The 56491-nt window shown below is 38.4% G+C and carries 69 protein-coding genes and 1 pseudogene (1 of these 70 only partly in view); 43 read left to right on the plus strand and 27 right to left on the minus strand.

The genetic code is table 11. The annotated features are described in order from the left end of the window. The 6 genes from ACWYN3_RS40420 (at position 1) to ACWYN3_RS40445 (ending at position 4998) form a co-directional block, all read left to right on the plus strand. Positions 1 to 450: a DNA-formamidopyrimidine glycosylase family protein gene (locus ACWYN3_RS40420; RefSeq protein WP_456219225.1), complete on the plus strand. Its 450-nt coding sequence runs from the start codon at positions 1 to 3 to the stop codon at positions 448 to 450. Positions 451 to 457: 7 nt separating this feature from the next. Beyond that, positions 458 to 781, plus strand: a complete 324-nt coding sequence (locus tag ACWYN3_RS40425; protein WP_456219226.1) for a hypothetical protein — start codon at positions 458 to 460, stop codon at positions 779 to 781. A gap of 143 nt (positions 782 to 924) precedes the next feature. After that, entirely contained in the window at positions 925 to 1896 is a 972-nt protein-coding gene (locus ACWYN3_RS40430; protein WP_456219227.1) for an ABC transporter transmembrane domain-containing protein, read from the plus strand. A gap of 61 nt (positions 1897 to 1957) precedes the next feature. Further along, a complete protein-coding gene (locus ACWYN3_RS40435; RefSeq protein ID WP_456223329.1) occupies positions 1958 to 2593 on the plus strand; it encodes an ATP-binding cassette domain-containing protein in 636 nt (211 codons plus the stop codon). Beyond that, positions 2583 to 4346 carry an ABC transporter ATP-binding protein gene (locus tag ACWYN3_RS40440; RefSeq protein ID WP_456219228.1) on the plus strand — a complete coding sequence of 588 codons (1764 nt, stop codon included), beginning with the start codon at positions 2583 to 2585 and terminating at the stop codon, positions 4344 to 4346. Before ACWYN3_RS40435 ends, ACWYN3_RS40440 begins: the two co-directional genes overlap by 11 nt. A gap of 94 nt (positions 4347 to 4440) precedes the next feature. Beyond that, positions 4441 to 4998, plus strand: coding sequence for a hypothetical protein (locus tag ACWYN3_RS40445; protein ID WP_456219229.1), 558 nt, complete (start codon positions 4441 to 4443; stop codon positions 4996 to 4998). A 4-nt stretch (positions 4999 to 5002) separates the two neighbouring features. On the opposite strand, the gene ACWYN3_RS40450 is transcribed toward ACWYN3_RS40445, so the two are convergent. Beyond that, complete coding sequence (locus ACWYN3_RS40450) at positions 5003 to 5392, minus strand: hypothetical protein (protein ID WP_456219230.1); 390 nt, start codon at positions 5390 to 5392, stop codon at positions 5003 to 5005. 156 nt (positions 5393 to 5548) lie between these two features. Here ACWYN3_RS40450 and gpmA point away from each other — a divergent pair, with 156 nt between their 5' ends. Next, positions 5549 to 6253 (plus strand): 2,3-diphosphoglycerate-dependent phosphoglycerate mutase, encoded by a 705-nt coding sequence (gene gpmA / locus ACWYN3_RS40455; RefSeq protein ID WP_456219231.1) that lies wholly within the window; start codon positions 5549 to 5551, stop codon positions 6251 to 6253. A 219-nt stretch (positions 6254 to 6472) separates the two neighbouring features. Here gpmA and ACWYN3_RS40460 read toward each other — a convergent pair whose 3' ends face one another. From ACWYN3_RS40460 to msrB, 6 genes are all read right to left on the minus strand, one after another. Further along, on the minus strand, positions 6473 to 6940 hold the full coding sequence (locus ACWYN3_RS40460; protein ID WP_456219232.1) for a hypothetical protein: 468 nt from the start codon (positions 6938 to 6940) through the stop codon (positions 6473 to 6475). A 63-nt stretch (positions 6941 to 7003) separates the two neighbouring features. Then, the gene (locus ACWYN3_RS40465; protein WP_456219233.1) at positions 7004 to 7399 is read right to left on the minus strand and encodes a hypothetical protein; all 396 of its coding nucleotides are present in this window, start codon (positions 7397 to 7399) and stop codon (positions 7004 to 7006) included. After that, complete coding sequence (locus tag ACWYN3_RS40470; RefSeq protein WP_456223330.1) at positions 7377 to 7490, minus strand: hypothetical protein; 114 nt, start codon at positions 7488 to 7490, stop codon at positions 7377 to 7379. The genes ACWYN3_RS40465 and ACWYN3_RS40470 overlap by 23 nt, the downstream gene beginning before the upstream one ends. A 17-nt stretch (positions 7491 to 7507) precedes the next feature. After that, on the minus strand, positions 7508 to 7774 hold the full coding sequence (locus ACWYN3_RS40475; RefSeq protein ID WP_456219234.1) for a hypothetical protein: 267 nt from the start codon (positions 7772 to 7774) through the stop codon (positions 7508 to 7510). A 30-nt stretch (positions 7775 to 7804) separates the two neighbouring features. Then, entirely contained in the window at positions 7805 to 9385 is a 1581-nt protein-coding gene (locus tag ACWYN3_RS40480; protein WP_456219235.1) for a M20/M25/M40 family metallo-hydrolase, read from the minus strand. 80 nt (positions 9386 to 9465) lie between these two features. Continuing rightward, entirely contained in the window at positions 9466 to 9939 is a 474-nt protein-coding gene (msrB, locus tag ACWYN3_RS40485; protein ID WP_456223331.1) for a peptide-methionine (R)-S-oxide reductase MsrB, read from the minus strand. A gap of 17 nt (positions 9940 to 9956) precedes the next feature. Between msrB and ACWYN3_RS40490 the strand changes: the two genes are divergently transcribed. Continuing rightward, positions 9957 to 10892, plus strand: coding sequence for a metallophosphoesterase (locus tag ACWYN3_RS40490; RefSeq protein WP_456219236.1), 936 nt, complete (start codon positions 9957 to 9959; stop codon positions 10890 to 10892). Positions 10893 to 11108: 216 nt separating this feature from the next. On the opposite strand, the gene ACWYN3_RS40495 is transcribed toward ACWYN3_RS40490, so the two are convergent. From ACWYN3_RS40495 to ACWYN3_RS40530, 8 genes are read right to left on the minus strand one after another with little or no spacing between them, the layout of a single operon-like run. Further along, a complete protein-coding gene (locus ACWYN3_RS40495; RefSeq protein WP_456219237.1) occupies positions 11109 to 11405 on the minus strand; it encodes a hypothetical protein in 297 nt (98 codons plus the stop codon). Continuing rightward, positions 11378 to 12502, minus strand: coding sequence for a TolC family protein (locus ACWYN3_RS40500; RefSeq protein ID WP_456219238.1), 1125 nt, complete (start codon positions 12500 to 12502; stop codon positions 11378 to 11380). Before ACWYN3_RS40500 ends, ACWYN3_RS40495 begins: the two co-directional genes overlap by 28 nt. A gap of 32 nt (positions 12503 to 12534) precedes the next feature. Next, positions 12535 to 13389: an efflux RND transporter permease subunit gene (locus ACWYN3_RS40505; protein WP_456219239.1), complete on the minus strand. Its 855-nt coding sequence runs from the start codon at positions 13387 to 13389 to the stop codon at positions 12535 to 12537. Further along, positions 13389 to 13865, minus strand: a complete 477-nt coding sequence (locus ACWYN3_RS40510; protein ID WP_456219240.1) for an efflux RND transporter permease subunit — start codon at positions 13863 to 13865, stop codon at positions 13389 to 13391. Before ACWYN3_RS40510 ends, ACWYN3_RS40505 begins: the two co-directional genes overlap by 1 nt. After that, a complete protein-coding gene (locus tag ACWYN3_RS40515) occupies positions 13852 to 15432 on the minus strand; it encodes an efflux RND transporter permease subunit (protein ID WP_456223332.1) in 1581 nt (526 codons plus the stop codon). Before ACWYN3_RS40515 ends, ACWYN3_RS40510 begins: the two co-directional genes overlap by 14 nt. Then, positions 15372 to 15707 carry an efflux RND transporter permease subunit gene (locus tag ACWYN3_RS40520; RefSeq protein ID WP_456219241.1) on the minus strand — a complete coding sequence of 112 codons (336 nt, stop codon included), beginning with the start codon at positions 15705 to 15707 and terminating at the stop codon, positions 15372 to 15374. Before ACWYN3_RS40520 ends, ACWYN3_RS40515 begins: the two co-directional genes overlap by 61 nt. 6 nt (positions 15708 to 15713) lie before the next feature. Further along, positions 15714 to 16841, minus strand: a complete 1128-nt coding sequence (locus ACWYN3_RS40525) for an efflux RND transporter periplasmic adaptor subunit (RefSeq protein ID WP_456219242.1) — start codon at positions 16839 to 16841, stop codon at positions 15714 to 15716. A 10-nt stretch (positions 16842 to 16851) separates the two neighbouring features. Next, positions 16852 to 17358 (minus strand): DUF2480 family protein, encoded by a 507-nt coding sequence (locus tag ACWYN3_RS40530; RefSeq protein ID WP_456219243.1) that lies wholly within the window; start codon positions 17356 to 17358, stop codon positions 16852 to 16854. Positions 17359 to 17466: 108 nt separating this feature from the next. Here ACWYN3_RS40530 and ACWYN3_RS40535 point away from each other — a divergent pair, with 108 nt between their 5' ends. Together ACWYN3_RS40535 and ACWYN3_RS40540 are read left to right on the plus strand one after the other, a co-directional pair. Further along, positions 17467 to 17658 carry a hypothetical protein gene (locus ACWYN3_RS40535; protein WP_456219244.1) on the plus strand — a complete coding sequence of 64 codons (192 nt, stop codon included), beginning with the start codon at positions 17467 to 17469 and terminating at the stop codon, positions 17656 to 17658. A gap of 293 nt (positions 17659 to 17951) precedes the next feature. Beyond that, on the plus strand, positions 17952 to 18452 hold the full coding sequence (locus tag ACWYN3_RS40540) for a helix-turn-helix transcriptional regulator (RefSeq protein ID WP_456219245.1): 501 nt from the start codon (positions 17952 to 17954) through the stop codon (positions 18450 to 18452). A 9-nt stretch (positions 18453 to 18461) separates the two neighbouring features. Here ACWYN3_RS40540 and ACWYN3_RS40545 read toward each other — a convergent pair whose 3' ends face one another. From ACWYN3_RS40545 to ACWYN3_RS40565, 5 genes are all read right to left on the minus strand, one after another. Then, positions 18462 to 18884: a Dabb family protein gene (locus ACWYN3_RS40545; RefSeq protein ID WP_456219246.1), complete on the minus strand. Its 423-nt coding sequence runs from the start codon at positions 18882 to 18884 to the stop codon at positions 18462 to 18464. Positions 18885 to 18912: 28 nt separating this feature from the next. After that, positions 18913 to 19887, minus strand: coding sequence for a phospholipase domain-containing protein (locus tag ACWYN3_RS40550; RefSeq protein ID WP_456219247.1), 975 nt, complete (start codon positions 19885 to 19887; stop codon positions 18913 to 18915). Positions 19888 to 19901: 14 nt separating this feature from the next. Further along, positions 19902 to 20930 carry an alkaline phosphatase family protein gene (locus ACWYN3_RS40555; RefSeq protein ID WP_456223333.1) on the minus strand — a complete coding sequence of 343 codons (1029 nt, stop codon included), beginning with the start codon at positions 20928 to 20930 and terminating at the stop codon, positions 19902 to 19904. After that, entirely contained in the window at positions 20812 to 21402 is a 591-nt protein-coding gene (locus tag ACWYN3_RS40560) for an alkaline phosphatase family protein (RefSeq protein ID WP_456219248.1), read from the minus strand. Before ACWYN3_RS40560 ends, ACWYN3_RS40555 begins: the two co-directional genes overlap by 119 nt. 75 nt (positions 21403 to 21477) lie before the next feature. After that, a complete protein-coding gene (locus tag ACWYN3_RS40565; protein WP_456219249.1) occupies positions 21478 to 22320 on the minus strand; it encodes an endonuclease/exonuclease/phosphatase family protein in 843 nt (280 codons plus the stop codon). A 190-nt stretch (positions 22321 to 22510) separates the two neighbouring features. On the opposite strand from ACWYN3_RS40565, the gene ACWYN3_RS40570 reads away from it, so the two are divergent. The 24 genes and pseudogenes from ACWYN3_RS40570 (at position 22511) to ACWYN3_RS40685 (ending at position 43837) form a co-directional block, all read left to right on the plus strand. Next, entirely contained in the window at positions 22511 to 23884 is a 1374-nt protein-coding gene (locus tag ACWYN3_RS40570; protein WP_456219250.1) for a S41 family peptidase, read from the plus strand. Positions 23885 to 23964: 80 nt separating this feature from the next. Further along, on the plus strand, positions 23965 to 24444 hold the full coding sequence (locus tag ACWYN3_RS40575; protein WP_456219251.1) for an RNA polymerase sigma factor: 480 nt from the start codon (positions 23965 to 23967) through the stop codon (positions 24442 to 24444). 161 nt (positions 24445 to 24605) lie between these two features. Further along, positions 24606 to 24950 carry a hypothetical protein gene (locus tag ACWYN3_RS40580; RefSeq protein ID WP_456219252.1) on the plus strand — a complete coding sequence of 115 codons (345 nt, stop codon included), beginning with the start codon at positions 24606 to 24608 and terminating at the stop codon, positions 24948 to 24950. Then, on the plus strand, positions 24926 to 25552 hold the full coding sequence (locus tag ACWYN3_RS40585; RefSeq protein WP_456223334.1) for a FecR family protein: 627 nt from the start codon (positions 24926 to 24928) through the stop codon (positions 25550 to 25552). The genes ACWYN3_RS40580 and ACWYN3_RS40585 overlap by 25 nt, the downstream gene beginning before the upstream one ends. A 21-nt stretch (positions 25553 to 25573) precedes the next feature. Beyond that, on the plus strand, positions 25574 to 26440 hold the full coding sequence (locus ACWYN3_RS40590; protein WP_456219253.1) for a carboxypeptidase-like regulatory domain-containing protein: 867 nt from the start codon (positions 25574 to 25576) through the stop codon (positions 26438 to 26440). Beyond that, entirely contained in the window at positions 26437 to 28554 is a 2118-nt protein-coding gene (locus ACWYN3_RS40595) for a TonB-dependent receptor domain-containing protein (RefSeq protein WP_456219254.1), read from the plus strand. Before ACWYN3_RS40590 ends, ACWYN3_RS40595 begins: the two co-directional genes overlap by 4 nt. After that, positions 28542 to 28886 carry a hypothetical protein gene (locus tag ACWYN3_RS40600; RefSeq protein ID WP_456219255.1) on the plus strand — a complete coding sequence of 115 codons (345 nt, stop codon included), beginning with the start codon at positions 28542 to 28544 and terminating at the stop codon, positions 28884 to 28886. Before ACWYN3_RS40595 ends, ACWYN3_RS40600 begins: the two co-directional genes overlap by 13 nt. 186 nt (positions 28887 to 29072) lie before the next feature. Beyond that, entirely contained in the window at positions 29073 to 29513 is a 441-nt protein-coding gene (locus ACWYN3_RS40605; RefSeq protein ID WP_456219256.1) for a hypothetical protein, read from the plus strand. Between the two features lie 83 nt (positions 29514 to 29596). Continuing rightward, complete coding sequence (locus tag ACWYN3_RS40610) at positions 29597 to 30472, plus strand: hypothetical protein (RefSeq protein WP_456219257.1); 876 nt, start codon at positions 29597 to 29599, stop codon at positions 30470 to 30472. Positions 30473 to 30556: 84 nt separating this feature from the next. Then, complete coding sequence (locus ACWYN3_RS40615) at positions 30557 to 31288, plus strand: hypothetical protein (RefSeq protein WP_456219258.1); 732 nt, start codon at positions 30557 to 30559, stop codon at positions 31286 to 31288. A 173-nt stretch (positions 31289 to 31461) separates the two neighbouring features. Next, on the plus strand, positions 31462 to 33972 hold the full coding sequence (locus ACWYN3_RS40620; protein WP_456219259.1) for an MBG domain-containing protein: 2511 nt from the start codon (positions 31462 to 31464) through the stop codon (positions 33970 to 33972). An 11-nt stretch (positions 33973 to 33983) separates the two neighbouring features. Then, positions 33984 to 34046 (plus strand): annotated as a pseudogene (locus tag ACWYN3_RS40625) (hypothetical protein); the annotation flags it as partial. Positions 34047 to 34052: 6 nt separating this feature from the next. After that, on the plus strand, positions 34053 to 34472 hold the full coding sequence (locus ACWYN3_RS40630; RefSeq protein WP_456219260.1) for an MBG domain-containing protein: 420 nt from the start codon (positions 34053 to 34055) through the stop codon (positions 34470 to 34472). 70 nt (positions 34473 to 34542) lie between these two features. After that, positions 34543 to 35007: an MBG domain-containing protein gene (locus ACWYN3_RS40635; RefSeq protein WP_456219261.1), complete on the plus strand. Its 465-nt coding sequence runs from the start codon at positions 34543 to 34545 to the stop codon at positions 35005 to 35007. Next, positions 34997 to 36076 carry an MBG domain-containing protein gene (locus tag ACWYN3_RS40640; protein ID WP_456219262.1) on the plus strand — a complete coding sequence of 360 codons (1080 nt, stop codon included), beginning with the start codon at positions 34997 to 34999 and terminating at the stop codon, positions 36074 to 36076. Before ACWYN3_RS40635 ends, ACWYN3_RS40640 begins: the two co-directional genes overlap by 11 nt. A gap of 53 nt (positions 36077 to 36129) precedes the next feature. Beyond that, a complete protein-coding gene (locus ACWYN3_RS40645; RefSeq protein ID WP_456219263.1) occupies positions 36130 to 37044 on the plus strand; it encodes a PorP/SprF family type IX secretion system membrane protein in 915 nt (304 codons plus the stop codon). Positions 37045 to 37305: 261 nt separating this feature from the next. Beyond that, complete coding sequence (locus tag ACWYN3_RS40650; protein WP_456219264.1) at positions 37306 to 38505, plus strand: ROK family protein; 1200 nt, start codon at positions 37306 to 37308, stop codon at positions 38503 to 38505. 104 nt (positions 38506 to 38609) lie between these two features. Then, on the plus strand, positions 38610 to 38993 hold the full coding sequence (locus ACWYN3_RS40655) for a carboxypeptidase-like regulatory domain-containing protein (protein WP_456219265.1): 384 nt from the start codon (positions 38610 to 38612) through the stop codon (positions 38991 to 38993). Further along, on the plus strand, positions 38987 to 39514 hold the full coding sequence (locus ACWYN3_RS40660; RefSeq protein ID WP_456219266.1) for a TonB-dependent receptor plug domain-containing protein: 528 nt from the start codon (positions 38987 to 38989) through the stop codon (positions 39512 to 39514). Before ACWYN3_RS40655 ends, ACWYN3_RS40660 begins: the two co-directional genes overlap by 7 nt. A gap of 440 nt (positions 39515 to 39954) precedes the next feature. After that, complete coding sequence (locus ACWYN3_RS40665) at positions 39955 to 40980, plus strand: outer membrane beta-barrel protein (protein ID WP_456219267.1); 1026 nt, start codon at positions 39955 to 39957, stop codon at positions 40978 to 40980. Continuing rightward, complete coding sequence (locus tag ACWYN3_RS40670; RefSeq protein ID WP_456219268.1) at positions 40958 to 41770, plus strand: hypothetical protein; 813 nt, start codon at positions 40958 to 40960, stop codon at positions 41768 to 41770. The genes ACWYN3_RS40665 and ACWYN3_RS40670 overlap by 23 nt, the downstream gene beginning before the upstream one ends. Before the next feature lie 25 nt (positions 41771 to 41795). After that, on the plus strand, positions 41796 to 42560 hold the full coding sequence (locus ACWYN3_RS40675) for a SusD/RagB family nutrient-binding outer membrane lipoprotein (protein WP_456219269.1): 765 nt from the start codon (positions 41796 to 41798) through the stop codon (positions 42558 to 42560). Further along, positions 42493 to 43401, plus strand: coding sequence for a SusD/RagB family nutrient-binding outer membrane lipoprotein (locus tag ACWYN3_RS40680; protein WP_456219270.1), 909 nt, complete (start codon positions 42493 to 42495; stop codon positions 43399 to 43401). Before ACWYN3_RS40675 ends, ACWYN3_RS40680 begins: the two co-directional genes overlap by 68 nt. Positions 43402 to 43693: 292 nt before the next feature. Beyond that, on the plus strand, positions 43694 to 43837 hold the full coding sequence (locus ACWYN3_RS40685; RefSeq protein ID WP_456219271.1) for a hypothetical protein: 144 nt from the start codon (positions 43694 to 43696) through the stop codon (positions 43835 to 43837). 71 nt (positions 43838 to 43908) lie between these two features. Here the strand turns inward: ACWYN3_RS40685 and ACWYN3_RS40690 are convergent, their stop codons facing one another. Both ACWYN3_RS40690 and ACWYN3_RS40695 read right to left on the minus strand, forming a co-directional pair. After that, on the minus strand, positions 43909 to 44439 hold the full coding sequence (locus ACWYN3_RS40690; RefSeq protein WP_456219272.1) for a helix-turn-helix domain-containing protein: 531 nt from the start codon (positions 44437 to 44439) through the stop codon (positions 43909 to 43911). 417 nt (positions 44440 to 44856) lie between these two features. Further along, positions 44857 to 45324, minus strand: coding sequence for an Lrp/AsnC family transcriptional regulator (locus ACWYN3_RS40695; protein ID WP_456219273.1), 468 nt, complete (start codon positions 45322 to 45324; stop codon positions 44857 to 44859). 174 nt (positions 45325 to 45498) lie between these two features. Between ACWYN3_RS40695 and ACWYN3_RS40700 the strand changes: the two genes are divergently transcribed. Next, entirely contained in the window at positions 45499 to 46509 is a 1011-nt protein-coding gene (locus tag ACWYN3_RS40700; protein ID WP_456219274.1) for a histidine decarboxylase, read from the plus strand. A gap of 105 nt (positions 46510 to 46614) precedes the next feature. Here ACWYN3_RS40700 and ACWYN3_RS40705 read toward each other — a convergent pair whose 3' ends face one another. After that, positions 46615 to 46980, minus strand: a complete 366-nt coding sequence (locus ACWYN3_RS40705; RefSeq protein WP_456219275.1) for a response regulator transcription factor — start codon at positions 46978 to 46980, stop codon at positions 46615 to 46617. A 328-nt stretch (positions 46981 to 47308) separates the two neighbouring features. Between ACWYN3_RS40705 and ACWYN3_RS40710 the strand changes: the two genes are divergently transcribed. The 3 genes from ACWYN3_RS40710 (at position 47309) to ACWYN3_RS40720 (ending at position 49889) form a co-directional block, all read left to right on the plus strand. Beyond that, positions 47309 to 48004, plus strand: a complete 696-nt coding sequence (locus ACWYN3_RS40710; protein WP_456219276.1) for an AcvB/VirJ family lysyl-phosphatidylglycerol hydrolase — start codon at positions 47309 to 47311, stop codon at positions 48002 to 48004. Positions 48005 to 48174: 170 nt separating this feature from the next. Further along, on the plus strand, positions 48175 to 48555 hold the full coding sequence (locus ACWYN3_RS40715) for a chorismate mutase (protein WP_456219277.1): 381 nt from the start codon (positions 48175 to 48177) through the stop codon (positions 48553 to 48555). 65 nt (positions 48556 to 48620) lie between these two features. Next, on the plus strand, positions 48621 to 49889 hold the full coding sequence (locus ACWYN3_RS40720) for an ATP-binding protein (RefSeq protein WP_456219278.1): 1269 nt from the start codon (positions 48621 to 48623) through the stop codon (positions 49887 to 49889). Positions 49890 to 49986: 97 nt separating this feature from the next. Here the strand turns inward: ACWYN3_RS40720 and ACWYN3_RS40725 are convergent, their stop codons facing one another. From ACWYN3_RS40725 to ACWYN3_RS40740, 4 genes are all read right to left on the minus strand, one after another. Next, positions 49987 to 50571 carry a peptidylprolyl isomerase gene (locus ACWYN3_RS40725; RefSeq protein ID WP_456219279.1) on the minus strand — a complete coding sequence of 195 codons (585 nt, stop codon included), beginning with the start codon at positions 50569 to 50571 and terminating at the stop codon, positions 49987 to 49989. 9 nt (positions 50572 to 50580) lie between these two features. Next, a complete protein-coding gene (locus ACWYN3_RS40730) occupies positions 50581 to 50943 on the minus strand; it encodes a signal peptidase II (protein ID WP_456219280.1) in 363 nt (120 codons plus the stop codon). 214 nt (positions 50944 to 51157) lie between these two features. Next, complete coding sequence (locus ACWYN3_RS40735) at positions 51158 to 52795, minus strand: L,D-transpeptidase family protein (RefSeq protein ID WP_456219281.1); 1638 nt, start codon at positions 52793 to 52795, stop codon at positions 51158 to 51160. A 25-nt stretch (positions 52796 to 52820) separates the two neighbouring features. Then, positions 52821 to 53645: an alpha/beta fold hydrolase gene (locus ACWYN3_RS40740; protein ID WP_456219282.1), complete on the minus strand. Its 825-nt coding sequence runs from the start codon at positions 53643 to 53645 to the stop codon at positions 52821 to 52823. A 351-nt stretch (positions 53646 to 53996) separates the two neighbouring features. Here ACWYN3_RS40740 and ACWYN3_RS40745 point away from each other — a divergent pair, with 351 nt between their 5' ends. The 5 genes from ACWYN3_RS40745 to ACWYN3_RS40765 all read left to right on the plus strand — a co-directional run. Then, complete coding sequence (locus tag ACWYN3_RS40745; protein ID WP_456219283.1) at positions 53997 to 54431, plus strand: phosphatase PAP2-related protein; 435 nt, start codon at positions 53997 to 53999, stop codon at positions 54429 to 54431. Positions 54432 to 54522: 91 nt separating this feature from the next. Beyond that, positions 54523 to 55035, plus strand: coding sequence for a M20/M25/M40 family metallo-hydrolase (locus tag ACWYN3_RS40750; protein WP_456219284.1), 513 nt, complete (start codon positions 54523 to 54525; stop codon positions 55033 to 55035). Further along, positions 54983 to 55531 carry a peptidase dimerization domain-containing protein gene (locus ACWYN3_RS40755; protein ID WP_456219285.1) on the plus strand — a complete coding sequence of 183 codons (549 nt, stop codon included), beginning with the start codon at positions 54983 to 54985 and terminating at the stop codon, positions 55529 to 55531. The genes ACWYN3_RS40750 and ACWYN3_RS40755 overlap by 53 nt, the downstream gene beginning before the upstream one ends. After that, positions 55521 to 55985: a M20/M25/M40 family metallo-hydrolase gene (locus ACWYN3_RS40760; protein ID WP_456219286.1), complete on the plus strand. Its 465-nt coding sequence runs from the start codon at positions 55521 to 55523 to the stop codon at positions 55983 to 55985. The genes ACWYN3_RS40755 and ACWYN3_RS40760 overlap by 11 nt, the downstream gene beginning before the upstream one ends. Before the next feature lie 41 nt (positions 55986 to 56026). Continuing rightward, positions 56027 to 56491: the 5' portion of a hypothetical protein gene (locus tag ACWYN3_RS40765; RefSeq protein ID WP_456219287.1), read on the plus strand. It continues 69 nt past the right edge of the window; the window shows 465 of its 534 coding nt (coding positions 1-465); it begins with the start codon at positions 56027 to 56029; the stop codon falls past the right edge of the window.

The raw sequence follows: 56491 nt of genomic DNA on the forward strand, positions 1-56491 counted from the left end.
ATGCCTGAATTACCCGATTTAGAAATTTTCAGCCGCAATCTTGAACAACATTTAAAGGGGAAGCAGCTGACTGAAATTGTCGTGAAAAATAGTAAGAAATTGAATGTTTCTGAAAAAGAGTTAAATCACACACTCGAGAATCAAAGGATTATCAATGTATCCCGTTCTGGTAAAGAGTTGTATTTCGAATTTGAGAACAAGGCTATATTAAGTTTTCATATGATGCTGAAAGGTGAACTTCATTTGATCAAAAAAGAGGAAAGCCCAAAACATATTATCCTTGAAATGCACTTTAAAGATGGTACTCGTTTTTGCTTAACAGATTTTCAGGGAATGGCAAAAGCGGCACTTAACCCTGCCGAAGATCATACTCCGGATGCTTTGGCAAAAGAGATAGATGAAAGTTTTTTCAGAAAGATCTTTCTTTGCCTCAAAAAAAGCAGCAGTTAAAAATGTGTTGTTAGATCAGCATATAATCAGGGGTATAGGCAATGCCTATGCAGATGAAATTTTATGGGAAGCAGGAATCTCTCCATTTTCTTCGGCCAATAAAATACCTGAAGAAAAGTTGAAAGATCTGGCAAAAGCTGTACGGCATGTATTGAAAAATGCCATCGAACAGATCTCTAAAACACATCCGGCTATTATCAGTGGAGAAGTACGGGATTTCCTGAAAATTCATAGTTCGAAGAAGACACATAGTCCGTCGGGTGTTCCTATAATCATTGTGAAAACAGGAGCAAGAAAAACTTATTATACAGAAGAACAAGAGATCTATTAAAATAAAAATTTATAACTTCATCAGCTCAAGTAAACCATTGTTTTATCGTGGTTAAAGGAATAAATTTTTAAAATGAAAGAACAAGTCAGTAGTGATAAAAAGAGCCCTCCGGTATCTTCAGCCTGCTAAAACCCTATAGAGCAATGGTCATTTTGCTCATTCTTTTTGCTTTATTCAGCAATGGATTAAACTTATGGCTGCCCAGAATGATTGGGCATGGTATTGATGCTTATAATACAGGGAATTTTTCTTATAAGTCTATCATCTTGGAGTTTACGGTAGTAGCCCTGATTATTTTTGTATTCAGTTATTTACAGGGAATCGTGCAGACCTTTGCTTCTGAGCGGGTGGCGCGTGACCTGAGAACCCGGGTTACGAAGAAAATCTCTAATCAGAGTTATGCTTTTATTGAGAAGACCAATCCTTCGAAATTACTGACTAATCTTACTTCTGATGTAGATTCAGTTAAACTTTTTATTTCACAGGCTATTGTTTCTATAGTCTCTTCTATCTTCATTATTATCGGGGCTACGGTTTTACTTCTAAGTATTAACTGGAGGCTGGGTTTAACGACTATTTGTATTATCCCCATTATTGGCGGTGCTTATTATATCGTATTATTAGGCAAAGTAAAAGTGCTGTTTAAGAAGAGCAGAGAAGTTATTGACTGGTTAAATAAAGTCATTAACGAAAGTATACTCGGTGCTGCACTGATACGTGTGATCAATTCTCAGCAACTGGAATATGAGAAGTTTTTTAATGCGAGCACACAGGCAAAAACTATTGGTATTTCTATACTTCGTTTATTCGCATGGCTGATTCCAATCATTGTTTTTACGGCAAATATGGCTGGATTAACTATTCTGGCTTTAGGTGGGCACTACGTCATTAAAGGAAGCATGACCATTGGTGATTTTGCTGCTTTCAATAGCTATCTTGCTTTGTTGATTTTCCCAATAATTGTTATTGGTTTTATGAGCAATGTCATTGCGCAGGCTACCGCCTCTTTTGGTAGAATCAGCCAGGTACTAGATGCAGAAGATCCTATTGAAAAAGGTGTAATTACGCAAAACCTGACCGGAGCAATAGAGGTGCAGGATGTAAGTATTACTTAGAGAGAAATCATCTCTGAAAGACATCTCTTTTAAAGTAGAACCCGGAGCTAAAATCGCAATTATCGGGCCTACTGCGGCAGGAAAATCGCAATTGCTTTATCTTTTAACCGGGCTTATTCCTGCCAGTTCCGGAAAAGTTTTATACGATGGGAAACTTATCGAAGAATATCAGTCTGAGGCTTTCCATACACAGGTAGGGTTTGTATTTCAGGACAGTATCATGTTTAATATGAGTATCCGTGAAAATATTGCCTTTAGTGATATTGTAACTGATCAGTCGCTGGAGAAATCTATTGCTACTGCAGAGTTGAAAGACTTTATAGATACGATGCCCGAAGGGCTGAATACAAAGGTATCAGAACGCGGCCTTAGTCTCTCAGGCGGACAGAAACAGCGGATTATGTTAGCCCGTGCACTAGCGTTAAACCCCAGGATTTTATTGCTTGACGATTTTACAGCAAGGGTAGACCCACAAACTGAACAAAAAATATTGGCCAATATTGCCGCAAATTATCCCGGGCTTACATTGATCTCTGTTACACAGAAAATCGCTGCGGTAGAGCATTATGAACAAATTATTCTGCTGATGCAGGGTGAGCTTCTGGCTGCGGGAACTCATCAGGAACTGATGAATAAGTGCCCTGAATATGTACAGATTTTTAACTCTCAACAAAGTACAGCCAATTATGAATTATAATCTCAACAGTCTGCCGGCAGGGGAGTCTAAAAGTTCTACCTGGTCAGGAGTAAAGAGCTTGCTGAAATTGGTTGAGCAGGAAAGAAGGACACTTATTATAGCCCTTTGTGCAGTATTACTGAATGCATCTCTGAATTTATTAGGCCCTTTTTTAATTGGGCATACTATTGATAAATACATTCTGACCAAACAGTATCACGGTGTGCTTGTATTTTCAGGAATACTTTTAGCGATGTATGTAACTGCTTTTGTAAGCAGTTATTTTCAAACAAAGTTAATGGGGGGATTAGGACAGCGTATCATTTTTGAATTGCGTAATGCGATCTTTAATAAGATTCAGCAGCTTCCACTTGCTTTTTTTAATGAAAATAAAGCTGGCGATCTGATCTCCCGGGTAAATAATGATACGGATAAGCTTAGCCAGTTCTTCTCACAGGCACTTATGCAGTTCATTAGTAATATTGTGATTATGACGGGGGCAGGAATATTTTTGCTGGTCATTAATCCTGAACTTGGGCTGGCTGCTCTGGTACCAGCAGTTTTTATCCTTCTTTTTACCAAATTGGTTTCTCCCTGGATAAAGAAAAAGAATGCATTAAATTTGAAAAGCACGGGTTCTATGAGTGCTGAAATTCAGGAAAGTCTGAATAACTTTAAAGTTATCATTGCTTTTAACAGACGTGATTATTTCAGGAAAAGATTTGATCTGGCTAATCAGCAGAACTATAAAACTGCAGTTGGTGCGGGGTTAGCTAATAATATATTTTTGCCTGTCTTTGGTCTGTTTTCATCCTTTGCTCAGTTAACAGTACTGTCTTTCGGTATTTACCTGATTACGCAAGGAAGTTTTACTATAGGTTTATTGGTAAGTTACCTTTCTTATGCTACAAACTTTTACAATCCTCTGCGTCAGCTGGCTGCTTTATGGACAAGTTTTCAGGTTGCCTTAGCAGGATGGGACAGGATTTCTCAGATACTGTCTCTTAACAGTAACCTGGTGACGATATCTTATGATGATACAGTGAATCCAACGGATGCAGTTTTGGAATTCAGGAACGTACATTTTGGTTATCCTGGAGGGTATGAAATTCTGCACAATATCAGTTTTGCGATGGAACGTGGTAAAACTTATGCACTGGTAGGACCAACAGGTGGTGGGAAAACAACTACAGCCTCATTAATGGCTCGTTTATATGACCCATTGGAAGGAACGATATTGTTAAAAGGTAAAGATATACGCACCTATAGCGCACAGGAACGTGCTGAGAAAATAGGTTTTATCTTGCAGGAACCATTTTTATTTACAGGGACAGTCAGAGAAAATATTCTGTACAGTAACGCCTTGTATCATAAATTTAGTAATGAACAATTTTTAAAGGTATTGGCAGATGCTAAACTGGAAGGTTTACTGACAACTTTCGATGAAGGGCTTGACACAGCAATTTTATCTGGCGGGAATAGTTTGAGTATCGGGCAAAAACAGCTGATTGCATTTATGCGTGCCGTTTTACGTAAACCAGAGTTGCTGATCCTGGATGAAGCTACAGCTAATATTGATACCATTACAGAACAATTGCTTGGACAGATTTTAGCTAACTTGCCGAAAGAAACCACACTTGTAGTTATTGCGCACCGGTTAAACACGATTGAAAATGCAGATGAAATATTCTTTATCAATTCGGGAGAAGTAACAAGGGCAGGATCTTTTAAAGAAGCAGTAGACAGATTGATGCATGGTAAAAGATTGAGCTAATCTTTTACTTTTAAATTATTAAATATGGCGGTTACTAAATATAATCAGGAAGAGATATATTCCTATAGTTATCCATGTACTGAGTTTTTCCACGATGAAATTTGCCGAATATGGTTACCGTTCTATAGTGGAAAATGAGGTGACTCACTTAAAAGGGCTTGATGAGAGTGATATCACACCAGTTATGTATTTTGAGCTTCTGGAAGCATCGGAAGATGAAATATCAGAAGCTATTAAAGAGAGTATAGCTCATATTGATGCTACAGTTGATACTTTTTGTTTATTGTATGGTATAGATCTGGATATATTATATGCTGATGAGCGAATCCACGAACTGGCATGCTCACTTTACTTTGATCTTTGTGATTATACGGAAGGTGTAATTGAAAATGACATCGAAGAAGCCATTACCGAACTACCTTTTGCAACTGCCAATGCTTTTTTCTTTTTGTGTAAACTGATTCTTCACGAAGAGATTGATCACGAATTTCTGATGGAAGACGGGTTGCTGGGAAAAGGATTACAAGAGTTGGAGTTTATGGATACTTCAAACAATAATGTGGCTATTTTGCATGACCTGGTTCGTCAGATTATGCAAATGAACCTGCAAATTTCAGAAATTTATATCGGCAGAAATGGCCGGACCTTGTAAAAAACTATTTCCAGCCGTTTAATTGTTTCATCATTTCCAGATATTCATTTATAGGTATAAGACCAACTTCTTTTCTTTTTTCATCCAGTTTCTCCGGATTTTCCACAGGCCAGAGTTCCATCAGAGGAACTTTGCCTTTATCCTGATCACCAAGGTAATTCTGAACCTGATTTAAATACACATGTTCATCATAGCCATTGATCATTAGCTTATTATAGTATTTAATACTCTTTTTGAAATTCTTGTTAAAGAAAGCAGAATCTCCTTTTGTTATATTTTGATAGGTAACTTTGTTATTATTCAGAAGGATAAATCTCTGTGCGTAAAGCTTAAAGGGGATAAATATGGTTAAGAAACACAATAAAATACCAGGTATTATCAATTTCTTTTTCATCAGTATATAATTATTTTTTTTAAAGGTGATGAAGCTATCATGTGCTATCCAATTCTGTTCATTTCGGTTTGTGTTCTGTTGCACATGATGGTTTCATATAAGGAAATTAAAAAAAATGTTTGTTTTCATGTTCTGTTATTATAATAAATTATTTCAATGAATAAACTAGTTTTAATCAGACATGGACAAAGTGAATGGAACCTTGAAAACAGGTTTACAGGATGGCAGGATGTCGATTTGAGTGAAAAGGGCAGGGCCGAAGCAATACAGGCGGGTCAATTACTTGCAGAGGCGGATTTTACTTTTGATATCGCTTATACTTCTGTGCTTAAAAGAGCTATTAAAACTTTACACCTTGTTCTGGAAGCAATGGATTCACTCTGGATACCTGAAGTCAAAGCATGGCAGCTTAATGAACGGTATTATGGCGCGTTACAAGGGCTTAATAAAGCCGATACCATAACGAAATATAGTGCTGAGCAAGTACTTACCTGGAGAAGGAGAGTTTACACAGTGCCGCCACCAGCTGTAACAGCAGAGGATATCCGGTCGCCTTATAAAGATCCCCGTTATGCTAACATAGATCCTTCGCTTTTACCTTTGACAGAAAGTTTGGAAACGATGATGGAAAGGGTTATCCCATATTATCAGAACGAGATATCTCCGGCACTTAAAAGTGGTAAACATATTCTCATTGCAGCTCATGGTAATACACTGAGAGGCCTGGTTAAATATCTTGACCAGCTTTCGGATGCAGATATTGTGAATTACGAAGTTCCAACCGGAATTCCCTTAGTCTATGAAATGGATGATAGTTTTGTGCCTTTGCGTAAGTATTTTCTGCGTCCTGAAACATCTTAGAATTATTTGACTGATTTTCATGTTTGATTGGGAAAATTATTATTTTCATCTGGTTTTTTAATCGACTAAATAATTGATAAGTTGAAAATTATAAAAACTATTCTAACAATCCTTGTTGTGTTGATTGTGATCGTTTTAGTCGTTGCAACGTTTACGAAAAAGGATTATGCTTTAGAACGTAAAGAACGTAACGTTACTATTAACAAACCCAAAAAGGAGCTATTTGAGCTCCTTTCTACATGCTACAGGAACATAAGTAAATCTTCCCTGCCCAAAATCTAATGGTACATCTTTGTCAAAGTAAGTTCTGCCCATTGCATTCGCCATTTTTCCAATACCCATGATCAGTTTACCATCCTTTTTTAGGAATGCAAGTGGGTTTCTATAACCAATAGAACCCTTTCCTATCTTAAAGTTATAAATAACAAACAGGGTATCACCTTTAAAGGCTCCTTCAAATTCTCCGTGATTATTATCTTTTTTATCATAATTAACCACAAGCGTTCCTTTAATTTTTTTACCGAAATAATTAAGGTTCATCCTGGCCGTATCTTTTCCATCCATAGCCATATAACAGGTTGTAGATGTGGGTTTTTCAATGGTTTTTTTTGAACCATTGTCATGACTGCAACTGTATAATACTGTTGAGGTCAGTAGTATGGTACAGGTTATAATGAAATTCTTCATAAGCTTAAGCATTTATTACAGAGAAGATGCTATAACCTGATAGATTCCATAATTATGGACTGATTATTTATTCCCTTTTTTTAACCACTCATTTACTTTGCGTTGCAATACAGTATCTGCTTTATTATACATTATTGCTTTAGCGTAAGAAGGACTTATTTTCTCATCCAATCTGATCCAGTAAAGTTCAGGATGTTTTTTTTGCTGGTATTTTGCTTCAGTCTCATCTGTAAACAGTACATCTGCATTATTATTCAAGAGTGTGGTGAAAATCTGCTGGTTATCTGAAATAACATGTATACCAGCCCGTTGAATATTCTTTTTAGCAAAGATTTCATTAGTTCCGCCTAAGTTTGCAATTACTCTGACTGCTGTTTGATCAATAGTCCTGAAATCTTTGAATTTTGTACGATCGGCTAAACGGAAGACAGCCACTTTACGATCTGTAAGTAACGGCACAGAGAAAGTTAAATAGCTTTTCCCTTGCGGTATTTACCGAAATTCCACCTACAGCAATGTCAAATTTCTTTGCCAGTAAATCTGCACTCAGATTTTTCCATGTTGTTTTTACAAAAAAATCACCTGTTTACCTAAATATTTACCTAAATGTAAGGCCATATCAATTTCATCACCTTGAAACTGATTTGTTAAAGTATCAAAACTTGTAAGAGGAGGGTAGTCACCTGTAGTGCCAACCCGAAGTTCTGAATTGGTTATTAGCTGAGAATCTGAACTTCTTTTAAATTCTGAGTTTTTTATTGCTCCGGGACTACACGAAATAGCCAGAATCAGGATTAAACTATATAAAAGATAATGACGAAAAAGATGTTTCATAGGAGCAAAGCTGCAATTAAAAATAAGCGTTTAGTTTACCCCACCTTTACGCGTAGGTTTTACAACAGGAGGCCATGTTCCAGGTTCACCAGTTTTTGGATTAACTGGTAACACTACTTTATCTCTTGATGTTCTCTCAGGATCTTCACTAGCCATATAAGCTAAGATAGCCGTTAATGTCGCATTATTTCTCACGTCATCAAATACGATCTTATCATAAGTATCCCGGTTAGTATGCCACGTATAAGTCCCATAAGACCAGCTGTTAGAACTTAATGAAAATGCCGGAGCACCAGCAGCAACAAACGATGCAAAATCAGAACCGCCACCACCCGGAGCACCCGGGAAATTGGTTGTAATATGCTTTTTAATGCTTTCAGGTACATTTGATAACCAGCGGCCCAGGTAATCATAAGAGTTTAAGAAACCTTGTCCTGCAAGATTAACGACTCTTCCTGTACCATTATCCTGGTTAAATACTACCTGAATGTTTTTCACGATTTCAGGATGATCTTCTACAAAAGCCCTTGATCCGTTTAAGCCTTGTTCTTCGCTTCCCCAGTGTCCTATTAAAATAGTCCTTTTAGGATTAGGATACATCTTTTTCAAAATCCTTGCAGCTTCCATCATGGTGATTGTTCCAGTACCATTATCAGTAGCACCGGTTCCACCATCCCATGAATCAAAATGCGCAGATAAAATTACATATTCATCAGGCTTTTCTGTACCCTTTATTTCGGCAACAGTATTGAAAGTTGGTACGAGGCCTTGTTCCTTAGACTCTGCATGAACACTGATTTTAGGCTTGTTTCCCGACTCAGCTAGTCTGTATAATAGTCCATAATCCTCTAAAGAGATATCCACTGTAGGAACGATTTTAGTATTAGCTCCGAAAATTTTATTGACACCAAAACCTGCCGACCAGTTACAGGTCACCACACCAAGTGCTCCCGCTTTCTCAAAGGCAGCAGGAAGTGTTTTTAGTGTCAACCCCGTTTTCTTTACATTAGCAAGCCATGCAGTAGTCTGGGCAGCTCTGCTGGTTTTCATTTTCTCAAAAGATTCAGGAGTAGCAAACTCTGCCCAGTTATAATCAGGTCTGCCAGTAGGCTGGTTCATAGAGAACAAGACAAACTTTCCTTTGACCGTAGGCAACCAGTTTTTAAAAGCTACAGAATCAGTTACCTCTGGTAAAAACACGACCTCTCCAACTACCGATTTTCCTTTTGTACCCGGGCTCCAGGCAAGCTGCATTCCTTCTAAAGATTTTACGCGGGGATAAACCATATCGATATGAGAGATTCCTCTTTCCCATCCGCGCCATTCACCCCATTTTTCATTTTTTGCTGTGATTCCCCAGCCCGCATATTTGGCTACTGCCCAGTCATTGGCCTGTTTCATTTGTGGCGAACCTACTAAACGTGGTCCAACCACATCCATTAGTTCATGGGCAAGCTTCTCTAGTTGAGAATTTTCAGTGGCTTCTTTGACTATATGAGCAATAACCTGGTTTTTTGTTTGTGCATAGCCGATGTTTCCTGTGAGCAGCAGGGAAACTAATAAGGCTTTTGTACTATGCTTTAAATAAGAGTGTTTTTGGATAGCTTTCATTAATTTAGAGTTGATTTTTCTAAATAAAGGTACCCATAAAAGCTTTTATCCCCCAAAAAGTAACAAGATTGTGTCTTCGTTTATTGTTGGTCAGGCTCAAATTCAAGCGATACAGAATTCATACAGAACCTTTTATAAGTTGGTGCAGGGCCATCATTAAATATGTGCCCCAAATGTGAATCACAACGGCCGCAGGTAACTTCAATCCTGCGCATACCATAACTGATATCTTCCTTGTAAATTACGCTGCCGGGTTTAATCGTTTCAAAAAAACTTGGCCATCCGCAGCTGCTTGCAAACTTGGCATCTGATTTAAATAAGATGTTCCCGCAAACAGCACAATAATAAGTGCCGATTTCTTCACTATCCCAGTATTTACCAGCAAAAGCACGTTCAGTACCCTGTTCTCTTGCTACTGTGTATAAATCAGCAGGAAGTATTTTCTTCCATTCTGTATTAGGTACATCGAGTTTTGTATCGTTAGTTCTGGAGTAATATGGGTTGTTCGGAATATTCGTGTCATATAGGATATAAAGATAAACAATACCTTTAATTTTTCTGTTACCTAACTATGCGGCAATTTCTACAAAAGCTACTGACCAGGCCTGTCATCAGGCTGGCCGATAAATATTCTTCGAGACCAGATCAGCAGCGTGTACATGAGGCGTTAACCACTTTATTTGGTAAAATTCAAAAATCTCCCGGCAAACGTGGACTGATCATCGATTTTGACAAGCAGTCTAAAGTCATTTTTTTTTCAGATCAGCATAAAGGTATCCGTGATTTTGCAGATGATTTTGCTCTATCTGAAAAAACGTATATCGCTGCTTTGACGCATTATAACAAGGAGAGTTTTCTCTATTGTAATTTGGGGGATAGTGAAGAACTTTGGAAGAATAAACTGGATGCCGTACTGAAGCATAATAAGGAAGTCTTTGAACTGGAAAAACAGTTTCTGATACGTGATGCTTTTATCAAGGTATTTGGAAACCATGACTTATACTGGGACAATGACCCGCTGGCAGGTTTAAGTTTAGAAAAGTTTTACGGGCAAAAGACGAAGGTTTATGAAGGAATTATTCTAAAAATGATGATTCAGGATAAAGCGCTTTCTATATTTATGACACATGGTCATCAGGGCGATCTGCAAAGCGACGGAAATTGGTTTAGTAAATGGTTTGTATCTAAGATATGGGGGCCATTTCAGGCTTATTTAAGGATTAATCCCAATACTCCGGCTTATGATACACAACTCAAATCTGCACATAATGCGATGATGTACAGCTGGACAGCCCGGCAATCCGATTTAGTCCTGATTACCGGGCATACCCATCAACCGGTATTTAATTCACTTACACATTTGGAACGGATGTACCTCAGGCTGGAAGCTGCAAGAAAAATTGGGGACCTGAAAGAAGTAAAAAAATTGAAGAGGAATTTATGGCAGGGAAAATCAGCGGAGAGGTTTCTCCTGGATTTGATCACTCAAAAAAAACACCTATTTTAATACTGGCTGCTGCTGTTTCAGTGATGGGGATATAACCGGGATAGAACTTGAAGGAGGAAAAATAAGGCTCATCAAATGGAAGTCTGATGCGCTGGGTTCTGTAAAACGAATTGTGCTGGAAGAAAATGAACTGGAGGATCTGATCGGTTAGCCCATTAAAAAAACAAGCTGCAAAAACTATCCTGAGATAGCTTTTGCAGGCATTGTCTGAACAACTTAATTCCACCCACCACCTAGTGCACGGTATAAATTAACTACCGCACGCAGTTTCTGGCTCTGATCATTTATGCCTTTTAATTCTGCAGTCAGCAGATTTTGTTCGGCAGTCAACACATCAGTATAATTTGTATTTTTACTATAATTCAGCAATTCTTTGTTAAAGGATACTGCTTTTGTCAAGGCAGTTAGCTGTTTCTCCCGTTTGCCTTCTTTTTGTGCCGCAGACTGGTAAGCAGATAACGCATCTGATACTTCCTGACTTGCTTTTAACAGAGATAATTCAAAATTGTACAACGTTGTTTTTGCTGTGACTGAGCAGTAGTTAGCTTTGCTTTATTGATACCTCTGTTGAAAAGTGGCTGAGTAAGACCACCGGCGATATTACCAAATAACCCGGCGCTGTTAATCCAGTCTTTCAGCGTCAGGCTGGAAAAACCTCCTGCTGCGGTGATGGTAAGCGCAGGATAGAAATTGGTTTTTGCAATATTCGTACGTTCAAATGCAGCTCTGAAAACATATTCTGCCTGTTGTACATCAGGTCTGTTAGCCAGCAATTGAGCAGGAATACCAGGTTTTAAATCGTAATCCAGCTTTTGCTGACGAAGTGACGTCCGCTCAATTTTTCCAGGTGATCTGGCAAGTAATACGCTTAAAGCATGTTCAGTTTCTTTGATCTTCTGTTCAATATCCGGAATAGCCAGATCAGCCTCGTAATAATTGGCCTCACTTTGTACAACCGCCACTCCGTTCAGTACGGAACTTTCAAAAAGCAGTTGAATCGCATCTGCATCGGCCTTCCTGTTTAAAGCAGTCTTTTGTGTCACGGCCAACTGCTCATCCAGCGAAAGCAGATCATAATAGTAATTCGCAATATTAGCTATCAATTGTGTTTGTACAGCTCTTCTAGCCGCATCAGAGGCTAATAATTCGGCCAATGACGCACGTTTAGCACTGCTTAATTTGCCCCAGACATCAATTTCCCAGGCAGTGGTAATACCGAAATCATATTGTGTCGAATTATCGAAAATCCCAAAACTCTGAGGGTAGGCTAGTTTAGACTGTTTAACGGATACATTCGTATTTACCTCAGGCAAAAACGCAGCTTTGCTCATTCTTAAGTTTACCTTCGCCTCATTGATCCGTTCAATAGCGATCTTCAGGTCAAAATTTGCTTGTAAACCCTGTAAAATCAACTGATTCAATACGGTGTCAGTAAAAACTGCTGACCATTTCAATCCAGCCATATTTGTCGTATCCGAAATACTTGTACCCCGGTAATTCGGAGCATCAGGAATAGCAGGTTTGCTATAAGGTTGCGTAACCTTACAAGAACTCCATAAGCCTGAAACGATTACTAAAGGAATCAGGAACTGATGATAAATTGGTTTCATCTATTTATATTTTTGTTGTCGGGTTCATCTTTTTAGTTTAAAATAATCTCTGGAAGTGGTGCGGGCTCATGTTTAGGAGTGTTAACACCAGATATCTTCTCATGCAAGGCCTGGAAAAGGATAAATAATACAGGAATTACAAATACACCGAATACGGTACCGATCAGCATCCCTCCAACAGCGGCCGTTCCGATCGATTTATTACTCAGTGCACCTGCACCTGTAGCCAGCATTAATGGAACCAGTCCGAAAATGAAAGCGAAAGAGGTCATTAATATGGGTCTTAGCCTCGCTCTCGCTCCATAGATAGCTGATTGTGTAATGCTTCTGCCGCTTAATCTGTGCATCAAAGCAAATTCAACAATCAAAATCGCATTCTTGGCCAGCAGTCCGATCAGCATAATTAAACTGATCTGGAGGAAGATATTGTTATCTACACCAAATATTCTGGCAAATATAAATGCGCCTGCCAGTCCGATAGGTAAGGATAATAATACAGCTAGCGGCAGTATATAACTCTTATATTGAGCACTCAGTAAGAAATAAATAAAGATCAGGCAGAGTGCAAAAATCAAGGTTGTCTGGCTACCGCTGGAAAGCTCTTCTTTAGTCAAACCAGAGAACTCATGAGAATAACCGCGGCCTAAAGTTTGCGCTGCTACTTCATTAATCGCTCTAATTGCATCTCCAGAGCTGAAACCTTTATTTGGAGTTCCTGTGACCGTAGTTGAAGTAAATAAGTTAAAACGGTTGATAAACTCAGGCCCATAAGTTTTCTTCAGGGTCACAAATTCTGTGATCGGAGCCATTACCCCTTTATCAGTTCTGACGAATACTTTATTGATATCGGCCTCCTTCCCTCTGAAATCTGGATGAGATTGCATCATTACCCGGTATTGTTTACCAAATTTATTGAATTGAAGTCTGACGCGTATAACCCGCCGTAGTACCCTTGAAGTGTAGTCAGTACGGTCTTCACATTTACACCAGCATCTTTACATTTAGCCACATTGACATTCACCTCCAATTCGGGGAAGCCAATATTAAATGGTGTTGCGGCATACATAATCTCCGGACGCTTATTTAAAGCACCCATGAACTTCCCTATATTTTCAGCAAAGTTTGCATAACTGCCACCCGTTTTATCCTGAAGCTGTACTTCAAAACCATTGTTATTCCCAAAACCCTGTAAGGTTGGAGAAGCAAAGAAAATGACTGTTGCCCCTTTAATATGACCGGTTTTTGCAAATAACTGGTTGACAATACTGGTTACATCCTGGTTTTTACCTTTTCTTTCTTTCCACGGTTTTAAACGGATAAACAACGCTCCATAAGAACCTCCAAATCCATTAATTAAATCCATACCCGCCAATCTTGAAGATAATTCTACTTCCGGTATTGATCTTGCATACTACATCCACTACGTTAGTGATTTCTTCTGTTCGCTGTAACGTGGAAGCTGGAGGAAGGATGACATCTCCAAAAATAGCCCCACTATCTTCATTAGGAACAAATCCTGTAGGAGTGGTTTTGATCAGGAAATAAAATATGCCTGCAAATACCGCGATTCCTGCCATAGATATCCATTTTCTACGAATTAAAAACCGAACTCCTCCAACATATTTATTGGTTACTGTCTCAAATGCAGTGTTAAAGCCGGCATAGAATCTGGGCAGAAAACCAGTTGGGCGGGTGTGTTCCTCTGGCCCATGAGGTTTAAGGAATATTGCACATAAGGCGGGGCTTAGTGTCAGGGCGTTCACGGCAGAAATTACAATAGCAACTGCCAGCGTTAACCCAAACTGTTTGTAAAATACACCTGCAGAACCTGTGATGAAAGTAACCGGAAGGAAAACGGCCGACATAATCAGCGTGATCGATATAATTGCACCGCTGATTTCACTCATGGCATGCAGCGCGTTTTTTTTAGCAGATTTTGCACCCTGATCAAGTTTTGCATGTACTGCCTCGACTACTACGATCGCATCATCCACTACAATTCCAATAGCCAGTACCAGGGCAAATAAAGTAAGCAGGTTGATCGTAAAACCAAAGAGTTTAAGAAAGAAGAATGTTCCGATAATTGCTACCGGTACGGCAATGGCCGGAATTAATGTTGATCTTAAATCCTGAAGGAAGATAAATACAACTATAAAAACCAGGATAAACGCCTCCACTAAAGTAGAAATCACTTTCTCAATCGAAGCATCCAGAAAGTCGTTGGCATTCAAAAATGTATGGTAGACTACACCCGGAGGAAAGTCCTTTGAAGCTTCTTTTAAGATGTTTTCGCAGGCTATAATTAACTCCCTTGCATTTGCACCAGAAGTCTGGCTGATCGCGCCACCAGAAGAAACTTTCCCCTGTGTAACTAGTGAAGTGGTATAATCCTGTGCGCCAAATTCTACCTGTGCTACATCTTTAAGGCGCAGTAAGCCACCTTGTTTAGCACTCCGAAGAATAATATCTTCAAATTGTCTGACCTCTTCTAAACGGCCGGTATATTTTAAAGTGTATTGAATGGATTGGTTGCTGTTTTCTCCCAGTTTACCAGGAGCAGCTTCAATGTTCTGTTCTTTCAGGGCAGCCACAATATCATCAGGGATTAAGCCCTGGCTAGCCATTGCATCGGGTTTTAACCAGATTCTCATAGAATATTCCTGCATTCCATAAATTTGTGTACTACCAACACCATTGACACGTTTCATTTGCGGCATGATGTTTATCCTTAGATAATTATCCAGGAATTTCTGGTCATAAGCAGGGTTATTACTGTATAACAGAAAACTATAAGCCTGACTGCTCAGCTCTTTACTGGTTGTGATCCCCGCTTTAATCACCTCTTCAGGTAGTAAACTGGTTGCTTTAGTTACTCTGTTCTGTACGTTGATGGCCGCCTGATCAGGATCTGTACCTTGTTTGAAAAAAATATGGTGATCGTGGCGCTTCCGTTATTACTTGCGGTAGAAGTCATATAAGTCATGTTTTCTACACCATTGATCTGCTCTTCCAGTGGAACAATTACGCTTTTCATAACCACATTGGCATTGGCCCCCTGATAAGCTGCAGTTACAGAAACGGTAGGAGGGGCAATATCCGGATATTGGGAAATAGGTAAGGACGTTAATCCTAAAATCCCCAGGATGACGATAATGATCGATATGACCGTTGACAATACCGGGTTTTCAATAAATTTCTTTAGCATGTCTTTTTATTTCGAGGGTGAAAGATTTGGTTTGATTTTCATACCGTCTTTTAAATTACCAAGACCCTCAGTAATTATTTTATCGCCTGCGGATAATCCTTTGGTGACCACATAATCTTTGTCAGTTACGGCATCCATAATGTCAATTGCTGTATGATGAACTATGTTTTTCTGGTCAACTTTAAAGACAAAGTATTTTCCCTGTAGCTCAAAAGTTGTTGACTTGGGTACCATGATGGCTTCATTTAACTGCGTTGGAATCCTGATTGTTGCACTTGCACCACTCCATAATTTGCTTTCCGGGTTAGGAAAGACTGCTTTGAAATTAGCGGCTCCTGTGGAAGCATTCAATACACCGCTCAAGGTCTCAATTTTGCCTTTTGGATTATACATTTCACCATCCTGCATAATCAGGGATACCTCTGGCATGTTCCTGAACTTTTCACTGATCTTCTGACCATTATATTTATTCAAAAAAGTAATTAGCTGTTGCTGGCTGAGAGAAAAGTAAGCATAGATCTGTTTCGTGTTGGCAATGGTAGTTAACGCTGTTTCAGAAGTACTGCTTACCAGGCTGCCTATTTTATAAGGCAAACTTCCCACTACTCCGTTTATCGGGCTTACGATATTGGTATATGCAAGTTTGGACTTTGCCGCAGAAAGATCTGCTTTTGCCTGGTTTAACTCTGCTTTTTTTACCAGCTCTACATTTTTGGCAGAGGTCAGTTCAAAAGAGTTTACAATTTTCTTTTCTACCAGCACCTTAGTTCTTTCAGTTTGAATACTGGCAGTTTCTAAATTTGCCACAGCAGCGAGTACCGCTGCATTTTTATTATTCATTTCCTGTTGAAAGCTGTTGGCATCTATTTTAAATAAGGGTTGTCCTTTACTGACGATTGTACCTTCGGCAACATAAACCTGTTCTATATAGCCATCTACTTTAGAACGGATTTCTACCGTTTGTTCTCCCTGGAGCGTAGTTGGATATTCTGCAAAAAGATCAGCCTTTTGTGGCGTAATTGATAATACGGGGAATTCTTGTATGTTTTCCTGTTGATCCGGGCTTTTAGAAGCTCCACAAGAGGATAAGATCAGGCAGGCTGAGAGGCAAGAGTAAATTAGCGTTGTTTTCATTGTTTGGTTTTTATAATGTTTTTTTCTTTTTGTAAATCATGATGGGTGAGCCTGCTTCTCCCCACATCAGCTGAACATGATCCATGAGGTAACCTGTGGCGCATACATACAATTCCGGAGGTACTATTGTACTCGCTTTGAGAACCACCTTTTTATCATTAAATACCTTGTAGTCTATTTTTTTTACCCTTTCAATCCAGATCAGCTCATCGTGGTTTTCCTGTTCAGCATAGTGTATTCTGTTTGTAAATGGCTTGAGTAGTGACGTAATAAATACATAGGCCCAGTAAGGGACAATCGCATCATTTGAGCAATAAAGAATGACTTCTTTAGCTTTAAACTTGCTCCAGTCAATCTGGATCATATCTACTCTGAACACTTTTTCCTTTAGCAGGTATCCTTTGAACAGATAGGGGACAAGGTCAAAAGCAGCATATTCGTTTTTAAGAGGTTTGTAATTAATCAGATCAAGGGTAACAATACCACTCAGATCTACTTTATTGATAATTTCTTCCATTTCTTTTTTTGTTGGGCAGATGTGTTTTATGGGGTGAGAGAATTTATATAAGCTGATTTTTTCTGGGCATAGGAACTCCCCGGCCCGCTTAAAATTAATTTTCAAGGGGTGAAAAATATACAGGCTTTATCAGCGGCCTTTTATTTTTTAACGGGAATTTTTAAGAAGGATCAATTGCTTGATTATAAGGGGATAGTTAGTTATTTGCAATCAAGCCAATTGACTAGCTGGCCTTTCGCAGGACATTCCAGTAAGCGACAAGGAATACTGGCTGGTTTTCCTGTTGCAATAGGACTGTAGTGGCTTGTAATTTTAAAGACATAACTATTATTTAAAATTTGAATAAATAAACCGGATTCTACACTAGAAAAGCTATAATTATGATCGGTATATCCTAATAAGTTCAGCAAAGTTAGTATTTTTGTTAATAAAACAATCAAACGCTTGTTTTATTAACTTATGATGACAAACAGATTTCTAATGCTGCTTAAAACACGGGGTGCATTAACAGCTTCAGCAATTGCTCAGGAGCTGGGGATGACAAAAAGGGAGGAGCAAGGCTGCAATTATTATTAAAGTATACGGATGAAGGATTGATTCATGCTGAACATGAATCAAGTGGTGTGGGCAGACCAAAACAGTTTTTCAGTCTTACTGCTTTGGGGAATTCTAAATTTCCGGATACACATGCTGAACTCACCGTAAAACTGATTAATACGATCAGAACTACCCTGGGAGATAATGCATTACAAAGTATAATGGATGCAGCTGAACAATCCGGGAGGGATCGGTATGTGGCGGAGTTAAATCCTATTGATGATCTGGAAGGAAGAATAGCAAAACTAACTGAAATCAGGACTAGAGAAGGTTATATGGCCGAATATCTTAAAGATGAAGATGGCTATTTATTTGTAGAAAACCATTGCCCGATTTGTGCAGCAGCAACGTCTTGCCAGGGGTTTTGTTCCGGAGAGCTAAATGTATTCAGATTTGTATTGGGTGAGGAAGTGAATATTAACCGGTTAGATCATATTGTTTCAGGAGATAGAAGATGTTCTTACAGGATAAATTTCAAGGATAAACTAATTGTTTAATTTAAGCATCTATAGCATCATAAACAATAACTTTCTCCCATAAATGACTGCAATTTTTTTGATAAACTGCAGATGTACAGGATGAGTTTGGTAAACAGCCTGACCAGCTAAATCTTTAAAGAAAATCAATTCAGATACGGCCCAGCTATTGTCAACTACGTCACGTTTTTCTGTACTTGCAACTATACCTACTTTGAGTTTATGTACCGTCTCTATAGCTGAAAGGGTTTTTACACCTGCAACCAGCTGATCACGATCTTTCTTTGAAGCAGGGTTTTTCAACCAGAAGAAAACATGATGTACTACAGGAAATTCTTCTGCATCTTTGATCGCCGGCACGGCCGATATTAATGGCGATGCCGTTGCTGCCGCCGTTCCTGCAACCAGAACTGCTGCCGTTCCGATAAATTTTCTTCTGTTTGATTTACTCATCTTCTATTTGGCTAAAGTATATTTCCCATTAAAGGGTTTTAGTAATCGTCCCATTTTCTACTCTTCCGGCAAATCGTTCTATGAAATTAGTATTTCCAGCAATACTTACATCGAAATCATACCAGTTATAGTTTTTTGTCAGATCCAATATAAGACTTGTCTTGCTATTTGCAGGTACTTTTAATGTTTTATTTCCAGTTTTATAACTGATATCCTTAATTTCAACATCCTGCGCCTGTTTTCCAATATTGGTAATCGTAACAATTACATTTCCGCTTAATCTTAATGGATATATTTTATCCTTTTCATAGCTGCATGATACTGTTAAGGATGGATTTTTATCATCCCCGATAAATTCCCTGAAAAAGCCATTAGGCCCATACACTCTCAAATGGTATTTACCGGCGGTAAAATCTTTCAATAACCATTCATCCTGTATAGTATCACCCGCAACTACAGTATAATCCCAGCTGCGTAAGACTTCGTCCTGATAAGGGTTCATTGCATAAACAGTAAAAGGAGAGCCTGCGGATTTTTTTCCAAATGTTTTATTTGCAGCATTAAAGCTGATTTTAAACTGACCCGGTTCAAATGCTCCATTAACGTTTAACTCGTAAGGTAATGCACAAGAAGAACGGACACCCTTTTCCTGCTGTGGAAAATAAGGTGATTCAGCATGATTTGTATTGATCAAATTAATCTCCTGCGCGCTTAGTTTTTTATAAGTATCCGGTAACTCTTTAAATTTGGCAGAATAGATTTTCTCCATAAAGGGTGTCTTTTCCAGAAACTGAGGTTGTTCAATCTTTTCTCCATGATAAGGTCTGAAAGCTGAAGTCAAATCTCCGCAGACCGTTCTTCTCCATGGTGTGATATTTTCTTCTACAATTTTTTTATTCAGCTTTTTCTCTATAAAGGTCTCCAGAAACTGAAGTGAAGAAGTATGATCAAATACCTCAGAACAAACATAACCACCTCTTGTCCATGGAGAAACAATGACCATAGGCACGCGATAACCTAAACCGATCTGACTTCCCTGATCCGATCCTCCTTTGTTGAAGGATTCGTCTGGTAATCTTTAGTCGCAAAATCAAGTTTAGGATCAATGCCCTTAGATACTTTACCCGAATGTTCTTTATAAGGATGTGGTGGGACAAAAGGAGGGACATGGTCAAAATACCCATCATTTTCATCATAGGTAAGGATGAAAATAGTTTTTTTCCAGATCTCAGGGTTTTTAGTCAGAATTTCGATCACCTCACTTACAAACCACGAACCGAACCAGGGTACACCCGGATGATCTGAGAAATTTGCAGGGGTCATCAGCCAGGAAACAGTTGGCAGGGAACCCTCATTTACATCTTTCCTGAACTGATCCAGAATATCACCTTTAGGAATGTTCAATTCTCTTTCCGTACCATTCTCGTCATACTTTAAAGGATTCAGTTTATGGAAGTCGGGATCATTTGAATTAATTCCAAAAGCTTTTGCATTCAGATTCCTGGCTTTTTCTGAGAGCGCCTCATAATTAGCCAGCGCGTATATTGTTTTCTTCTTTTTTTCTGTTTTATTCAGCAGCTTTTTGAGCGCCTCAAACTTTGTTTGTTCTTCCTGGTTTAGGTTTTTGTGATCTGCCGCTGCAATTTGTGCCAGCAGTTCTTCTTTTTTTGCCTTCAGATTAGCGATTGCGCCCGGATGATAACGTACATTATACTGTTCGAAATACTCCATCACATTCGTACCGAAATTACTTAGCCATGCGCTCGATTCCCCGTTAAGACCAAACCCTAAAGTCAGTTCATTCTGGTAAATTTTCCAGGGTACGCCATTTTCTTCCAGACGTTCAGGAAATGTCTTCCAGTTTAAAGTGGGTTTATCATAATTACTAATATTCCAGAGATGGGCCATTCCTTCGGTACTGTTCTTTTCACGTACTGTACCAGTCATCCAGTAATACCGGTTTGGATGTGTACCGGCAATTACGGAACAGAAATTCTGGTCGCATACTGTAAAGGCATCTGCCAGTGAATAATAAAAAGAAAAAATCTTCTCTTTTGCAATAGCCAATGGTGAGTGGCATATGAGCATAAGTAGGATTGTAGGCTTTTTTTACATTTAGCCACTGGTCATACTTCCCTCCATTTCTGGCGTCAGTCTGATCTGTCCAGTTATGAGGTAAAGCACCCATCCATGCAACTTTTGTATCTTTTATACTGAGATGAAAAGGAGCGTAGGTTTCGCCTTCCTTATTGGATTGCAGCCATACTTTGTTTTTATTGGGCAGATTAATTGCCCTTGGATCATTAAAGCCCCTTACACCTTGCAACATACCAAATTCATGATCAAAAGAACGGTTTTCCTGCATTAGAAAAACGACATGTTCAGCGTCATAAAACGTACTGCCGACAGCAGGGTCAATAGCCATTGCCTTTTGAATGACAGGTGGCAAAGTATTGATTAAAGCAGCACCGCCAGAAAGCAGTGCTGCTTTTTTGATAAAATCTCTACGTGAATCCATACACAAAAGTATACGGAAATGTGGTGGTAAAACGTATTAAGACAGTATTAACATCCTTATTTCACAAAATTGTTACTATTTAAGGGTTACTTCTACTAAAACAGGGAAGTGGTCAGAAGGATATTTACCATGATAAGAATCTGTTAAAATACCCCATCTGTCTGCCTTGAAATCTTTAGTGACAAAAACATGATCGATGATTTCAAATCCATCCAGATGTTCGCCAAATTCATTAAAAGAAGGATTGTTTACATAAGGATGAACCACTTGTTTGTAAGTGTCTTTCAGATAGCCCGATTTGGCTAATGTTAAATACCATTCACTATCCTGTCCGCCATTTAAATCCCCGGTAAATACAGCAGGCTCATTCCCAGCAATTTCTTTCATCTTGCGGACGATGAGTTTACTGCTTTCTACTCTTGCAATTTTACCCTGATGGTCAAAATGTGCATTGAAGTAATAGAATTTACGGCCTGTTTTTATGTCCTGTAATTCAACCCAGCTACAAATACGGTTGCAGCAGGTAGCATCCCAGCCTAAACCAGGTTTATCAGGAGTTTCCGACAGCCAGAAGTCACCTTTTTTTAAGAGTTTGAATTTGTCTTTTCTGTAAAAAATGGATGAATGCTCGCCGCTGTCTTTTCCATCGTCCCGGCCTTTGCCATAATACGCGTATTCTGGTAAGGCAGCATTGATATCATCCAGCTGATTCTTAAATCCTTCCTGAATTCCGAAGATATCAAATTGATGAAAACGCAATAGGTTAGCAACAATTGGTGCCCTTTGTACCCATAGGTTCCCGATGTCACCTTTGTTATCATTACGCAGGTTGTAAGTTCCGATAATAAGGCGTTGTGCGAAGAGCTGTGTACCTAAAAATAAAAGGAAAAGGGCTGTGATACTGGTTTTTCTGATCATGATTTTATGAATATACTAAATCTGTTTAATGCGTCAATTTGCAAAACTTTGTTAAATGAATGTGACGAATATAATGATAATAGGCTAACCTGAAATGCATCATAAGATTTCGCAAGATTAGATGTTTTTATCTTAATATAAACTTTATACAGGGCGATTACTTTTACCACACATCGATGATAACGTTTTTATGAAAACATGCTCTCTGTTTAACAAAACGCTGCTGTTATACCTGATGATTTTCTCGCTTTACAGTTGCAGGAAATCAAATGACAGGCCGGATTATCCTGCGGGCAGTCAGGAAAATATTAATTCCTGGATACTGGATAGTATGAAAGTATATTATTACTGGAATACCAGTTTACCCGGGAATCCCAGTTTAAGTATAGATCCTGCTGCTTTCTTTAAGGGAATAAAAAATGGTGCTGACCGTTTTTCTGCATTAGTAAATCCAGATTTTCCTGAGAGTTACCCGCCATCTTTAGTTCATACTTTGGGGTTCGACTGGGTCACTTTACAAACCAGCGATGGACAGATACAGACAATGATCAGTCTTGTTGTCCCTGGTTCAGGTGCTGCGGATCAGGGAATGGTTCGTCGTGGCGATGTCATTATTAAAACGATTAATGGAATTGTACCCTCTGCAGGTAATATTGCATCCCTGACTACAAATAGTATTACAAAACAAAATGTTGACCTGGAGCTGGCAGGTAAAACCGGAATTATCAAAGTTTCCCGGTTAACCTATGCTGAAGTGCCGGTTTATACCTATAAGGTTTTTCAATCCGGTGGTCAAACATATGGTTATCTTTTCTTGAATTCCTTTGAGAATACTGCGCTGTCACAATTGAAAAAAGCCTTCACTTATTTCAAACAGCAACAGGTACAGGAGCTGATTCTGGATTTGCGATATAATCCTGGGGGGAGCGTCCCTATTGCAGCTGCTTTGGCAGCGATGATTGCACAGAATACAACAGAAGGAGCAACTTTTGTAGAATACAGAGGGAATTCGAAGGCTGGATCAAGGAAGAGTAGTTTTGGTGCAGAACTGAACAAGTTGCCAGCGGATCAGCATATTGATTTTGCAGGGCTTTCTGGTTACAGGTTAAATCTGAACAGAGTTTACGCGTTAACAGGAAGTCATACAGCATCGGCAGCGGAGCTTCTGATTAATTCACTCAGACCTTATATTACTGTAGTTCAGTCAGGACAGCAAACGCTGGGAAAAGATATGGCTAGCTTTGTGATCAAAGATTACCGGAATCCTCAGATTGTTCCGAAATGGGAAATCTATCCAATGATTTTTAAATTATACAATGCTTCCGGGGGGGGGGATTACAGTAACGGACTAGTGCCTGATCAAATCGCAGATGAGCTGACTACTCTTCCTTTAAAGCGTTTCGGTGATCTTTCAGATCCGCTTGTTCAGAGCTGCCTTCAAAAAAATACTGTGATTGCAAGTCAGCGGAAAGTTGAATCCATCAATGAAAAACCAAAATTAATCTTTGATTCCAGGGTTCCGGTTGATTTAAGAGCGGGTTTGACTATATCAAGACCATATTAATATATATTCATTTAAGTTAACATTTTATTAATCTGTAGTTTATATATACTACGTCATTTTGAAACTTAGATTTGTACGGTATGACAGTGTTGACAAAAGGTATCATTCAGGATTTCATTAATGGTGATGAATATGCTTTTACCCAGATTTACAGGGTATACTATAAAGATATCAGATCCTACTGTTTTCAACATACCCGTTCGGCTGAATTGGCTGATGAGCTTACCAGCGATGTGTTCTTACGTTTATGGGAAGCGCGTGAAAATCTGGATCCGGAACGCGAAGTAAAACCTTACCTGTTTACCATTACAAAAAATGTAACCTTCACCTGGTTAAAGCGTACGCTTACTGATCAGAAGATGAAGAATGTATTTCGCGGCAGGTATCTTTCTGCTCAGGAAGATGCCAGTCAGCATATTGCCATTACTGCGGCTATGGATCTTGCTTTACTCCGTAAAATTATGGGCAGGATGCCTTCCAAAAGAAGACAGACTTTTGAGCTCTGTAAAATTGATGGTTTCACTTATGCCGAGGCAGCAAAACCTGCTCTCAGTAAGTAAAGAAACAATAAAGGAACATATGAGCTTAGCGAAGAGAGACCTAAGCAAAATGGCTGATGCGGCTGACTATCTTTACTTTCTTTTACCCCTGCTTTTTTCTTTAGATAATTATTTTTAATTACCATCCCCCCTAAACTTCCCGCCCGATAGTATATAGTAGTATGAAGTCGAGCGAGAAAAAGAATCTATACCGTAGGTTTCTTGAAAAGGAATTGAATGCAGCAGAGCTGGATGAGTTTTTCCTATTGGTAGAAAATGGAGAATTTGATCTGGACTACCAGGATGTCATGCCAGTAGTTGAAGAACCGGTTATGATAAAAGAGATTCCAAAAACTAAAATACGGCCTTTATTCAGCGCTTTAATCAAACTAACTGTAGCAGCTTCTTTGCTGTTTGTTTCTGCCATAGGATATTTAGCTTACCGTAGAACGGAAAATTTAAAGCAACAGTCTTTATTTACTACGGTAAGAGTTCCTGTAGGATCAATCAGGATTATTACACACTAACAGATCATTCAGTAGTTACGCTTAATTCTGGTTCTGTATTTAAATACCCTGCATCATTCGCTTCAAATAACCGTAAAGTATTTCTGATTAAAGGAAAAGTTTTTTTTTTTGAGATCGCTAAAGACAAGACCAGACCTTTTACAGTTTATTCTGCGAAGTTATCGACTACTGCTTTGGGTACTTCTTTTACTGTAGAGAATTACAAAGCCTATCAGATGGAAAAAATACGCTTATATACAGGTAAAGTTGAAATTGGAAGCAAGGAAAAAGGGTTTCCCCCATTAAGGCTTATCCCTGGTCAGCAATATAGCCAGGTTGGCGATGTGGGTACAAAAGGAGTATTTGATGCTGAGGGCGAAATCAAGCCTTATGCAGAAGATGGATCACTGGAATTTGATAATACCAGTTTGACAGAAGCTCTGGCCCGTGTCGCTTCCTATTATAATATTACGCTACAGTTTGAAAAAGAAGATCTGAAAGGCTTTGCTATTAGCGGCGGCAAATTTAGAAATGAGCCTGTTAAAGATGTAATCCATACACTTTTATTTACTCACCATTTAAAGTTTAAAAAAATCCCTGCGGGGTATGTTATTATGAATTGAGCGCTCAATAAACCAGGTACGATGTACAAAAAAAGAGAAGTACCGCTGGCGGCAGTACTTCTCTTAATTACCGGTCAGACCGGAAAAAACAATGATAAATCACGATTCACAGGCGCAATAAACCATTCCAAAAGTATGATTATATATTTACTGTCCAAAATAAAATATACAGTATATCCTCTTCAACCCTTATTTCTTATAAGTTTTCTTGTTATTTTCTTATCATTTTATAGTATTTCCAAAGCTCAGGCGCAGACTGGGACAATTACCCTGAATTATAAAAACTGCACCGCACAGACCCTGTTAAAGGAACTGGGCAAACAATCTTCTTTCACTTTCGTGTTCGATCCGGCCCAGATGGGTGGGGTTCAGCTTCAAAATATCAGCTATAATCACTTACCGCTAAAACTCGTTCTGGAAGATCTTGAAAAAAAGACTAATCTGGATTTTTCTATGTTAAATTCAAATATTTCTGTCCGTTTAACCGTAAAACCTCCGGTAAAAAAGCCGGAGCCGGGAAAAATTACCGGCACAGTCAGCGATGAAAAGGGGGAAACTTTTCCAAGCGCAAGTATTCGGGTAATTGAATTAGGATCAGGGATACAAAGTTCAGTTGATGGTACTTATACAATGTCGCTTCCTCCGGGGACTTATACTTTTGAAATCAGTTATATTTCTTATCAGACACAAAAAATCACAGGAGTTCAGATTAAAGCAGCAGGGGTGACCAAGCTTGATGTTTCAATGAAGCCTTCAGCAAATGCATTAAAGGAAGTTGTCGTGACGTCTGGTTATCAGAAAGCTTCAACAGCAGGGTTGTATGCGAGGCAGAAAACCGCAGCCGGGGTTACAGATGGCATTTCCGCTGCACAAATTGCCCGTACATGATAATAAATGTGGGGAGCTATAAAAAACGTGTAAGTGGTTTGAACGTGGTAGATAACCGTTATGTGGTAGTTCGTGGGTTAAGTGACAGGTATAATCAGGCACAAATTGATGGAGTTACTCAGCCTAGTACAAATATGACTCAGCGAAATTTCGCATTTGATGTTATACCAGCAGAGATGGTGAGCAGCATAGTGGTCAATAAAACTGCTACTCCGGATATTTCTTCAGAGTTTGCGGGAGGGCAGGTTATTGTCAATACACTGGATATACCTGTACAGAATTTTACGCAGTTGCAAGTAGGGACAGGCTATAACAGTAATACAATAGGCAAAGATTTTTTGCGGGCTGGAAAAAGGGGGGGAGCAGAGTGGCTTGGTGTGATGGCTGATGGTCATAAATTACCACATGGATTACGCAGTTGGGTAAGCAGCAATCAAGGCGGTGTGCCGGACTATGTAACAGCTCAAAGCAGGGCTTTTGATTCTGAAGGATTTAGAATGTACAGATACAGATACGGATTTGTTCCTAATCAGAATTTCCGTTTTTCTCTGGGACGTACTTATCCATTAAAAAACGGAATGAATTTCGGTTTTGTTGGCGGGTTAACCTTACGTAATAGCCAGGAAATTAGTGATTACATAAGTACAAGGGCAGGTTTTACTGTAAAGATGATTGATAGTGCAGATATTCGTCAGAACGGGAATACTTATAAATCTAATTCAGCTTTAAGTGGGTTGTTAAATCTGGGGCTTCAGGGGAAAGGATTTAAACTCAGTCTTAGAAACATGTATTCTCATGTTTATAAAAATGATTATTATAACTACACCAGCAGACAGCCTCATGACGAGCTTGACGCTGCACCAGGCCGCAGAATCAAATTTAATCTTCAGATACCAGAAAGTACAACAGTTCTGCAGCATAAACTGGAAGGTGAACATTCTTTAGGGGATGCTAGTTTTAAATTAACATGGAATGGCTCGTATACTAATGTTGGTCAGCAGATTAATGACCAGCGTAAATTCACTGCAAATAACTCAGGAACTATAAATGGCCAGTCATATTATCAGCGTTATTTGGTAGCCAATCCATATTTGAACGATGGTAATCCTGACTACCGTTTGTATACAGACACTAAAGAAAAGGATTATAACTGGGGGCTGAATCTTTCCCGGTCATTTGATTTTTTGCAAGATAAAACACTGGTGAAGATTGGTTACAGTGGTTTCTATAAGAAAAGGGATCTATCAAGTGCTACTGTTGAGATTTACAATGATTCACATGACCTTTTGGAGGTTGCACCATTTGAGTACAGTCTGAGGCCAGAAGTTTTAGGGACTGGCCCTGGTCAGGTATTTTATAATGTACCTGCAGAATTTGGGGCGCAGTTCAGTGGCAAATCAAATTCTCATAGTGTTTATGCTATGCTCGATCAGCGGTTATTCAAAAAACTAAGGTTAGTTTATGGCGTAAGATATGAAACTTATAAACTAACCAATATACAGTACAAAACTAAAGATGGAGATGTAAATAAAGATGATAATAAGAATTTTCTTCCTTCGGCAAATATTACTTACAGCCTGACTGACAATATAAATTTCAGAGCTTCTTATGCAACGACTGTTGTAAGGCCTGACTTTAGAGAGACATCTGTTTTTAATTCATACGCGGCTGATCTGGATGCCAGAGTAAGGGGAGCTAATCTAAAAAGCACAAAAGTAAATAATGCAGATATCAGGTTTGAATGGTATCCTGCTCCTGGCGAAATTATATCTGTTTCTGGATTCTACAAGAAATTTGATAAACCTATTGAGTTGGTTTTTGTTCAGGATATGGCTGTAGACCAATACGCTTTCCAGAATCAGAAATCCGCGGTTAATTATGGTTTGGAAATGGAAATCAGAAAATCCTTGAGTTTCGTCGCTGATCAGCCCTGGTTGCGTAATCTTTCTGTTTTTGGAAACGGTTCGATAATCAGATCTAAAGTGAAAGCTCTTCAGTATGGTGGGCGGATAATAAAGAAGTTACTGAAGTTGAATCTACAAGAGCTCTTTTTGGTCAGTCTCCATGGATTGTTAATGTTGGGTTATCCTACACAAAAGACATGTACGGTGTAAATATGGTTTATAATAAATCAGGATATCGTACAAATACAATCAACGAAAATCCGCAACTCATAGAATTCGAAATGGGACGAGATCTGGTTGATGTACAATTTTTTGCCCGCCTTTTTAAACAAAAAGGTGAATTAAAGCTCAACATAGCAAATCTTTTGAATGCAAAAACTACCTTTTATAAAAACTGGGAAGGATATGAAGGTGGTGGAGGTACAGGATACACCAAAGTGCCTGGGAAAACTGATAGATATAACAAAGATGAAGGTGACTTTATTACTTATCAGGCAAAAACAGGAGCTAATATAAGTTTGGCATTCACCTATAAGTTTTAGCTTTTATATTTCATTAACAGTATTCGTTTTTTTTTTTTTTGTGAATTAATACTTCATATAATTATTATAAAGATCTTTTAATCATTTAATTATTAATGAAAACTTAACATGAAATAATGCTTATGAAAACACTGGAATATTAACTTTATATTATAATAAAAACCCAAAAACCATTAAAAAAAAACAATGAAAAAATTCACAAAACAGGCGCTTGCAATTGTAACAATTGCAGCATTCGCAGTTACTGGCTGTAAAAAAGGATCTGAAGGAAATTTTGATCGTGGTACTGGGGCTGGCGGCCCATTTACAGGACCTGATTCTGTAATTGTTGGAAAAATCTCAGCAAACAGAACATTAAGCCCAGGAAAAATTTACAAATTAAAAGGTGTAGTTTATGTGACTGGCGGAGCTAAACTTACCATTCAGCCGGGTACTGTAATTACTACAGGTGAAACTGTAAATTACAAAGTGAACCCTTCATCTTCAGTAGTAAATGCTATTGCAGGTGTTTTAGTTGTTACAAAAGGATCATCTTTAAATGCAGTAGGAACACCAGCAGAACCAATCGTGTTCACACTTCACCAAAAGCAGCTAATACACGCGTTGCAGGTGATTTCGGTGGAGTAATCTTATTAGGAGCTTCAACTACAAACAAACCAACTACTCAGGAAATCGAAGGTTTACCTAAGTATGATGAGAATGGGGTTTCATTGGGTGTTGATATCTCTTATGGTGGTGGTAGTCCTGCTGATAATTCAGGAAAACTTCAGTATGTACGCATTGAGTATGCTGGTTACAAATTAGCACCTGATAATGAAATCAATGGTTTAACTATGGGTGGTGTCGGATCAGGCACTATTATCGATCACGTACAAGTTTCTTATGGTGCTGATGATGCATTTGAATTCTTTGGTGGTACTGTAAGTCCTAAATATTTATTAGCCCTTGCTAATGATGATGATGATTTCGATACTGATTTTGGATACAGCGGAAATATCCAGTATGCAATCGGTTTGAAAGATCCTAATTCAACTCATAGTACTAGTGGTGGTGTATCTGATTCAAATGGTATTGAGTCTGATAATGATGGTACTGGTTCTACAGCTTCACCAAGAACAAAACCAACTTATTCAAACTTTACTTTACTAGGTTATTCATCTACTAGTACTGGATTACGTGCAGGAAACCGTTGGAGAAGAAATACTGACCTTTCTATCACTAATTCAATTATTGCAGGTTTTAACACAGGAGCAGAGTTTCAGTCAGGTACTGAAACCAGTGCAACTTCTGGTGGATTCACAAACAATATTGTTCATGCTTATACTGCGGTATTTAGCCCGGCAACTGCTATTTCATTATCAGGAAGTACAAACACTACTTCTACCGATGCTAATCCAGACGTATTTGTTGGATTAGGTCTTAGTAATGCAAGTCCGTTCTATACTTCAGCTATTGCAGCTTCTTATTCAATTGACAATTTATTTCCACGTGTTGCAACGAGTACTAAGGGTGCTGTTCTTGCTTCAAACGTTGATGAATGGAATTCTGGATGGATCCAGTTTGCTCCACAGACTTCTCAAGATTAAGCAATTGATCTTATCAGTTTAATTTAATATTTAAGAAAAAGCAGCGTCCCTTTTTGGGGGCTGCTTTTTCATTATTCCAACTCTATGAGAATAAGTTTTTACTTGATTTTTTCTGCATTGATTATCTGTAGTGCTTCATCCTGTTCTAAAGGTGATCTGGTTAATGAGCCCCTGTTCGGCAAATTTTCAATTAACAATTTTATTACTCCTGAACGTAATGTTACTATTGTAGAAGGAGAGGTAAACCAATTACCTGTTCCGGCAAAGAATATCAGCCTGATTTCAGGTGAAAACCGGTTCAGGTTTTATGATAAAGAGATTTTATTATTAGATACCTCATTAAAAGTTGAGCCTTTTAAAGAACATGTTTATTTTATGTTTAAACCAAATGAGCGCTCTACTTTTAAGATTTTTGATACAAAACTGAATGGTTTTGATCTGGAAGAATTGCCGCAGGCTAGTACAATTAAAATCAGCCTTGCTGCTAACTTCTCTAAAGGTTTACCAGATAAAGTTAATATTTATCTGATAACGACTACTTACAAAGCTCCTGCACCTCAAGAAATACAGGTTGGTGAATTTCTTAACGTATCAGGTTCCTTTTCAGGATTTAAAAAAGTAATCCCTGGGAAAGATAATTTATTACATCCGGTAAATTCTTTTACACTGGTGATTAAGGATATTGCTAATCAGAATGTATTGGCTAAAATCCCTTTTACATTACCGCTAAAACCAAATTTAGAAGAGTTGGCCAATAGTGTTTATTTGCTTTATGCAGATGATAAAGGTGGTATTACAACTCTTATGAGCAAATAAGCTCCTTAAAAAAGAATCATTTTAACATAAATATAAATGAAAAAACTCTTATTACTTTTACTCACTCTGTTTTCCATATCGGCATTTGGACAAGGGCAGCCTGCTCTTGAAATGCTAATTTTTCCAAAATATATAGAAGGAGGAAATAGCGGAACCCGTAATGGTATCCCTATGTGTACCGTGCCAGAATCACCGGACTGAAGCCGGGTAGAACTTACAGATATGAAAATAACCTTGTAAGAGCAATCAGTACTGGTCTTACAGCATCAAGTTATCTATATATATTACCTCCTGACAATGTAGATCCGGCTACACCCGGTTACATTAAAGGTGATTTTTACAGACCAGTACTGGGTGCTTCGGGTGATAGAAATGGATCTTCTATTGCCGGCACATTGCTTTCTGACTATGGAATTTTAACGGCTGATGCTTCTGGTAATTATACTGGCTGGTTTATTCAGGAAACAGTTCGCTCACCAGTTCCAGCTGGAGCAGCCTTGTTCTTAAGAATATCACTGAATGATCCTGATGCTGCAGATCTGACAGCAATTGCTTATAAACTACATTCACCTACGACCGATCCACTCAATATATTGAGCATGAATACAGGTACGACTAAATCAAGTACAGCTATAAGAAGTACTGCTGCGGCTGCCGGTATAGCTAAAATTTTTTTTTTTCTGTATGATAATGTTGAGGGGACGGGACGTCCTGTTGCCGGGACTTTTATTGAAGACGATGGAGTTGCCTCGGCCAGAGTTGCCGGATCCTCAGGACTTGCCCCGTTTTATTTTGATAACGTAAATGGAACACCTCGCTCATGGGGAACAATGATTGTAAATAGCAGTACAACTGGTATCCGTCGCATTGAACAACGTAGTTTAGCAGACGGATCATTGGTAGGGTACAATACTTCTGCAGATGGTACATGGGCTGATGGTTTAAATGCAGGAGGAACGGTTTCAACAGCATTGTCTAATCTTGGTTCAGGAGCTGATGGAACACAGGCATTAGTCCTTGACGGAACTAAAGTTACCCTCGCTCTTCCAAAAACGCCACAAACAGTAACTTTTACCAATACCTTTCCAGCTACCTTCAAAGTAGGGGATGCTGACTTCACCCTTTCAGCAAACAGTACTGCAGGTTTAACTGCTTTTCAATATACTGTAGCTCCGGCAGGAATTCTTCAGCTTACCGGGAGCACGGTGAAAATAATAGGAGGAGGAACGGCAGTAATTACTGTAACTGAACCAGGAAATGCAGCTACAGACCCTGGAATAGCAACAAAAAATATTACTGTAACCGCAACACCACAAATCATAACGGGTTTACCGGCTACATTTTCGCCAGTTTATGGCGATGCAAATGTAACCCTTGCAGCAACTGGCGGAGCAAGCGGAAACGCAGTGATTTATACTTCAGATAATCCGTTAATTGCTGAAATATCTTCTGGTAACCAGGTGATCATCAAAAAATCAGGTACAGTAATTATCAGAGCAAACCAGGCAGGAAGCGCAAATTATTCTCCTGCTGCCGAGGTAGTCAGCACCCTGACTATTGCAAAAGCCACACTTGATGTCATTGCAGCAGATCAAACCAAAACACATGGAAGCGCAAATCCCGTTGCTACATTCACTTATGGTACTTTTAAAGGTACAGATGATGAAAATGTTATTACCGGTACCCCAGCATTAACAATTCAGGCAGACGAAACATCTGCAGCGGGTATATATGATATCCTGATAGATATTTCAGGGTTAACCTCAGATAAATACACTTTTATTCCTGTAAAAGGAAAACTGACCATCATCGCTAAAACTGATCAGACTATTACTCTTAAAAACCTTCCTTCTGCTGCTGCCTACGGAGATCATCCACTGATTTTTCAGGCAATCAGCAATACTGCAAATCCAATTACATTTACCAGTTCTAATCCCGCCATTGCAGTAGTTGAAAAGGATATAGTAGGAGAGTGGACTGTGAAAATTACTGGTGCAGGTGAAGTTGATATTACAGCTCTACAGGCAGAGGATGCTACTTATGGTCCGGCAATAGCCAGTCAGCACATTAGCATTGCAAAAGTACCCCTAAAGGTAATCGCAGAAGATAAATCTAAACTGACTGGCGAAAGCGACCCTGTCTTTACAGCCCGTTATGAAGGTTTTGTGAATGCAGATGATGATGTTAATAAACTAACCGGTACAATTGCATTTGCCAAACAAGCAGACGGAAACGGATTTCTGATTATACCTTCAGGTTTAACGTCGTCAAATTACGTGATCACTTTTGTCAATGGAAAATTAACGGAAGGAAGTGTTGCTTTTTCGCCTATCAATAAAACATATGGAGATGCTGCCTTTGATCCGGGTGCGATTAGTTCGGGTGGTACACCAGCCTATACTGTCGCCAATCCAGCCATCGCTAAAGTTAACGCAGCTGGTTTACTGGAAATCAAGGGTACTGGTTCTACTACAGTTACAGCAACATTTACCTCAGGTGCTACCGGAGCTACAACACTTACAGTAGACCAGAAAACAGCAATGATTACTTCAATTTCGCAAAGCAGAATCTACGCACAGATAAATCCTGTACTGACTGCCAGTTATAGTGGCCTCGCTTATGGAGAAACAGAAAGCATTTTAACAGTGAAACCTCAGGTGTCAACTTTTAGCTACTACTATTAAATTCTGCTGCGGGTACTTATGCAATTAATGCAAGCGGAGCCGTTGCTTCAAATTACAGGTTCAGTTATCAGCAAGGTGTATTGACTATAGACAGAGCCAGCCTTTCTGTTAAAGCTGAAGACAAATCTAAAGTTTATGGACAGGCAAATCCTGAATTTACACTTGCGTATACGGGTTTAGCACCTCAGGATAATATAACAGATCTAAATCTGAAAACAGTAATAAATACTTCAGCAACTGCCGGTTCAGGCGTGGATACTTATCCAGTAACAGTTTCAGGTTTAACAGCTACTACAAATTACCTGGTTAGTTATCAGCCAGGCTTATTAACGGTCAAACCAGCTCCTTTAAATATTAAAGCAGACAATGCTGAACGCGGAGCCGGGCAAGCTGATCCTGTTTTTACCTTTACTTATACAGGTTTTGTGAATGGAGATCAGGCTGCCAGCTTAACTACACCTCCATCAGCTGTAACTACAGCAACGGCAACTTTCAGGTAAAGGAACTTATTCGATTACTGTAAGTAATGCTGCATCTGCAAATTATGCAATTACCTATACTCCAGGAACTTTGTTTATCAGAAGTTTACAGGTTATAACCTATGCTAATTTACCAGCAGTTACTTATGGAGATGCAAATCTTGACCCTGCTGCTTCTTCAGATTCAGGTGTACAACCAGTTTATTCTTCTGATAATGTAAATATTGCTGTCATAGAGAATGGGAAAGTGAAAATTGTAGGTACAGGAACAGTGAATATTAATGCTTCATTTTCAGCAACGGCTGATTTTGTCGCCACTGCTGTAAGTAAGCCACTTGTTATTGTAAAAAGAGCACTGATTGTCAGAGCTGACAATAAAGCAAGATTATATGGACAATCAAATCCTGTTTTAACTGCTACTTATGATGGTTTTGTAAATGGAGAAACTTTAGCGACCGCTATAGCTGCACCCGCTTTGCTAACTACAATTGCTCAACCATTATCTCCTTCAAACTTATACAATTTCTGGAAGTGCAGCTTCCGCATTGAATTATAATATCAGTTATGAACCGGGGATTTTATCAGTTGATAAAGCTGTACTAAACGTAACTGCAGATAATAAAACAAGAGTATTTGGAATTGATAATCCGGTTTTCACCTTTAAATACAGCGGATTTGTAAATGCAGAAGGAGAATCGGTTGTACAGAATCCACCATTAGCTTCAACTGCAGCAGTAAAAAACTCAGCTGCGGGTACCTATCCGATTGTATTATCAGGTGCTTCGGCAGCTAACTATACCTTTAATTACGTAAATGGAGTATTAACGGTTACTTCTACAACCAGAACAATTACTCTGGATATAATCAGTACAAAGTCTGTAGGTGATGCTGATTTTACCCCGGATGCAGTGTTGACCAGTGGTGAAACACCAGTATTCAGTAGTGCTGATCTAACAATTGCGACTATCGTCGATAATAAAGTTCATTTGGTAGGTGCAGGAAATGTAATGATCACAGCGACTGCTCCAGTCAATCCAAACTATGCCACTACGCCATTCGCAAGTCGTTTGCTAGTGGTGAGCAAAGTAGCACAAACCATTACTTTTGAAAATATACCTGCCCTGCAAATAAACGGAACATATGCTTTAAAAGCATCATCAAGTGCGGGTTTACCTGTGACTTTTACCGTGGCCCGTCCGGATTTTGTTTCACTAACTGGTAACCAGGTTAAAGGATTAAGAATAGGTAAAACACAAATCACGGCTAGTCAGGCTGGAGATAGCCGCTATGCAGCTGCTCAGCTCGTTGTACAGGATATCCAGGTTACTGATGGTGCAGGTGAAGCAATTAAAATTCACCCGGCACTCTCTATTAACGGAGACGGAGTAAATGAGTTCCTTTCTATTGATGGAATAAAAGATTTTCCGTTAAATAAGGTGACGATTATCAATCGTAATGGGCTTAAAGTCTTTGATATCGAGGGTTATGATAATGATCAGCATGTATTTCTTGGCAAATCAAAATCAGGAGAGAATTTGCCTCAGGGTACTTATTTCTGCCTGATCGAGTATCAAACAGATAGTCATGTCAAACGTAAAACGGGTTATTTTATCCTTAAATACTAATTCTTAACAGGCCGGAATTTGCTTCCGGCCTTATCAAAATATAAAACAGATATATGAAACTCTTTAAACAGGCACTATTAACCATTACACTCGTTATGGTGTTCAGCGTAAGCCAGGCGCAACAATCTGCTTCTTTCACTCAATATCACGATAATCAGGTCCCTTTCAATTCTGCCTATTCCTTATTAGATAAAGCAGGATCAGTTAACCTGAACAGCAGGAGACAGTGGGCAGGAATAGAAGGTGCGCCGTATACTTTTCAGTTAAATGGAAGTTTGCCTATCGAAAAGATAAATGGTGCAGCTGGCCTGTCACTGACCTATGATAAATTTAATATAGAGAAACTCACTGAAGTCTCTGCTTTTTTTGCCAAAGCGGTACAGCTATCAGACCACCAGAACTTCTTTGCTGCCTCCCTGAATGCGGGTTTCAGAAATTACATAGCAAGTTATTCGGAAGTTGACCCGAATGATGTAAGTTTTCGCAATGATATCAGGGAAACTGTTGGAACAGTAGGTCTTGGAATCATGTTGTACAGCCCAGAAAAGTATTATATCGGTGCTTCTTTGCCAAGATTAAGCTTTCGTAGTTTGGGAACGGCATCGGCCGATGAACAAAGAAATTACAGTAACACTTATTATTTTAGTGGGGCGTACCTGTTCAATTTAAATGAAGATGTGAAGTTCAAACCTGCTACAATGGTGGCTTATAGCAGAACTTATGATACCCAGGCTGATATATCAGCTACCGTTTATTTAAAGGATAAATTCGGATTCGGGGTGAATTATAAAACTACAAGTGAAGTTGCTGGTATCATATCAGTAATCTTTAATAATAACCTGAAATTGGGGTATAGTTATCAAACGGGTTTTGGTAATGCCAATCTTGGTAAAATCAGTAAAGGATCCCATGAAATCTCTGTAGGTATCCGTTTTGGTAAGAAACCGTTGCAACCAAAATTGTTATAATATAAATTGTGTGTGTTTTGTGAAATCAATTGTGCAGCCTGCTTTCAGCAGGTTGTACAATATTTCTATTTAAATCATCCAGCTCATCTGGATAAAATTTAATTCTCCGTTAAATTTGCTAAAACGTTTTTCTAGTATTGGAAACATAATATCGGATTGTTTCTTTAAACTGAATCTTGTGTATATTAAATAATAAAGATTAGATTATTTATATTTTATTTTAATTACTTGTAAAACTTATTAAAACATTTTAGTAAGTTTATGGAAGTAATCAAATATAAAATGGAAGTAACGGAGAAGCTAGTCAAAAGCACTGAGTTGAAAAGTGAGATTTTAAAGCAATTGTATCTCGAAAAATCACTTTCGTGTGCTGAAATGAGCGTTTTATTTAATAAGAGCATCCCAATCATAACTAAAACAATAAACGAGTTAATTAAAGAGGGATTTATTATTGAAGTGGGTTATGCGCCATCAAGCGGAGGCCGCAGGCCATTAATGTATGCTGTAAAACCAGATGCAATGCATATTATGGCCATTGCAATGGATCAGCTTTCTACCCGGATTGCCATTGTGGATCTGAATAATAAAGCAGTAGCAGAAATCGAAACTGTAGAGATGGTGCTGAATAATAATCCGGCCGCTCTTGCTGAACTAATCAATTATATAGAGAATCACATCTTAAAATCAGGAGTCAATAAAGAAAGCATATTAGGAATAGGTATAGGAATGCCCGGATTTGTCAGTGTCAAAGACGGAAAGAATTATTCTTATCTCGATGCCAATGGCGAAAAGTTGACTGATTATATCACCAATGCAACTGGTTTACCTACTTACATTGATAATGACTCGAGCGTTATTGCGCTTGCAGAACAAAGATTCGGAGTAGCCAAATCTCTTAAAGAAGTCATGGTGATTAACCTGGGCTGGGGAATCGGTCTTGGGATGATCGTTAATGGCGATATTTTTAGAGGTTATAGTGGTTTTGCAGGAGAATTTAGTCATATCCCCTTATTTGAAGATGGAGAATTATGCATCTGTGGTAAACAAGGTTGTCTTGAAGCAGAAGCTTCTATGCTTGTTGTTGTTAAAAAAGCTATAGAAGGTGTTAAACAAGGCAGGTTATCCACTTTGCATTCTTTTATCGGTGATCCGCTGAAAATAATGAGTGATGCGATTTTTGAGGCCGCTAATAATGGTGATCAGTTTGTAATTGAATTACTCTCAGACGCAGGTTATAAAATCGGGAAAGCACTTTCTATTCTGATTCACATCATGAATCCACAAACAATTGTATTGAGTGGAAGAGGAGCAAAAGCCAGTAAAATTATGATGGCCCCAATGCAGCAAGCCTTAAATAAATACTGTATCCCACGATTGGCTGCTAATACAGAGTTACTGATTTCAAAACTCGGCTTTGACGGAAATTATTGGTGCAGCAGCATTGGTAATGGAAAACTTTGACAATGAACAATTAGCAATAAATACTAAACGATTAGATATGGTGAAACATCAGAAAAATTAAAGCAAACAAAGAATATTTCAACTTAACTTTTAAAAAACCAAACATGAAAAAATTATTACTATTCACATTATTAATGCCTGGCCTGGCAATGGGAGCAAATCTCACCAATGCAGGTAACTCGGTGTTAATTAGCTGGCCAACGCATAAGGCCGGTTCTTTAAATGCGTTAATAACAAAAGCAACCATTAAAGGAACAGTAAAAGATGCAGGCGGATTACCTTTAGTTGGCGTAAGTGTCCAGGTTAAAGGAACTAAAATCAGCACCCAAACAGATGCAAACGGTAATTTTGCCATACTGGCAAATACTGGCGATGTATTAGTCTTCTCATATATCGGTTTTGCACGTCAGGAAGCTACTGTAGGCTCTACTGTAGTGAATATTACCCTTCAGGAAGATTCGAAAAACAACTGGGAGAAGTTGTGGTAACTGCATTAGGTATCAAAAAATCAGAAAAGACAATCACTTATGCTACACAGCAGGTATCCGGATCGGAACTGACCAGAGTGAAAACTGATAACTTAATGAATTCCCTGAATGGTAAAGTATCAGGCGTAACGATTTCACCAAGTGCTTCGGGAGTGGGTGGTTCTGCTAAAGTTATCTTAAGGGGTAATAAATCAGCTGGTGGGAATAATCAGCCATTGTATGTAATTGATGGGGTTCCGATTTCAAACGGTTCAAATGCTAATGGACAACCTAACAATACTTTTGGAAGTAATGTAGGACAAGGGGGGGGCGGAACAACTGCTGTAAGCTCAAGTAATGATGGTGGTGATGGTATATCTAACCTTAACCCTGATGATATTGAAAGTCTTACTATCTTAAAAGGTGCGTCGGCTTCTGCTTTATATGGCAGTCAGGCGCAAAATGGGGTTATCTTAATCACCACTAAAAAAGAAAAAAGCGGGAAAAGCCGTCATCAGTTTCTCTTCTGCGCTTACCCTTGAAAAAGTTGCTTACAAGCCTAAATTTCAAAATAGTTATGGTCAGACAAAAGATGGAGCAGATAGCTGGGGAGATAAAATCTCATCAGCGCAGGATAATGTAAGTTCCTTTTTTCAGACAGGTACAAACCTGACAAACTCTCTAAGTCTTTCTGGTGGAAATGATATTGCGCAATCTTATTTCTCTTATGCGAATACTGCTGCAAGAGGTATACAGCCAGCTAATAAACTATCCCGTCATAACCTTAACTTCCGTGAGACTGCTCGTTTTCTGGATAATAAGCTAACCGTAGACGCAAACGTTAATTACATATCTCAACAAGTTAATAACAGTCCTGGTTTGGGCCTTTACCTAAATCCTTTAACTGGTCTTTATTTGTTTCCAAGAGGAAGAGATATTTCAGGATACAGAAATCAGTTTGAATTACCAGGAACAATAGAAGGTGTTTCGGCCTAAACAAAACTGGGCTTTCAATGAAGATATACAGCAGAACCCATGGTGGATACTTAACCGAAATCTGAATGAAGCTAAACGTAACCGTATTCTGTTAAACGCGAGTGCTAAATATGATTTTACCAGTTGGTTAAGCATACAGGCACGTGGAAATATTGATCGTTTCACAGATGTATATGAGCAGAATTTATATGCCAGTACCAGTGCTGTTTTAGCTAAAGAAAGAGGACAGTTATTATTGAGTAACCAAACCACCCAGCAAAAATATGCTGATTTATTACTTACTTTTTCAATACCTACTAAATCTGATTTTAAAATTGATGGTGTATTAGGAACAAGTATAACTGACAATAATACTGTTGGTACTGTGATTGGTCCTAATGCGGATAATGCTTACCTGGGAACAGGTTTAACTGTGCCTAATGTTTTTCTTCCTGAAAATATTGTTACAGGAGCAGGCGGGCCGCCGGTTACAACTTTACCAAACAATCATAACCAGATACAATCGATATTTGCAAACGCTAATGTGGGTTATAAAAACATGATATTTTTGACCCTTACTGCAAGAAATGACTGGTCGTCAAACCTTTCGTTTACACCTAATGACAATTATTTCTATCCTTCAGCTGGTTTATCATTTATCCTGAACCAGATGTTTACCTTACCTGAAGTTATTTCATACGCAAAAGTAAGAGGTACCTTTGCAAAAGTGGGTAATACAGTACCTAATTATGTAACCAACCCTCAGACACATTTTAATGGCGGTGGTGGTGTAAGGTTAAATGCTGTTGCCCCATTCCCTGAATTGCAACCGGAAAAAACAACCTCTTTTGAGTTAGGAACGGATTTACGTTTCTTGAAGGACAGACTGAATGTTAGTTTCACTTACTATAAGTCCAATACAAAAAATCAGTATATCCAGGTTATTCCTTCCTTTACGACAACCTACTCACAGGGGTATGTAAATGCGGGAAATATCCAGAATTCAGGTTTTGAGTTTTTTATTGGGTTATGATATCATCAAAAATACTAGCCTGACCTGGAACTCTTCATTTAATGGATCAGCAAATAAGAATAAAGTAATCGATGTAGATTCAAAAGATGGGATCAATGCATTTGTATTGACTCCTAACCGTAACAATACCTACCAGTCAGAGTTAAGGACAGGTGGTTCATTCGGCGATATTTTTGGTACGACTTTCCTGCGTGATAATCAGGGGCGTATTCTAATTGGTGCTGATGGTAAACCATTGCCAGCCACTGGTTTTAACTACATTGGAAATCCGAACCCTAAATTTCAACTGGGATGGAATAACAGCTTTGATTACAAAAGATTCAGATTGAGTTTTCTTGTTGACGGAAAATTTGGAGGACAGGTATTGTCCCTTACAGAAGCTGTACTGGATAAATATGGTGTTTCAAAAGTATCAGGTGAAGCCAGAGATCAGGGTGGTGTAAAAGTTAATGGTGTAGATGCGGTGACAGGTCAGCCAGTCACCAGTGTTGATCCTAATAAATGGTACACTACGGTAGGTGGTCGTGATGGTATTACCGAAAACTATATCTATAGTGCAACTGTAGTTCGTCTGCGTGAGGCGTCTTTAGGTTATACTATTCCATTTACTAAAGGAGCAATTAAAAGTTTAAGATTTTCTGTTGTTGGCAGAAACCTCTTCTACTTCTATAAAAAAGCACCTTTCGATCCTGAGATTACAATGTCTACAGGCAATGGATTATCTGGTGTGGATGTATTTAGTCAGCCAGCTACACGTGGTTTCGGTTTCAACCTGAATCTTACTTTGTAAAATATTCACCATTAAAATTAAAAAGATGAAAACTCAATATATGATACGCAACGGTTATAAGTATGCATTATCTGCTTTTCTTGCACTAATAGTATTCACATTTACCGGTTGTAAAAAGGATTTTGAAAAATACAACACCGATAATACAGGTATTGGTACCGGGAAATTTCCGATAGGATTGGTATTTCCAGGTATTCAGGCTGCGATGTTTGGAGGGGAAGGTGACTATCAGCTGAACCAAAACTTAAATGCAGATTGTTATTCAGGTTATATGATGTCTCCAAACCCTTTCAGGGGGAATGTCAATAATTTGAACTACAGCTTGGTAGATGGATGGAATCAGAATGTTTTTTTTGTGACTTCTTATACCAATTCCTTTTTTGCTATTAATGCGATAGCAAAAGCAGGTACAAGAACTTCACTGCCTGATTTCTGGGGTATTGCTTTAATTCTTAAAGTGCAAACTATGAACAGGGTGACTGATAAATTTGGTCCGGTTGCCTATAGTGCAGCAGGGAAAACTTTAATCAATACTCCTTACGATTCTCAACAAGATATCTACAAGCAGTTTTTCCTTGAGCTGGATACAGCAGTAACTAACCTGAACACTTTTATCAAAGCTAACCCAGGCAAGATTCCATTCCAGCCATACGATCTTGTATATGCTGGTGATTATACCAAGTGGCTTAAATTTGCTAAATTCCCTGCGTTTACGTTTAGCCATGCACATTGTAAAGGCAGATCCGGCCACAGCGCAGGCACAAGCACAGAAGGCCTTAGATCCAGCTAACGGAGGTGTATTGACAACAAATGCAGATAATGCTGGTATTTCGGGTGGAGGTACTCATAATCCACTACAGGTAATCACGGACAGCTGGACAGATATTGCGCTGGGTGCGCCAATAGAATCGTACCTTGTAGGTTACAATGACCCTCGTTTACCAGTATATGCTTCACCAGCTAAAGATCCTCGTTTTGCCGGGCAGTACAAAGGTATCCGTATTGGAGCACTCATGACAGCTAAGCCTGGTTATAATGGTTACGCTTTATTAAATAGTTCAACAATTGTAAAAAGTACTTCACCTATGATGATGATGACTGCTGCAGAGGTATGGTTTCTGAAAGCTGAAGCTGCATTACGCGGATGGACTGGCGCAGGTGATGCACAAACTAATTATACAACTGGTATCCAGACTTCAATGGCGCAATGGGGAGTATCTGGCAGTACGTATATTAATGATAATACAAGTTTGCCGATTGCTTATGTTGACCCTGGAAATGCAGCTAACAATTCACCTGCGGTTTCAACAATCACTATACAATGGGATGGTGGAGCTGCAAATGAGCAGAAACTTGAACGTATCATTACCCAGAAATGGATTGCGATGTTCCCTGAAGGTCAGGAAGCCTGGACAGAATACCGTCGTACAGGATATCCTAAACTATTCCCTGTAGTAAATAACAATAGTAACGGAACTGTGGATACTAAAATCCAGATTCGCAGACTGGCATTCCCACAAAATGAGTATTCAACCAATGGAGCTGAAATTGCAAAAGCTGTTCAATTATTGAATGGTCCTGACAATGGTGGTACAAGGTTGTGGTGGGATGTAAACAAGCCTAACTTTTAACTCTGAATAATGTCTCTCGAATTCGTCTTAAGCGTAAGCTTAGGGCGAATTTTTTTTGCTGTAAAATTGTAGTTTTTTTTTATAATAATTCAGAAGCAGTATTTTTACTGATTATTTGATTTTTTTTATGTTTTTTACACTAAAACCAAATATTATTGTTTTGGAAGGGATGGCTTTTGAAACAGATCTATAAGTGGTTGAAAATAAAAGAAGTACAACGAAACATAATTTTGGTATATTAGACCTGTAAAATAATTATTCCGAGTCATTTAAATGATATTATTCAATAATCATGGGAAACAAAACGGCAGAAAAAACGGTGAGTAAACTGGTGAAAAAACCTGAGGTGGTAAAAACCATTGTGGATATTCTTTCCAAAGATCTGGAAGCCATCAAAGAGCTCTTAAACCGGAAAAATTTAACAGAAAAGGGTTAACCAGGAATTCTATTTTTAAAGTGCCAAACCTTAGATCCTGTTTGATTTTATAAAAAAACAGGATCTAAGGTTTAAATCAACCTGTACTTATTCTGTTTGCCACAAGCAGATTTAATTGTACTAATCTTATTGCTCCTGACACCCCGGCTTAATATATTAGCAATACGGGCAGCAGAGATCTCCAGTTCATATTCCTGCTTATACTTCTCAGCAATTTGTTTACTTGTCCTGGCCTCATTCAAAAATCCTGATTGTATTAACTCATCCATATTCCCCGCATAATTGGGCATCTTGTCTTTTAAAGAAGCCGGATCTATATTTTTTGAGGTAATGTAACGCCTGATGTTTTCTCTTAAAACTTTTTTTGGTGGAATTGGGAAATCAGGATCAGACAATTGATAATGTTTAACCCCAAAGGTATTACTCAGTGTCTGCTGAGCAAGTATACCTATGTTAACATCCCCCTTTTCAATGGAAGCAATATAGGATTGATACAATTGCGCAAAAGTAGCTAATGCCTCTTGCGATATATTTGCCTCTTTTCTAAAGGTCCTCACACGGTTACCGTATTCTTTTAATGCACTTTTATCGTTTTCTGCCACGGGTGCAAGGTCATGATTATTAATTGTCTTAATATATACGCAATGTTATTTTTATGTAAAATAAATGTTTACATGAATTATAAAATGTTCTTGTAACAAATTTAAAATATCTAAATGTAGAAAATAGTGAATGTATTATTTGTGAAAATTAGCAGATCAATATTATTGATGCAGGAATTGGATTTACATCTATAAGTGTAAAACTAATTTTACCGTAGGAGATTAATCGGTTTTGTACAACTCTAGTATAAATTGTGCATTTAGAGTTTACAGGATTACACATCAATATGCGGAAATTAATTGTCCATTCTAATCAATTGATTAAAGAACCTCCGGATTAATATGGGGGAAAGGGGATCAGCAGGACCAAACCAGATAGGTTAATACTCATGGCGCCTGCTGCTTCCACAATACAGATTAGTCGAACACGTAGGCTGTCTGGTGCTTGATTTCAGTCATTACAAATGAGCTTTGAACATGTGCAATATTTTCAATGGTAGCTAGTTTATTAGAAAGAAAATTCTGATAACTATTCATATCCTTCTTCACGACTACCTTCAGCAGGTAGTCAAAATTACCCGCCACGTGGAAACACTCCATGACTTCGGGAACTTTAACAATAGCCTTTTCAAAAACATTAATTAATGGCTTGGAATGCAGTTGCAGAGAAACGTTAATGAAAGCAACAATTGTTTTGCCGATTTTATCACGGTCCAGTAAGGCCACATATTCTTTGACTACACCAGATTGTTCGATTTTTTTGAGCCGTTCATAAGTCGGTGTAACAGTCAGACCTATTTTAGCTGCAATCTGTTTTGTATTCAGGCGGGCATCGGCCTGCAAAACCTTTAAAATCTTCTTGTCAATAGGGTCAAATGTGTCCATCGTAGTTTTTTTATACTGTATTGATTAATTTCTAACCTCTTAAAAGGTTTAAAAATCCTGTAAATATCCATATAATAGTGTTTGTTTTCTAATTTAAACCAAATAATAGTTTTATAAAATTAAGATAACTTATTTTACATATTTTACATATCATTTCAACAATTGTATTGTAAAATGGAACAGAATAACTTATCTCCCGAAAATGCAGGGAAACTGAAGGACTTAATGGAAAGATTAACAGCTGATTCAGCGTTAATGCTTGGGTACCCCGTGTCGAAAGATTTTGATTATTCTGAACTTGCAAAGTTTCTAAATTTTCCAATAAACAACCTTGGTGACCCATTTGTGGCCTCGACCTATAATGTAGGTACGCGTGAAATGGAAAGAGAAGTGCTGGAGTTTTTTGCAGAGCTATTCAGGGCTCCGGTGAATAACTGGTGGGGATATGTGACTAACGGGGGCTCAGAAGGAAACCTTTATGGTTTATATCTGGCAAGAGAAATTCACCCAAAGGGAATGGTGTACTTTTCGCAGGCTACACATTATAGTGTACAAAAGAACCTGCACCTGTTAAATATGCCCAATATTGTGATCCGTACCCAGCCGAGTGGTGAGGTTGATTATGAGGATCTTAGAGATACTATAAAAATGAACAGGCATATGCCCGTAATTATTTTTGCGAATATTGGAACCACAATGACCGAAGCCCGTGACGATGTAAGTAAAATTAAAGGTATTTTACAGGAACTGGCTATTCAGCATTATTATATACATGCTGATGGTGCATTGTCTGGCAGTTACAGTGCATTTATAGAACCTCGTCCTGCATTTGATTTTGCCGATGGGGCAGATAGTATTGCAATCAGCGGACACAAGTTTATCGGATCTCCGATTCCTTGCGGGGTAGTCGTTGTTAAAAAGAACAATCGCGACCGTATTGCCCGCTCAGTTTCTTATACAGGAAGTATGGATACCACTATAACTGGTTCCAGAAATGGACATACCCCATTGTTTTTGTGGTATATGATTAAGACATTGGGGTTAGAGGGATTTAAAAAAAGAGCCCTGCATAGCTTGGAGGTAGCAGCCTATGCCGAAATGCGGTTAAAAGAGATTGGGATTAATGCGTGGAGAAATCCGGATTCTATTACAGTTAAGTTTTGCCTGAACCAGCTGCGCAAGTAAGGATCAAGTGGCAATTAGCTTTAGAAAATGGCTGGTGCCATATCATTTGCATGCCTAATGTAACTAAATATCAAATTGATCAGTTAGTTGGGGAAATAGCAGAATCTAATGTAATGTTATCTGTTTCTTAATTCTGAACAGGATATCATTTAAATCAAAAGGCTTACTGATAAAATCATTTGGGCTGCATTGCTGAAAAACGGTATCCGCCGAAGCATGTGCAGACATTACGATAATCGGTATGTCTTTTGTTTTTTGAGTAGTTCTGATCTCTTTACATAATTCCAGACCGTTACCGTCAGGAAGCATTACATCCAATAGATACAGATCCGGGATACTATCCATCATGGCTGCGTGGAAGGAAGAAATATCTGGAAAGAGTTTTACCTTATAACCCTCATCTTCCAAAATAAATTCTATTATCTGTCTGATATCCTGATCATCTTCTACAACATGTATTTGCTTCATCATTTTTCAATAGGTTTTTCTAATAGAAATAAGCCCGTTTTTCAGTTTAAATACTGATTGCAGGCTGATAGCTTATACTATTGAAATAATTGATGACAAACCCTGTACCAAAGATTGGTTATTATTAAATAAAGGGGGTTGAACTTCCCGGTAAAACCCCCTGAATGAGAACCGGCATCCACCGGTATGGAATAAATTATCTGTCCAAATATAAAACGGTACCTGGTTTTAAAAAATGATTGAGATCACATAATCGCATCTATGTGGCTTTTTCTTAACTTTGTAGTCAGGCGATGAGGGATGACTCTTGTCTTCAGACAAAATCAAAATAATGAAGATCATAAACATTTTAAGTTCTTGTTTGCTAATTACTGTATGCAGCCTGATGAACGTCAATGCACAATCCACACGTGAATTGTCAGAATTTCCTTTATCTGCCCATTATGTTCGTTCCAGTAAACCAATGCTGGTGTTTCTGACCGGTGATGGTGGCTGGAATAAATTTTCGGAATCAACTGTAAAAGAACTGGTTAAAAACGGTTATGCTACTATTGCTCTGGATACCCGTAAATATTTCTGGATTCAGAAAACACCTGATCAGTTCGCAAAAGATATGCAGGTGATTTTGTCTTCCTATCTTAAAACCTGGAATAAGGAGTCTTTTTCTATGATTGGTTATTCTTTTGGAGCAGATGTGGCTGCTTTCGTTCCTCCCCGTTTACCAGATCACTTAGCACAGAAACAAAACTCATTGGTGCTACTTTCTCCAGGGTTTTCGACCGGGTATGTAGTGAAATTAAAAAATTTACTGAATTTCGGTTCTACTGATAAAGAAAAATATAAAGTAAACCCTGAGTTGCAGAAATCCGTAATTCCGGTCTGGTGTATCTTTGGTAAGGATGAAGAAAGTGAATTTTATAAAGCTATCAAACCTACAGATAAGATACATAAAGTTATCATTCCGGGGTCTCACCGGTTTGATGATGATATACCGCAGGTGACAAGGGCGATTATTAAAGGGCTGTAAAAAAGAAACGGGGATAAGTCTCCGACTCATCCCCGCTATCTAAATTAACGCTCTCATATATACAGACGCTCATATTTAAGCTTTATTGTATAAACACAAAAATAAATCTGTTATCATTTTATATTTTGATAACAGAGGAAATATTAATTTAGCCTTCAAATCAGTTAATTATGAAATTATATAGCCGGATACTATTTTTATTTACTGTGTGTTTGTTTAGTCATACACTTGTTTTTTCACAGGATACGATCACGAAATCTCCGGACGATAAGCCTAATGGTCTGCAAATCAGCAGAAAGAAGATTGATTCGCTGGACAAGAAGTTAATGGAGGTGATTGGGGAACGTGAAAGGGTTGTGAAAGAGATTGGGGTATATAAAGCTAAGAACAATATTCCACCTTTGCAGGCAGATCGTTTTAAACAAGTCCTGGAGAAAAGTATTGCAGCGGGTGAAAAAGAGGGCTTGTCTGCCACCTTTATTACTGAGATGATGAACGCTATTCACAAAGAAAGTCTCAGAATCGAAGAAGAAATTAAAGCTGCTAATTAAGCAGCTGTTTAAAATCAGATCGTAAAATTGTTTAGTTTTGCAGCCAATTATATCCCACCGGTTCTATGGCAAATAACGTAAATATCACTTCCAGCGGCATACAAAAGGTTTTGCGGAATTACAATGAAAAGCAGGCGCTTGCTGAGTATATCTGGAATGGTTTTGATGCCAATGCTGATACCGTTGAAATCAATTATACCGCTAATGAGCTTGGTTTTATGGACAGGCTGGAGATTTATGATAATGGATACGGGATAAATTTCAAGAACCTGAAAGTTAAGTTTGATCCTTTTTATGAATCAGAAAAGGCCTTGCAGTTGGCTGTTAACAGGAACCGGTCTGTGATGCACGGTAAAAATGGAGTAGGGAGGTTGACCTTTTTCAAGTTTGCTAACGATGCAGAATGGCAAACTACATTTTTGCATAATAACGAGCTAAAGAGCGGGAGAATCAGGATTGGCGTATCTGCATTGAATAACTATCAGGCGGGTTTACTGGACATGCCATTGAGTGATAAACAAGGTACAAGAGTATTGTTCTCTAACATTAAGATTTTAGAAGAGAACATGGAACAGGAGATTATCCCTTTTTTAAAGGCGGAGTTTTGCTGGTTTTTGGAGCTGAACAAGAAAAAAAACTATTCTATTATAGTAAATGGTGTTCCACTTGATTATACGGATAACATCCAGTGTTATGAAGAAGACATCATGTTAAAAGACGAAACTACCCAAACCTTATTTAAACTAAAATTTGTACAATGGAAAGAATCTTTACATAAAGAGTTATCCAAAGTTTATTATATCAATGAAAGGGGGGAGGAGAAGTTTAAAGAGTATACAACCCTGAACAAGAAAGCCGACGAATATTTTCACAGTGTTTATATTGAAAGTGAGTTTTTTACAGATTTTGACTTTAGCGGAACTGAGTTCGATACACAGGTGAAATTATATAACCGGTCAAAATCATCACCAGAATACAAATTACTGAGTAAAAAGGTGAATGAACTGCTGCGGGCTAAAAGAAAGCTTTTTCTGAAAGAATATTCCAGTAAACTTCTCCAGCGTTTTGAAAATGAAGGTGTGCTTTCTTTGAATGATAAGGAACCTCTGGACGCGAAAAGGAAACATATATTGCTGAGTACTTTAAAAGCAATATATGAAATACAACCTAAAATATTCAGTAACCTGAGTATAGATCAGAAAAGAACATTTATTGCCTTAATTGATGCACTGCTTGTCTCAGATCAGCGTGGCAGTCTGCTCCATCTTCTGGAAAACATTGTTGATCTGGAAGAAGAGGAAAGAGCCGAGCTTACGATGTTACTGTCGCTGTAAGGATCTAATAGCTATTTCTTTTTTTTAACGCCCTCTTTACTGAGAATACTGATCGTGAAGCTTTCTTTTTTTAACGGACGGTCATGTTGATCAGTATTCACACATGATGATTAATTGCTTTGGCAACGTCCAGCCCTTTTATTATTTCTCCAAATACTGTATAGTCATTGTCAAGACGTGGTATACCACCTATCTTTTTATAAACATTACGCTGTTCTGCAGAAAACTTAATTCCTTTTTTTACCTCAAGCTCATCCAGTTCAGCATCAGTTTGTATTTTACCCTCTACAAGGTAGATCTGATCAAGGTAAGAGCTCTTTTCTGGATTGTCATTTCTTCCCGCTCCCAGAGCCCCTTTTTTATGGAACAGCTCAGGCTTTATTTCTGCTGCCAGACGTTCCACAGGCTGCTGCGGATTAAGCTTCTCCCTGTCTAGTATGGTGTCATCCAGTTCACCGCCCTGGCTAACAAAATTTTTAATAACCCTGTTGAATTCCTGATCTTTAAAAAGGCCTTTTTTGACAAGATTGATAAAGTTATCCCGGTGATTTGGCGTCTGATCATAAAGCATGATCAGTATCTTACCCTTTGAAGTTGAGAGCTGTACGTAATTAGTCTGGGCTTTAACTGTAATTGTGCAAATCAGAAAAGATAAAAAGATAGTCGGGGTTAGTAATCTCATATAGAGTTTTTATGTAAACTGAAGCGTTCTTTTAACATATAAATGGATGACAAGCATAATCATTCCAATCATAATAGAAACATCGGCCAGGTTGAAAATTCCGGTTTTTAAAATATAGAAATCGATGTGCAGGAAATCAGTTACTGAACCATAAAGCAGCCTGTCGTACAGATTCCCTAACCCTCCGCCAATTACAAAACAAATACCCAGTACTAAAAGATTATTCAGCTGACTATTTCTTAGCAGATAATAGATTCCATAACAAAGTGCCAGCAGAGGAATTAAAGATAAGAAGATAAACTTAACGGAGTCGGTCATGGAATCGCCGGTACTTAAAAATGCGCCAGAGTTTTCAACCTTAGTTAATATCAAATGATTACCGACTACATTGATTGTTTCATGGTAAGCTATGTTTTTACGGCAACATTTTTAGATAACTGATCGCAGCCTGCATTTGCCAGTACAAGCAATAGAATAGATATGTTTCTTAGAATAAGTTTCATTTGAAATGATTATTTCCGCTATAAACATAGCCTGTTTTTTTATAATCTCAAATTAATAATCCTTTTAGCTTTTGCATTTACATCTACTGAGCAGGAAATAACTGTTCTGCCATTTTCTGATCATGACCATAAATGTCTTCTCTGAAGTTAATCAGCCCATTTTTATCCACCCAGCTCGTAAAATAAGCTATGATTACAGGAACAGGGACTTTCATCGTTACCCACACTTCTTTTTTAGAATTCATGGCCTTATCCATTTTTTCGGTTGTCCATTCTGGTCTGTCTGCCAATAAATATTCAGCTAATGATTTTGGCTTCGCCAGACGGATACAACCATGACTAAATGCACGTTTACTCTCTGCAAACAGAGCTTTTGCAGGTGTATCATGCAAATAAATATTATAACTGTTTGGGAACAGGAACTTGACACGACCCAAAGAATTCGTATTTCCTGGTTTTTGACGGATCAGCGGTAAGCCATCACTAAACCCGTACTGTTCCATATTCTTTTGTGCAAGAAAATTGCGGTTTTTACGCATTGCAGGCTGTATTTCTGCACGAACTATACTTGGAGGAATATTCCAGTATGGACTAAAAACGATGTTCTTTAAGTTGTTACTGAAAATTACCGTTTTGTTTGCTGCTTTCCCAACCACAATCCCCATATTAAGGACCTCTTTTTTAGCTTCAAATACATGTAGTTTATATTCCGGGATGTTCACTAAAATAAGTTTTCCCTCTGGCATCAGTGGTGACCAGCGAATTCTTTCCAGGTTGATCAGCATTTGCTGGATACGGGATTCAACAGGAGCATTTAAAGCTGTCATTAATGTACGGTCAGGTTTCCCGGTTTGTCCGTATCCAAATTGTAATTGTGCTTTTTTGATAGCTGCGGTTACGTCCGCTGTATAAATAAATAGAGTTGAATCTCCGGTTTTCAAGTCCCCGAAATCAACCAGTCTTTGTTTAAGCTGTGAAACTACTAATCCGGAATCACCTTCTTTTAATTGTTTAAGTGCGGCGAGATCAATTTGTGGCCAGCTGCCTCTTTTCTGAATACTGTACCAGCGGATCAGTTCTTTATTTAATGTTTTATAATATCCGTTTACAGGTTCCCATTGCTCTATTCCGGCTCCCTTTTTGGCCACCAGTGAATCCAGCAAAGCTACTGCATCAATTTTTTTCCTGGGAATGTACCATTGTAATGCAGCCGGATCAACTTTTCCTGCATAAGCATCAGTTACGAAACTGAAAAAATGCTGGGTAAGTTCGAGTTCCAGTTTAATCAGCGATGGACTCACTGCACGAATCAAAGTATCTTTGCTCACTAATCCACTAAGCTGATTACGTAAAGTCTGATCATTTTTGGTGCTGTCCCTGGAAGTTGAATCATAGCTTTTATCCAGCTCATAAAATACCCTGGTCTGCTCTGCAAGTCCTTTTTCTGTAATCCAGGCAAATTGAAAGTTCCTGCTGTTGTAAAAATTCCGCAGCCGTAAAGCTGAGCTATCTTCTAATTTAGTATCAACGATATATTTTTCCAGCTCGATACTATCAATTAATAGTTTAGTTACTGCATTCTTAGGGGTAATAGTTATATCTCTGGCTATTTTTTTTACCTCTTTTCGCTGACACTGTATTAAAAATAAAGAAGTCATGATCATCAATAGCAGGAATGGAGAGCCTGAAATTGAAAAAATGGAGCGGAGCTTTAGTTTCATGGTGATGAATATAGGTAAATATATATTATTGCTTAACAGTGGGTTGGAAGAATTCATCCACTTTGCTGTTAAATTCATCCTTGTGTTCAATTAAAGTGGCATGACCGGACTTAGGAACGATCCATAGCTGGCCCTCCGGGATATGCTTTGCAATTAAAACAGTATGTTCGGTATTGATCAGGTCATGGTCACCGCCAATAATTAAGGCGGGGGGGCATTTAATCTGTTGTAATGCGGTCAGGGAGATATTCGGTTGTTGCCAGTCCAGTAAAAAGACCTTCCAGTCATTTTGTTCCTTTGGTGTTTTAAATTTTCTGTCTTTGCCAGCTAAATAAGTCTCCTGTTCAGATTTCCAGAATTCTGGTTTCAGTGCAGTAGAATCAGGCCACAGATTTGCTCCGGTGGAAGCCAGTTTAATTACCTTATCAGGGTGCCTCATTGCCATGAGCAAAGCGTTAATCCCGCCATCACTCCATCCGATTACATAAGCTGAATCCATATGCATTGAATCGAGCAGTGCTGCATAATCGTCTGCCATCATTTCAAAACTCAAAGAATCTCGTGTATCTGAAGAGTTACCATGTGCACGGCTATCAGCCACAATCACATTATATTTTTTTGAGAAATAGGGGATGTTCCCGGCAAAAGAGCTGATATCACCACCATTTCCGTGAATCATCAGTAAAGGTTTACCGGAACCGTAGGTCTCATAATACATTTTGAAACCCCGGATATTAAAGTATTTTCCAGTCTTTTTGTTGTTACCGTAATTGATCACTTTATCCTGGCAGGCACTAATCAGCAGGACTAAAACACAGGCAGAAAATATTAATATGTCTTTTATACGCATGGTATTTTGTTAGAATGGATATTTAATAAAGGATATAATATGGTCAAATTTCACTATAAAACATGATTTTTACTCGTATTTCATCAATATTTGCTCCAAAAATATAAAGCCGGGAAAAGTAATATTATATTTGTTGCGATAAAATCTAACCTGATTAATATTAATGCAGACTAAACAGCTGACCTGGCAGTTCGCCTGGGAGTATCCGGCCTTCAGAGTGAAATTCATATTAGGATTCTTAATGATGTTCCTGATACTTTTTTACTTACAGGATTTTTTCTTGTTTGTACAGGCCAGAAACGGAGTTTTAATGAATGACTGGGTATTGAGCCGTTTACCCGCTCAGGACGTGTGTCCCGTTATATCTTTTTGATACTTTATCCGGCAACAGGCTTTTTCATCTGGCGGGTAATCAAAAATTCTTCCATGTGCATCACTGCTTTATGGGGCTATATTTTTCTATGTCTGGCCAGAATGATTACCATTTCGCTGATCCCGCTGGATGCACCACTGAATCTTGTCCATCTCAAAGATCCTTTTTCTATCATTTTTTACGGTTCAAATCTGATTACAAAAGATTTATTCTTTTCAGGGCATACTGCTACACTTTGCCTGGTTGGTCTTTGTCTGGAAAACAAAACCGAAAAGATGATCATTTTCTGTGCTACGACTGTATTGGGCGTCTTATTATTAGTTCAGCATGTACATTATACAGCAGATGTACTTGCTGCGCCGGTATTTAGTTACATATTCTGGTATCTTGGCAAAACTATAACAAGGATATGATTTTGGTAATCCTTAAATTCGCCAATCCTTAAATTACATATAATTTTAATCAGGGAATCTGCCATATAGCTTATTCCATATATCCTTTTACATGGAAGTCAAAAATTTAGAACCTCAGGAACTTTGGAGTAATTTCATAAAGCTGAACGCTGTGCCACGTGCTTCAAAAAAAGAAGAACGTGTGATTGCATTCATGGTTAGCTTTGGAAACGGCCTTGGTCTGGAAACAGTGACAGACCCTATCGGAAATGTAGTGATCAAAAAACCTGCTACTCCGGGAATGGAAGATCGTAAAACAGTAGTTTTACAATCTCACCTTGATATGGTACATCAGAAAAACAGTGATACCGTGTTTAATTTTGACGAACAAGGTATTGAAATGTTTGTTGATGAAGACTGGGTTAAGGCCAGAGGTACTACACTGGGTGCTGATAATGGAATAGGGGTAGCAACAATCATGGCTTTATTAGCTTCTGAGACGATCGCACACCCTGCATTGGAAGCAATGTTTACTATTGATGAAGAAACTGGCATGACGGGCGCTAAAGAGCTTGATCCGGCTAACTTCTCTGGTTGGTTCTATCTTATTGAACCTGGATACTGAAGAAGATGATGAATTAACTATCGGCTGCGCCGGAGGAATAGATACCAATACTACTTACAATTATCAGCAGGAAGCAACTGCTGCTTCAGGTACAGCTTTTGAAATCACCATTAAGGGATTAAAAGGCGGACATTCAGGAATGGATATCCACAAAGGCAGAGCAAATGCAAATAAACTGATGAACCGGTTGTTCTATACAGCGATTAAAACTATAAACCTGCAATTGAGTACGATCAATGGTGGAAGTTTAAGAAATGCGATTCCAAGAGAATCTTCAGCAGTAGCGATTGTCACTAATAGTGAAAAAGTATTGTTTGAAGAATTTATAAAAGAATTCGCTGCATTGCTTAAAGAAGAATATGAGACTGTAGAACCTGGATTAACTGTAATTCTGACTGAAACTGTTTTACCTGCACAGGTCATGGTGAAAGCTGATTTCAAAAAGATCCTGAATGCAATTTATGCAATCGAATGGTGTTTTCAGAATGAGTCCTGATATTGAGGATTTAGTAGAAGCTTCAAGTAACCTGGCAAGAGTAATTGTTAAGGATGGTCAGTTTATTACACAATCTTTACAACGCAGCAGCGTCGAAAGTACCAAAACCGATGTGTCAAATGCGATCCGCGCTTCTTTTGAAAATATGGGTTGTGAGGTTGAACAGGCAGGAGATTATCCTGGGTGGAAGCCTAACCCTGATTCCGATATTTTAAGATTAATGACAGGTTTATACCAGACCGCTTTTGGAAAAGAGCCTAAAGTTGATGCTTGCCATGCCGGATTGGAATGTGGTATTTTAGGTGGTCATCTGCCTGGAATGGACATGATTTCGTTCGGACCTACAATCAGAGGAGCACATTCACCGGATGAAAGAGTACAAATCTCTTCTGTTCAAAAATTCTGGGGATTCCTGCTTACGATACTGAAAGAGATTCCTAAAAACACTAAATAAAAAAGAATTACTTACTTTAGACCTTCTTTAAAGAAATATTTATGATTATTGCACCAAGAATACGTGGTTTTATCTGCCTGACTGCTCATCCTGAAGGATGTGAGCAAAATGTTGTCAATCAAATTAACTACGTGAAATCAAAAGGAGCTATTGCAGGCCCTAAACGTGTGTTGGTTATTGGCGCATCTACAGGATTTGGACTGGCATCAAGAATTACCAGTGCCTTTGGATCGGACGCATCTACAATAGGTGTGTATTTCGAAAAACCACCTGCACCAGGAAAAACTGCTTCGCCGGGATGGTATAATACTGCTGCTTTTGAGACTAAAGCTCATGAAGCTGGTTTATATGCTAAAAGTATCAATGGTGATGCTTTTTCTGACGAAATCAAACAAAAAACATTAGATCTTATCAAAGCTGATTTAGGTCAGATTGATTTAGTGATCTATAGCCTGGCTTCGCCTCGCAGAACACATCCTAAAACAGGAGTTGTCTATAATTCTGTA

Source organism: Pedobacter sp. NJ-S-72 (genome assembly GCF_053890575.1).

Excerpts from the sequence above, each read along its gene's own strand:
- ACWYN3_RS40700 (WP_456219274.1), top strand. The coding sequence starts at position 45,499 with ATGGAACAGAATAACTTATCTCCCGAAAATGCAGGGAAACTGAAGGAC.
- ACWYN3_RS40705 (WP_456219275.1), bottom strand. The coding sequence starts at position 46,980 with ATGATGAAGCAAATACATGTTGTAGAAGATGATCAGGATATCAGACAG.
- ACWYN3_RS40725 (WP_456219279.1), bottom strand. The coding sequence starts at position 50,571 with ATGAGATTACTAACCCCGACTATCTTTTTATCTTTTCTGATTTGCACA.
- ACWYN3_RS40560 (WP_456219248.1), bottom strand. The coding sequence starts at position 21,402 with ATGGATTCACGTAGAGATTTTATCAAAAAAGCAGCACTGCTTTCTGGC.
- ACWYN3_RS40735 (WP_456219281.1), bottom strand. The coding sequence starts at position 52,795 with ATGAAACTAAAGCTCCGCTCCATTTTTTCAATTTCAGGCTCTCCATTC.
- ACWYN3_RS40675 (WP_456219269.1), top strand. The coding sequence starts at position 41,796 with ATGAAAACTCAATATATGATACGCAACGGTTATAAGTATGCATTATCT.
- ACWYN3_RS40500 (WP_456219238.1), bottom strand. The coding sequence starts at position 12,502 with ATGAAACCAATTTATCATCAGTTCCTGATTCCTTTAGTAATCGTTTCA.
- ACWYN3_RS40695 (WP_456219273.1), bottom strand. The coding sequence starts at position 45,324 with ATGGACACATTTGACCCTATTGACAAGAAGATTTTAAAGGTTTTGCAG.
- ACWYN3_RS40520 (WP_456219241.1), bottom strand. The coding sequence starts at position 15,707 with ATGCTAAAGAAATTTATTGAAAACCCGGTATTGTCAACGGTCATATCG.
- ACWYN3_RS40600 (WP_456219255.1), top strand. The coding sequence starts at position 28,542 with ATGTACGGTGTAAATATGGTTTATAATAAATCAGGATATCGTACAAAT.
- ACWYN3_RS40580 (WP_456219252.1), top strand. The coding sequence starts at position 24,606 with ATGAAGTCGAGCGAGAAAAAGAATCTATACCGTAGGTTTCTTGAAAAG.
- ACWYN3_RS40575 (WP_456219251.1), top strand. The coding sequence starts at position 23,965 with ATGACAGTGTTGACAAAAGGTATCATTCAGGATTTCATTAATGGTGAT.
- ACWYN3_RS40570 (WP_456219250.1), top strand. The coding sequence starts at position 22,511 with ATGAAAACATGCTCTCTGTTTAACAAAACGCTGCTGTTATACCTGATG.
- ACWYN3_RS40710 (WP_456219276.1), top strand. The coding sequence starts at position 47,309 with ATGAAGATCATAAACATTTTAAGTTCTTGTTTGCTAATTACTGTATGC.
- ACWYN3_RS40740 (WP_456219282.1), bottom strand. The coding sequence starts at position 53,645 with ATGCGTATAAAAGACATATTAATATTTTCTGCCTGTGTTTTAGTCCTG.
- ACWYN3_RS40475 (WP_456219234.1), bottom strand. The coding sequence starts at position 7,774 with ATGAAACATCTTTTTCGTCATTATCTTTTATATAGTTTAATCCTGATT.
- ACWYN3_RS40750 (WP_456219284.1), top strand. The coding sequence starts at position 54,523 with ATGGAAGTCAAAAATTTAGAACCTCAGGAACTTTGGAGTAATTTCATA.
- ACWYN3_RS40680 (WP_456219270.1), top strand. The coding sequence starts at position 42,493 with ATGCACATTGTAAAGGCAGATCCGGCCACAGCGCAGGCACAAGCACAG.
- ACWYN3_RS40530 (WP_456219243.1), bottom strand. The coding sequence starts at position 17,358 with ATGGAAGAAATTATCAATAAAGTAGATCTGAGTGGTATTGTTACCCTT.
- ACWYN3_RS40645 (WP_456219263.1), top strand. The coding sequence starts at position 36,130 with ATGAAACTCTTTAAACAGGCACTATTAACCATTACACTCGTTATGGTG.
- ACWYN3_RS40450 (WP_456219230.1), bottom strand. The coding sequence starts at position 5,392 with ATGAAAAAGAAATTGATAATACCTGGTATTTTATTGTGTTTCTTAACC.
- ACWYN3_RS40720 (WP_456219278.1), top strand. The coding sequence starts at position 48,621 with ATGGCAAATAACGTAAATATCACTTCCAGCGGCATACAAAAGGTTTTG.
- ACWYN3_RS40490 (WP_456219236.1), top strand. The coding sequence starts at position 9,957 with ATGCGGCAATTTCTACAAAAGCTACTGACCAGGCCTGTCATCAGGCTG.
- ACWYN3_RS40595 (WP_456219254.1), top strand. The coding sequence starts at position 26,437 with ATGATAATAAATGTGGGGAGCTATAAAAAACGTGTAAGTGGTTTGAAC.
- ACWYN3_RS40650 (WP_456219264.1), top strand. The coding sequence starts at position 37,306 with ATGGAAGTAATCAAATATAAAATGGAAGTAACGGAGAAGCTAGTCAAA.
- ACWYN3_RS40525 (WP_456219242.1), bottom strand. The coding sequence starts at position 16,841 with ATGAAAACAACGCTAATTTACTCTTGCCTCTCAGCCTGCCTGATCTTA.
- ACWYN3_RS40605 (WP_456219256.1), top strand. The coding sequence starts at position 29,073 with ATGAAAAAATTCACAAAACAGGCGCTTGCAATTGTAACAATTGCAGCA.
- ACWYN3_RS40760 (WP_456219286.1), top strand. The coding sequence starts at position 55,521 with ATGAGTCCTGATATTGAGGATTTAGTAGAAGCTTCAAGTAACCTGGCA.
- ACWYN3_RS40510 (WP_456219240.1), bottom strand. The coding sequence starts at position 13,865 with ATGGATTTAATTAATGGATTTGGAGGTTCTTATGGAGCGTTGTTTATC.
- ACWYN3_RS40550 (WP_456219247.1), bottom strand. The coding sequence starts at position 19,887 with ATGGTCATTGTTTCTCCATGGACAAGAGGTGGTTATGTTTGTTCTGAG.
- ACWYN3_RS40445 (WP_456219229.1), top strand. The coding sequence starts at position 4,441 with ATGAAATTTGCCGAATATGGTTACCGTTCTATAGTGGAAAATGAGGTG.
- gpmA (WP_456219231.1), top strand. The coding sequence starts at position 5,549 with ATGAATAAACTAGTTTTAATCAGACATGGACAAAGTGAATGGAACCTT.
- ACWYN3_RS40430 (WP_456219227.1), top strand. The coding sequence starts at position 925 with ATGGTCATTTTGCTCATTCTTTTTGCTTTATTCAGCAATGGATTAAAC.
- ACWYN3_RS40420 (WP_456219225.1), top strand. The coding sequence starts at position 1 with ATGCCTGAATTACCCGATTTAGAAATTTTCAGCCGCAATCTTGAACAA.
- ACWYN3_RS40440 (WP_456219228.1), top strand. The coding sequence starts at position 2,583 with ATGAATTATAATCTCAACAGTCTGCCGGCAGGGGAGTCTAAAAGTTCT.
- ACWYN3_RS40655 (WP_456219265.1), top strand. The coding sequence starts at position 38,610 with ATGAAAAAATTATTACTATTCACATTATTAATGCCTGGCCTGGCAATG.
- ACWYN3_RS40505 (WP_456219239.1), bottom strand. The coding sequence starts at position 13,389 with ATGATGCAATCTCATCCAGATTTCAGAGGGAAGGAGGCCGATATCAAT.
- ACWYN3_RS40480 (WP_456219235.1), bottom strand. The coding sequence starts at position 9,385 with ATGAAAGCTATCCAAAAACACTCTTATTTAAAGCATAGTACAAAAGCC.
- ACWYN3_RS40590 (WP_456219253.1), top strand. The coding sequence starts at position 25,574 with ATGTACAAAAAAAGAGAAGTACCGCTGGCGGCAGTACTTCTCTTAATT.
- ACWYN3_RS40715 (WP_456219277.1), top strand. The coding sequence starts at position 48,175 with ATGAAATTATATAGCCGGATACTATTTTTATTTACTGTGTGTTTGTTT.
- ACWYN3_RS40460 (WP_456219232.1), bottom strand. The coding sequence starts at position 6,940 with ATGAAGAATTTCATTATAACCTGTACCATACTACTGACCTCAACAGTA.
- ACWYN3_RS40565 (WP_456219249.1), bottom strand. The coding sequence starts at position 22,320 with ATGATCAGAAAAACCAGTATCACAGCCCTTTTCCTTTTATTTTTAGGT.
- ACWYN3_RS40545 (WP_456219246.1), bottom strand. The coding sequence starts at position 18,884 with ATGAGTAAATCAAACAGAAGAAAATTTATCGGAACGGCAGCAGTTCTG.
- ACWYN3_RS40615 (WP_456219258.1), top strand. The coding sequence starts at position 30,557 with ATGAGAATAAGTTTTTACTTGATTTTTTCTGCATTGATTATCTGTAGT.
- ACWYN3_RS40685 (WP_456219271.1), top strand. The coding sequence starts at position 43,694 with ATGGGAAACAAAACGGCAGAAAAAACGGTGAGTAAACTGGTGAAAAAA.